Source organism: Erythrobacter sp., from assembly GCF_040217515.1.
In the GTDB taxonomy this organism is placed as follows: Bacteria; Pseudomonadota; Alphaproteobacteria; order Sphingomonadales; family Sphingomonadaceae; genus Erythrobacter.
Window position 1 is genome coordinate 1 of the sequence record NZ_JAVJPT010000006.1, and the last position, 55,047, is coordinate 55,047.

A 55,047-nucleotide genomic window follows, 5' to 3' on the forward strand; every position below is an offset into this window, starting at 1 on the left:
TATCGTCGCCCTCACCGCCATTGACGGTGTCGTTGCCGCCCTTGCCATTGAGCGTGTCATTACCGGCACCGCCGTCAATCGTATCGGCAAGCTCGCTGCCGTCGATCACGTCGTCGCCCGGCGTGCCGGTAAAATCTGCCATGAATTACCCCCCAAAAAAACCTGGTTCGTTAACTAACTTTTCCGAATGCGCCCCACGGAATACCTATCAAGCCCACCGCGAAGCACAAGCGCCGTCGGACAGGAAGTTGAGGGAATTGCGCGCATTGCGCGCATGGCCCTTTGCGAAAGGCGCAAGCCTTGCGTTGTCGCCCCGGCCTTCGCACGAGCGGGCACGCCCATGCCCTGGAACCGGCGGCTTACGACCACAAGGCGGTGACCGAACGGACTTTAAAGCCGAAACCCAGGCCGCGGCCGCGACCGCGCCCAAAAGCCCATCGCATCCGCCCCCCTTGCCCACAGCCGCCAAGCCGCAACGAGACACCGCTCCGATGACGCCATACCCGAACAGCTGCAAAGGAGGCGGCTGTTGAATGGCCGCTTCTGATCCCTGAACCGCACAGAGCACGCAGTCTGCGTCCCGCCCAAATGGTGAACTTGGATATGGGCCGGGCCAAATGGCGAGTTTGAGCCGTTAGCGGACTGTCCGCATTCGGAGTCCAATACCCACTCGGCGTTGATGTGCGCGAGTGCGCTCGCGGTTTACAGCGGTCTCGCAACCTATTGAAAAGAAGCGGGGCGCTTCCTGTCGGGTTTACACCGGAGAGCCCAGAATTCTGCGATCTTCGCGAGCTTGGGAAGCTTCTGCCCTGCCGTTGAGCTACACCCGCATTGCGCCGGGGCGGAGTAATCTTCGGCCTGGCCATCGAAGCTTCGACCGGGCGATACCGCTGCCGCGAAATGCGCTCGCCCATTGCTACGATAACCTCGCGGGCGGTCAATATATGTTCGCCTCTCCAGGCCGATCGCAATTTCTTCAGGGTTCCGCATCCCTGTCCTCGGCATCGCCGGCAGCCGCAATGTCGGGCGTATCCTCGGGCGACCAGCCGCCGCCGAGCGCACGGTAGAGATCGACGAAAGCAAGGTCGCGCTGGAGCCGTGCGCGGGCCAGTGACAGCTCGCTGGAGAGGACCAGCCGCTGCGCGTCGAGCACCGAGATGTAGCTCACCACGCCGCCGCGAAAGCGCAGGTCTTGGAGGAAAAGCGTGCGCTGCGCAGCGGCGAGCTGGTCGGCGAGCGGTTCGATCTGCGCTTCGCCCGCGCGGTATGCATAAACCGCCGAATTGACGTCGAACAGCGCGCCCTGAACCGCGCGGCGATAGCCGATCAGCGCTTGTTCGACCTGCGCGCGCGCGACTCTCACATTGCCGAGATCGCGCCCGAAATTGAGGATCGGAAGGCGCACTTCGGGCCCCCATGAATTGAGCGAGGAGGACGCATCATCGTCGAACAGCGAACCGAGTTCGGTCGAGGTCCGCCCGAGAAGGCTACCAAGGCCGATGGTGGGAAAGGGAAAGCGATTGGCGATCGCAACGCCTTCAAGCGCCGTCGTGGCAGCAAGCTGCTGTTCGGCGGCGATCACGTCGGGCCGCCGCGCCAACAGCTCGCTCGGCACGCCGGGGGGGAGGAAATAGGCGCCGATACCCTGCGCCTGCCGCTCGGCATCGAAGGGCGAAAGCTCGATTTGCGAAGGATAGCGACCGAGCAGGACTGTCAGCAGGTTCTCCGAGACCAACCGCGCCTGCACCACCTGCGGCAGCAGCGAGCGTGTGCCGGCGAGCTGGGCAGTGGCCTGCTGAACCTCGCTGTCCGAGACGACGCCCTGGCGATGGAGCTTCTCGACGAGATCGAGCGCGCGGCTCTGGATCTCGATATTGCGCGCAAGGATCGCCTCTTCCGCCTGCAACTCGCGGATCGTCAGCCAAGTCGCGGCGACTTGCTGGACGATGGTCGTGACGATCGCCGCGCGGCTTGCCTCGGAGGCGAGCAATTGCGCGCGGGCGGCCTCGTTCTGGCGGCGGATCTTGCCGAACAGGTCGATCTCCCAGCCGAGCACGAGACCGAGCGTGAACACGCCGTCATTCGAATCGGCCTGCGGCTGCGCGCCGGTCGACAGCGAACCGTCGATCCGCGGGAAAAAGCCGCTGCGCGCAACGAGCAGGCGGGCGCGGACTTCCTCGATCCGCGCGAAGGCCTGCTGCAGGTCGAGATTGTCCTCGAGCGCTTCCTCGATCAGTGGACGCAGTTCGGGATCGTCGTAGAGCTCGAACCAGGCCGTATTCGCAGCCGAGCGCGCTTCCCCCGGCTCAAGCGCGACGGCATGGCTTTCCGGCAGGGCGAGTTCGGGCCGGTCGTAATCCTCCCCCACGATCGTACAGCCGCCCAGCGCCGCAGCCAGCGCGCCGAGCGCGGCCATGCTCGCGAGGCGGCGTATCATGTCGCCGCTCCCGCAGGCAGGGGCGCTGCCGGAGCCTCGCGGTCGCCGGCGGGCGGCGGGGTCTCATCCGCATCCTTCGCGCCGAAGAACCGCTCGGTCAGGCTCTGGACAATGACATAGAGCGCCGGAACCACCAGCACGGCAAGAATCGTCGCCGCCAGCATCCCGCCGAACACGACCGTTCCGACCGACTGTTTGGATGCCGCGCCCGCGCCGCTTGCGATCAGCAGCGGGATCACGCCCATGATGAAGGCGAAGGAGGTCATCAGGATCGGTCGCAGGCGCTGCACCGCCGCCAGGCGCGCAGCCTCGGCGATGGGTTTGCCCTCCTCGCGGAACTGCTTGGCGAATTCGACGATCAGGATCGCGTTCTTGGCCGACAGGCCAACCAGCGTGACCACGCCGATCTGGCCGTAGACGTTGAAATCGAGCCCGCGCAATTGCAGTGCGACCAGCGCCCCGAGCACGCCGAATGGCACGGCGAGCAGGACCGCGACCGGGATCGACCAGCTCTCGTAGAGCGCGGCGAGGAACAGGAACACGACCAGAACCGAAAGCGCCATCACGACACTGGCCGAATTGCCTGTCTCGACCTCCTCGGCGGTGACGCCCGACCATTCATAGCCATAGCCCGCAGGCAGAACGTCCGCCGCCACCCTCTCGAGCGCGGCCACGGCATCGCCCGAGGAATAGCCCGGCGCGGGCGAGCCGGAAAGATCGGCCGAGCGATAGAGGTTGTAACGCGCGATGAAACGGGGCGATGCGCCCTTGTCGATGCCCACCACCGCAGACAGCGGCACCATCTGCCCGGTCGTCCGGCTGCGCACATTGATGAGCCCGAGCCCGTCGATCTCCTCGCGGTAGTTCCCGTCGGCCTGGACCATCACCTTGTAATTCTTTCCGTAGCGGGTGAAGTCATTGACCTGTGCCCCGCCGAGCAGGATGCCGAGGGTCTGGTAGACGTCGGTCAGCTGGAGCCCCAGCGCCTTGGCCCGCTCGCGGTCGACGGTGAGCCGGTAATTGGGCGTGCCCGCGCTGAAAGTGGTCGAAACGCGTCCGATCTCTGGCTGGCGGCTCGCCTCGGCGAGGAATTCCTGCGTCACGTCGGCCAGTTCCTTGGGGCTTTGGCCGGCGCGCGCCTGCAGCATCATCGAGAAGCCCGAGGACGCGCCGAAGCCCGGCAGGGCCGGCGGACCGAAGCCGAACAGCAGCGCCTCGGGCGTTGCATAGCCAAGCATGTTGGCCTTGCGGATCAGCGCAGGGGCCGAGGTCGCCATGCCGCGTTCCTCCCACGGGGCGAGCTTGGCCACCATAAGGCCGGCATTGGGCGCAGCCGTACCCGAAAGCACGTCGAAACCCGAAATGCTCATCACGGCCTCTACCCCTTCGAGACCGCGCAGCTTGTTGGTGAAATCGTCCAGCACCTCGCCCGTGCGCTGCGTGTTCGAGGCATCGGGCAGCATTGCCTGGACGAAAAAGGCACCCACGTCCTCATCCGGCACGAAGCCCGTCGGCGTGGCCCTGAACAACAGCACGATCCCCCCGATGACAAGCAGGAGGAAGATCGCGACCCGCTTGAGACTGTGCGTCGTCAGGCCGATAAATCCGTCATAGCGCGCGGTCAGCCGGTCGAACCACGCATTGAATCTGGCGAAGAAGCGCGTGAGGATATTGTCGCTCTCGCCATGCTCGGATTTCGGCTTCAGCAGCAGGCCACACAGCGCCGGGGTGAGTGTCAGGGCGACGACCGAGGAGAACAACGTCGAGACCGCGATGGTCAGCGCGAACTGCTTGTAAAGCTGCCCGCTCACGCCCGGAATGAAAGCCATCGGCACGAACACCGCAGCCACCACCAGCGTCGTCGCGACGATCGGGGCGGACACCTCGTCCATCGCCTGGCGCGTCGCCTCGCGGGGGGAGAGGCCGAGTTTCTCCATTTTCAGCTCGACCATCTCGACGACCACGATGGCGTCGTCGACCACGATCCCGATCGCCAGCACCATGCCGAACAGAGAGAGCGTGTTGATCGAAAATCCGAGCGCCTGGTAGGCGATCAGCGTCGCCAGCAGCGACACCGGCACGGCGAGCATCGGGATCAACGTCGCACGCCAGCTCTGCAGGAAGAGGAAGACGACAAGCAGGACGAGGATCAGCGCATCGCGCAGGGTGTTCGCGACCTCGGCGATCGATTCCTCCACGAACAGACTCGAATCGTAGACGATCTCGTAATCGAAATCGGGCGGGAAACTCGCTTTCATCGCCTCGAGCTTGCCCTTCAGCTCCTCCGCCGTTGCCAAGGCATTCGCGCCAGGCGACAGCGAGACGCCGATGGCGGCCGCGGGACGGCCGTTCAGCGCGGCTTCCTGGGCATAGCCTTTCGCGCCCAGTTCGACCCGAGCGACATCGCGCAGGCGCACCTGCGAACCGTCATCGCCGCTTCTCAGCACGATGTTCTCGAACTGGCTGGTCTCGTTGATGCGGCCCTGCAATTCGAGCGAATACTGAAAGCCGCTGCGGGTCCGGTTGGGCGGCTGGCCGACCGATCCCGGCGCGGCCTGCGCGTTCTGTTCGCGCACCGCCGCAACCACGTCCATCGGTGTCAGGCCGAGCGCTGCGAGCCTGTCGGGACGCAGCCAGACGCGCATTGCGAAAGGCGAACCATAAACCGCGATATCGCCAACCCCGTCGACTCGCTTGAGCTCGTCGACGATGAGGTTGTCGAGATAGTTCGAGATGAACGTCCGGTCATAGGCGTTGCCGGGCGAATAGAAGGCGGCATACATCAACGTGTCGGACGATGCCTTCTTTACCGAAACGCCGATATCGTTGACTTCTGCAGGGAGCTGCGGAGTCACCTGCGAGACCCGGTTCTGGGTCTCGACGGCGGCGATGTCGGGATCGGTCTCGAGCTTGAACTGGACGGTGATGACCGAGCTCCCGTCCGCTCCCGAAACGGCGCGGATAGACTTCATGCCCGTCACCCCGTTGACCTGCGAATCGATCGGGACCGTCACGCCCTCCTCGACGGTCGGTGCGCTCGCGCCGGGATAGACCGAGGTGATCCTGACCGTCGGCGGGGCGATGTCGGGGAATTGCGCGACCGGGAGACCGGTCAGCGAAAGATAGCCGCCCAGCGACAGGATCAGCGCGATGACGATCGCGAAGACCGGACGATCGATGAACATCCTGGCCATGGCGCTGCTACTTCTTCGCCGCCGCGGGGCCCGCGCCGCCCGCACCCGGCAGCGGGATTTCCGCACCCATCGGCACCGGCTGGACCACCACGCCGGGGCGGACCTTGGCGAGCCCCTCGACGATCACCGTCTCGCCCGGCTCGACCCCCTCTTCGATGATCCAGTCGCCGCTTGCCTGCGCGCCCACCTCGACGCGGCGCTGCTCGACCGTATTGTCCTCGCCCACGACCATGACGAAATAGCTCCCGAACTGCTCGGTCACCGCACGGTCGGGGACGATCACCGCGTCCCTGCGCGTCTGGATCTGTATCCGCACGCGCCCGAACTGGCCGGGCCGCACCATGCTGCCAGCATTGGGAAAGACCGCCCGCAGGCTGTAGCTGCCGGTGGTCGGATCGACCGCGCGATCGGCGAAATCGATCGTCCCGAGCTGAGGCAATTCGGTCCCGTCGGCGAGGATCAGGCGGATCTCGGAAGCCGCATTGCCGCGCTCTTCCTTGCCGATCCGGGCATAGCGCAGGATTTCCTCCTCGCTCGGGCTGAAATAGACATCGAGCGAGGAGGCATCGGAAATCCGCGCGAGCTCGATCTGGCCGGGCGAGATCAGCTGGCCGACACTCGCGGCGGCCTTGCCGATCCGGCCCGAAATGGGCGCGCGGACCTTGCCATAGGACAGCGTCAGTTCGGCATTGGCGAGGCTTGCCCGCGCCGCGTCGACCTGTGCCGCGCTCGCCTTGGCGGTGGCCAGAGCGTTATCGTAGACCTGCCGCGCGATCGCATCCTCGGCGACAAGCGGTTCGTAGCGTGCAACGTCCTCGTTGGCGCGCGCCGCCTGCGCTTCTGCGGCGGCGAGCTGGGCGCGGGCGGCATCGCGCGAGGACGCGTATTCCTGCGCGTCGATTTCGAACAGGACCTGTCCCTTGCGCACCATCGAACCTTCGCGGAAATTGCGCGCGACGATCGTCCCGCCGATGCGCGGATAGACCGCGACTTCGCTTCCCGCCCGGATCTCGGCGATATATTCGGCGAAGAGCGGCTTGTCCTGGGCTGCGGCTTGCTGGACCCGGACCGGGACCGGAGGCGGTTCGCTCGGTCCGGTGCCGCCGCAGGCGGCAAGGAGCAGGGCGAACGAAACCGCAAGACCCGCGCCCGAGACTGACATCCTCATCCCATGTCCCCCCCAAAGACGACCCGCTCCGGCCGCAGGGCCGCATCGAAGAACGTCACGCAGACCGTGATCCTTAGCCGAGAAATGTTACGGTGCAACACCAGAACCGTATTATCGGCCGCGCGCCACTCGCACTGACCGTCCCCTCCCCACTTTTGAGAAGGCCGCTGGCCCTTGCCAGCGCGGCGGCGTGGTTGCATTTGCCCCGTCAAGGACAGACCCAAGCAGGAAAGAGACCAAGCCCAATGCGCCAGATCGACCATTTCATTGCCGGCGACAGCCCCGCCCCGACGCGCACGCACAAGGTGTGGAACCCCTCTACCGGCGAAGTCCAGGCCGAAGTCGCCCTCGGCGATGCGGCGCTGCTCGATCGCGCGGTCGAGGCGGCGAAGGCCGTCCAGCCCGCCTGGGCGGCGACCAATCCGCAGAAACGCGCCCGCGTCATGTTCAAGTTCAAGGAGCTGGTCGAGGCGAACATGCAGAGCCTCGCCGAAATGCTGTCGAGCGAACACGGCAAGGTCGTCGACGATGCCAAGGGCGACGTGCAACGCGGGCTTGAAGTGATCGAATATGCCTGCGGCATCCCGCAGGTGCTGAAAGGCGAATACACGCAAGGGGCAGGCCCCGGGATCGATGTCTATTCGATGCGCCAGCCGCTCGGCATCGGGGCGGGGATCACCCCGTTCAACTTCCCGGCGATGATCCCGATGTGGATGTTCGGCATGGCCATCGCGGCGGGCAATGCCTTCATCCTCAAGCCGTCCGAGCGCGATCCATCCGTGCCGGTCAGGCTTGCCGAACTGTTCCTCGAAGCGGGCGCGCCCGAGGGGCTTTTGCAGGTCATCAACGGCGACAAGGAAATGGTCGATGCGATCATCGAGCATCCCGACATCCCCGCGATCAGCTTCGTCGGGTCGTCCGACATCGCGCATTACATCTATTCCAACGGCAATGCCCGCGCCAAGCGGGTGCAGGCTTTCGGCGGGGCCAAGAACCACGGCATCGTCATGCCCGACGCAGACCTCGATCAGGTGGTGAACGACCTTGCCGGGGCGGCCTTCGGTTCTGCCGGAGAACGCTGCATGGCGCTGCCGGTGGTGGTCCCGGTGGGAGAGGACACGGCCGAACGCCTGCGCGAAAAGCTCATCCCCGCGATCCACGCACTGCGCATCGGCGTGTCGAGCGATCCGGATGCCAATTACGGCCCCGTCGTCACGCCCGAACACAAGGCCCGGATCGAGCAATGGGTCGATGTCGCGGAGGAGGAAGGCGCCGAGATCGTCATCGACGGGCGCGGCTTCACCCTGCAGGGGCACGAGAACGGCTTCTTCGTCGGCCCGACCCTGATCGACCGCGTCACCGCGCAGATGAAAAGCTATCAGGAGGAGATTTTCGGACCCGTCCTCCAGATCGTGCGCGCAGCCGATTTCGAGGAGGCGTTGCGCCTGCCGTCCGAACATCAATACGGCAACGGCGTCGCCCTGTTCACGCGCAACGGCCATGTCGCACGCGAATTCACGAGCCGCGTCAATGTCGGCATGGTCGGGATCAACGTGCCCATCCCGGTGCCGGTGGCCTATCACAGCTTCGGCGGGTGGAAGCGTTCGGGCTTCGGCGATATCGACCAATACGGCACGGAAGGGCTGGCCTTCTGGACCAAGAAGAAGAAGGTCACCCAGCGCTGGCCCGATGGCGGCGGCGACGGCTCGAACGCCTTCGTCATCCCGACCATGGGGTGACCGGCGACGCGGATGTCCTTGCCGGGGATGCCATGTTCGTGGCAGTGGTGGGGGCAAGAGGAGAGCATGATGCGCCGCCTTGTCCCTGTTGCCCTTGCCGCCCCTGCCGCCCTGGCCGCTGCGGGCTGCGCCACGGCCGAGCCTGCCCCCAACCCGGCCCAGGCTTCGAACCCGGCTCCGAACCCGGCCCCGGCCCCGAACCCGGTCGAACCCGGGCAAAGGGTCTGCGATGCCGGTCCCGTTCAGGACCTTATCGGCGAGAAGGCGACCCCCGAAATCGGCGCGCGCATCCTCGCCGAAAGCGGTGCACGCACGCTGCGCTGGGGCCCGCCGCGCAGCGCATGGACGATGGACTATCGGGTCGATCGGGTAAACGTGCGCTATGACGACGACATGGTGATCGAGGCGATCACCTGCGGATGAGCGCCGGGGACATGGGCCGCCAAAGGGCATCCTCCGGCTCGCCCTACGAAAGCGCCTTCGGCTTCTGCCGAGCGGTGCGGACGGGCGAGCGGATCGTCGTCGCCGGGACCGGCCCGATCGAGCCGGACGGGACCACGACGCCGGGCGATGCCGCCGCGCAGGCGGAGCGCTGCCTCACCCTCATCGTCGCGGCGATCGAGCAGCTCGGCGGTTCGGCTAAGGACCTCGTGCGCACCCGGATGCTGCTGACCGACCCGGCGGACCAGGACGCGGTCGGCGCGGTCCATCAACGCTTCTTCGGCGCGCATCCCCCGGCGGCGACCATGGCCGGCGTCGCTTGGCTGTGCCGCCCCGAATGGAAGGTCGAGATCGAGGCCGAGGCCGTCATCGGTGCGCCCGGCGCAAGTTGACTTAGTTCATCCGCTTTTGCCATTTTTGGATTTCGGCGGTTGGAAACGCCCGGAGCCAATCCTACCGCGCCACGATTCCGGTGTCCTTCAATCTCTCCAACAGCAGCGCCATCAGCTCGCTGCGGTGTTGCATCGCGTTCAACTCCGACGCCGGAACCAGCACTTCGGGCACGCCCTGCCCCGCATCCAGCAGCACTGCGGGCCATTCCTCTGCCAGCCCTTTCTTCGCCGCCTCGTCCCGGTGGAGGAAAACCTTCTCCAGCGGCAGCCGGAACAAAAAGCGCCGCCAGTCCGAATGCATCGCCACCCAGCCATAGGTCAGCGCGCACAGCGAACACGGATAGGTCGCGGGCCGCGCGATCTTGTGAGCCGCGTCCTTCAGCGCGTTCAGCACGCCGCCATCGGCGTTGTAGACCAGGATCAGGCGGGCGGTCTTGTCGGAAGCATCCGTTCGGGCCATGCCCAAGATACGCGCGCCGCCCTCACCCGGACTAGCAAAATCCGCAAGGCCGCGCGGCTCGCCCGCCTCTTCCCCTGTCCCCGGGCGCTCGCTAAGGGCATGGACCATGACAGGACAGTTCCAGCTCACCGACGACCAGCTCGCGATCCAGGAGGTCGCGCAGCGTTTCACCGCCGACAACATCACCCCGAAGGCGGGCGAATGGGATGAAAAGCACATCTTCCCGCGCGACGTCATCACGCAGAGCGCCGAATTGGGCTTCGGAGCGATCTACGTCTCGGAAGAATCGGGCGGGATCGGTCTCGGTCGGCTCGAAGCCGCGCTGATCATGGAGGCGATGGCCTATGGCTGCCCTTCGACCAGCGCCTTCATCTCGATCCACAACATGGCGGCGTGGATGATCGACCGCTTCGGCAGCCAGCGCGTCAAGGACAAGTATCTCCCCCGGCTCATCACGATGGAGCATATCTCCAGCTACTGCCTGACCGAGCCTTCCTCCGGCTCCGACGCCGCCGCGCTCAGGACCACGGCGAAGAAGGACGGCGACGACTACATCTTGAACGGGACCAAGCAATTCATCTCGGGCGCGGGCGAGAACGAGGTCTATGTCGCCATGGTCCGCACCGGGGAGGATGGGCCCAAGGGCATCACCTGCATGGTGATCGAAAAGGACATGCCGGGCGTCTCCTTCGGCGCGAACGAGAAGAAACTCGGCTGGCACTCGCAGCCGACTGCGCAGCTGATCCTCGAGGACGTGCGTGTGCCGGCCGAGAATGTCGTCGGCGGGGAGGGCGAAGGCTTCCGCATCGCGATGCAGGGGCTGGACGGCGGGCGGCTCAATATCGGCGCGTGTTCGCTGGGCGGGGCGCAGCGCTGCCTCGACGAAGCGATCCGTTATACCAAGGAGCGCACCCAGTTCGGCCAGCCGGTGGCCGAGTTCCAGAACACCCAGTTCACCCTCGCCGACATGGCGACCGACCTCGAAGCGGCGCGCGCCCTGCTCTATCTCGCGGCGGCGAAAGTGACCGACAACGCGCCCGACAAGACGCGCTTTTCGGCCATGGCGAAACGGCTCGCGACCGACAGCGGCTCGGCGATCGTCGACCGCGCGCTGCAACTCCATGGCGGCTACGGCTATTTGCAGGACTATCCGGTGGAACGGTTCTGGCGCGACCTGCGCGTGCATTCGATCCTCGAAGGCACGAACCAGATCATGCGGATGGTCGTCGGGCGGGACTTGTTGCGGCAGTAACCGCCTTGGCCCCGCTTCGCTTCACCATGACCACGCTCGTCGTGCCCGATTACGACGCCGCGCTCGATTTCTATGTCGGCGCGCTCGGCTTCGCTCTCATCGAGGACACAGACATGGGCGGCGGCAAGCGCTGGGTCGTGGTCGAGGCTCCGGGCGGCGGGCGGCTGCTGCTGGCGCGGGCCAAGGACGACACCGAAGCCGCCGCCATCGGCAATCAGACGGGCGGGCGCGTCGGATTCTTCCTCGAAACCGACAGTTTTGCGGAAAGCCATGCACGCTTTACAGCATCGGGCGTGGTGTTCGAAGAGGAACCCCGCCACGAGCCCTATGGCACCGTAGCCGTATTCCAGGACCCCTTCGGCAATCGCTGGGACCTCATCGAAGCGAAAGAACAGGAATGACAGACCAAGTCCTCACGAGGAAAACGGGCCGTGTCGGCCGTATCTCATTGAACCGCCCCAAGGCGATCCACGCGCTCACGCTGGAAATGTGCCACGCGATGAGCGCGGCCCTGAGCGAATGGGAGAATGACGACGAGGTCGAGGCGGTGATCCTCGACCATGCCGAGGGGCGCGGCTTCTGCGCAGGCGGCGATATCGCCATGCTGCGCAATTCCGCCCTGAATGACGGCGGCGTGTCGGGGCGGCGGTTCTTCCACGACGAATACCAGCTCAATCACCAGATGTTCACCTACGCGAAGCCCATCGTCGCCTTCATGGACGGCATCACGATGGGCGGCGGGGTCGGCATTTCGCAGCCCGCCAAGTTCCGCGTCGCGACCGAGAACACGCGCTTCGCCATGCCCGAATCGGGCATAGGCCTGTTCCCCGATGTCGGCGGCGGGTGGTATCTTGCCCGGATCGGCGGGCGGATCGGCCAGTTCCTCGCGCTCACCGGAGCGCGGCTCGACGGGTCGGAGTGCCTGTGGGCGGGAATCGCGACGCATTACGTCGAGCACGCCATGATCGAGGACATCAAGGCCCGCATCGCCGAGCATCCAGACCGCATCGCAGGGATCCTCTCCGAACCGAGCGGCACCCCGCCCGAGGCCAAGATCAAGGGCAATGCCGACAGGATCGCCAAGCATTTCGCTTCCGACACCTATGAGGACATCCTCGCCAGCCTCGACAAGGCGGCGGACGCGGGCGACGACTGGGCAGCGAAGGAGCGCGACACGCTCGGCACGAAAAGCCCGCAGACCTGCAAGGTCGCGCTGCGCCAGATCGCGACGAGCGCGAGCCTCACCGATTTCGCCGACAATATGCGCATGGAATACCGCATCGCGAGCCGCGTGTTGCTGCGCCCCGACTTCGCCGAAGGGGTGCGCGCGGTGATCGTGGACAAGACCAACGACCCCAAGTGGGACCCCGCAACCCCCGAGGGCGTGAGCGAGGAATTGCTCGACGAAATCTTCGCCCCCCTCCCGCCTGAAGAGGAATGGAAACCCCTATGAGCTTTGAAACGATAACCGTCGAAAAGGACGCGCAGGGCACGAAAGGCGTCACGCTGATGACGCTGAACCGCCCCAAGGCGCTCAATGCGCTGAACACGCAGGTGCTCGCCGAACTGATCGAGGCTTTCGCCGACTACCAGGCCGACGACAGCCAGCTGTGCGCGGTGCTCACCGGCTCGGGCGACAAGGCTTTCGCCGCGGGCGCCGACATCAAGGAGATGCACGACAAGGCGGCGGCCGATTTCTACCTCGACGATTTCTTTGCGCCGTGGACGAGCGAGATCGTCAAGAAGACCCGCAAGCCGTGGATTGCGGCGGTCAACGGCTTCGCGCTGGGCGGCGGGTGCGAACTGGCGATGATGGCCGATTTCATCATCGCCAGCGACAATGCCAAGTTCGGCCAGCCCGAAATCAAGCTCGGCGTCGCGCCCGGCATGGGCGGCTCGCAGCGCCTCACCCGCGCGATCGGCAAGTCGAAGTCGATGGAAATGTGCCTCACCGGAAGGATGATGGGCGCGGAGGAAGCCGAGCGCGCGAACCTCGTCGCGAAGGTCGTGCCGCATGACGACCTGGTGGCCGAAACGCTCAAGACCGCCGCCACCATCGCCGCGATGCCGCCGATGGCCGTGATCGCGAACAAGGAGATGGTGAACTCCGCCTTCGAAATGACGCTGGACCAGGGGCTGATCGTCGAACGGCGCATCTTCCAGATCCTCACCGCCAGCGAAGACAAGGCCGAAGGCATGGCCGCCTTCATCGAAAAGCGCGAGGGGCAGTGGAAGGGGCGGTAAGTATCGCTTCGGGGAGAGAGAGACCATGAAAATCGCATTCATCGGGCTTGGGAACATGGGCGGCGGAATGGCCGCGAACCTTGTCAAGGCGGGGCACGAGGTGCGCGCCTTCGACCTCAGCCAAACCGCGCTCGCCGCCGCCAAGGACGCGGGGTGCGTGACGTTCGGCACGGCGAAGGAAGCCTGCGCGGACGTCGACGCGGTCGTCTCGATGCTGCCCAATGGCGCCATCGTGAGACAGGTCTATTGGGACGACGTGATCGGCCACGCGCCCGAAGGTGCGGTGATGCTCGACTGCTCGACCATCGACGTCGCCACCGCGCGCGAGGTGATCGAGGTGACCGAGGCGCACGGCTACGACATGGTCGACGCGCCAGTCTCCGGCGGGATCGCCGCGGCCAATGCGGGCACGCTCACCTTCATGGTCGGCGGCACGGCCAGGGCGTTCGAACGCGCAAAGCCGATCCTCGAGGCCATGGGCAAGGCGGTCATCCACGCAGGCGATGCCGGCAACGGGCAAGCGGCGAAGATCTGCAACAACATGCTGCTCGCGATCCAGATGATCGGCACGGCCGAAGCCTTCGCCATGGCCGAAAAGCTGGGCCTAGATGCGCAGACCTTCTACGACATCTCGAGCGTGTCCTCGGGCCAGTGCTGGTCGATGACCTCCTATTGCCCCGTCCCCGGCGTCGGCCCGGAAAGCCCGGCGGACCGCGATTACGCCCCCGGCTTCGCCGCCGCGCTGATGGTCAAGGACCTGCGCCTCGCGATCGAGGCAGCGGACACAGCGGGTGCGTCGACCGACATGGGCAAACACGCCAAGGCGATCTACGAAGCCTTTGCCGAGGAGAATGGCGGGCTCGATTTCTCCGGCATCATCAGGACGCTGTAATCTCCGCGATCACGCTTTCGAGCCATTCGCGCGGGGCCTTGCGCCTGCCCGCATCGGCGACGAATTCCTGCCCGCGCGACACCGCGCGCAGCTTGCCGCCCCTTATCCAGCGATCCGCCCGGTCGTGATAGCTCAGCCCCCCGCGCTTCAGCCATGACGGGCGCTGCCACAGCGTCGCCGGGCCGCCCGGCACGGTCAGGCGCAGGCCATCGCTCGCGCGGCCTGCGACCCGGCCCGGCCCGCGCCAGATGCAGTCATTGCGGCCATGCAGGGCGAGCGCGTGCGGGTGGCCGATCTCGACCAGTTCGCGCGGCGCGCCGCCGGCGAGCGGGATCGCCTCCTCCACCCGCAGATAGCCGAAGATGCGGTGATGCGGCTCGCCCTGCTGCGATGCGAACAGGCCGAAGAACACGAAGACATCGCCCACCCCCACGCCCTGCCGTTCGAGATGGGTCTGCGCCGCGCCGCACTGGCCGAAAAGGCAGGTGCCGTCATCGAGGAACATCGGGTCATGGTGGCACGGGTCCTGCGCCCCGACCCGCCCCCGGCTCGCCCGCGCAGCATATTCGCCAAGGCCAAGGTCGCCATACGTCGTCGCGCTCGCCGCGCCACCGTCTTTCCGGGCCGCAGGGATGGGCAGGCTGAGCGGCTTTCCGTCCGCGATCGGCGACGGTCCGCCCCCGGCGCTGGTGTCGAAGCCCTTGCGCGAAAAGACGATCTTCATCGCCCCAGCCTGCCCTGCAGGCCCGTGTTGCACAAGGATGCAGGTCTATTGCTTGGCTTGCGCGCGGACCCGGTCTAAGGCGCGGTGCGCCATGGCCGATCAATCCGCGACATCCCCGACCGTCACCGCTCGAGTCTCCGCAATCGTCATGGCGGGCAAGCGTTCCGGCGCGCTCGATCCGCTCGCCGAGGCGGCAGGCGTCGCGCAGAAGGCGGTCGTGCCCGTCAACGGCGTGCCGATGATCGAGCGCGTGGTCGCCGCGGTCGCCGCCTGCCCCGAGGTCGCCGCGATCCGCGTCGTGGCGCACGAACCGGACGAGATCGCCGCGATCCCGCTCATCGCGCGGCTGACGGAGGAAGGCCGACTCGCTTTCGCCGAAGGCCGCTTCAACATCGTCGACAGCGTGGTTTCGGGCGCGGAAGGGGCCGACTTTCCCCTCCTCATCACCACCGCCGACAATTGCCTCGTCACGCCGGAAGGCTACAGCGAATTCATCGCCAAGTGCCTCGCCGAGGACGCGCAAGGGGCTGCCGGGCTCGCCACGCGCGAGGCCGTGCAGGCGGCCGATCCCATCGGGCAGAAACGCTTCTACGAGTTTTCCGACGGTGGCTATTCCAATTGCAACATGTACTGGATCGGCAGCCGCACCGCTTTGGCCGCCGCCGAGATCATGCGCGAAGGCGGGCAGTTCGTGAAATATCCCAGCCGCATCATCAAGGCGTTCGGCCTCATGAACCTCGTTCGCTTCCGGCTCGGCTGGGGATCGAAGGAAAAGCTCTTCGCGCAAATCTCGCGCCGCTTCGGGTTCAAGCTGGTGCCGGTCGTGCTGTCCGACGGGCATTATGCCATCGATGTCGACAACGAGCGCACGCTGAACGTCACCGAAAAGATCCTCAAGGTGCGTGAGGGCGACCGCAGCGGCGAAAATCGGAGCGGGGACACCGCCATCGCCTGATGGCGCGCGGCCTGCACGCAATGAAGCGCCTCTTCGCCAATATCGGCTGGCTTCTGGGCGGGCGCGGCTTCAATGCCGCGATGAGCCTGGTCTATATCTATCTCGCCACCAACACGCTCGGGATCGAGAGCTTCGGCCATTTCGCGATCATCGTGGCGCTGGGCCAGACGGTCACCGGCCTTGCCAATTTCCAGACCTGGCAATTCATCGTGCGCTGGGGGGCGAACGGGCGCAGCCTCGATGGAGGCGGTGCACCCGCTCCGCCTACAATGGACCCGGCGCGCGCCGCCGATGCGACCGGCTTTGCCATTGCGCTGGACCTGCTTTCGGTCGTCATGGGAACGCTGGCCGCCGCCATCCTGGTCTACACCGCGCCGCTCTGGCTGCCTTTGCCCGAAGACCTGTTGTGGGTCGCTTTCGGCTATTGCGTCGTCTCGCTGCTGGCGATCCGCACCACGCCGACGGGCCTGCTGCGCCTGCGATTCCGCTATGCCAGCGCGACCGCCGCCGAAGCCGTCCAGCCTGCGATCCGCGCGGGCGGAGCGGTGATCGCAGTGTTCGTGATGCCCGACGTGCTCGGCTTCATCCTCGCCTGGGCGGTGGCGGAGATCGCGGTCGCCATCGCCTTGTGGATCGTCGCGGCGCGCGATGCGCCGATCGACCTGTCCGCGCTCAGCCTCACCCGCATCCCCGCGCGCCATCCCGATGCGTGGCGGTTCGTGTGGTCGACCAACATGACGGGCACGCTGAGCATTGCGGGCAAGCAGGTGATCCTCCTGCTCGTCGGCACGTTCGGCGGGGCCGCGCTCGCGGGCGGTTTCCGGGTCGCGGCGCAATTGGGGCAGGCGCTGGTGACGCTCGCCCAGACCATTTCCAAGGCGATCCTGCCCGAGCTGGTCCATGACGAGGAAAACGCGCTGGAGATCGCCCGGCGCATGGCGAATATCGCGGTGGTCGCTGGCGTGATCGCGGTGGTAACGGCCCTGCTCGGCGGACGCTGGGCGCTGGGCATCATCGCGGAGGAAGATTTCAGCGCCTATTACTGGGCGATGGTGATCCTTTCGATCGCGGGCGCGGTCGAACTGGTCGGGGCGAGCCTTGAATCGCTGCTGGTATCGGCAGGCCGCGCGGGGACGGCCTTCATCGTGCGCGCCGTTCCCACCGTGCTGGCGCTCGTCCTGCTCGACGTGGCGATCGACTGGAACGGGGCGAAGGGCGCGGCTTTCGCCGTGCTGGGGGCAAGCAGCCTTGCCGTTATCGGCTTCTACGTGGCGATTTTGAACCTCAAGGAAATCCGCATCTTCGTGGGCGAGGCCATGGACGCGGAAAGGACGGAGGCGGAGCCGGAGGAAACCCGGCCCCGCCCCTGACGCTTACGCTTCCTCGGTCCAGCTCAGCTTGGGCTTCCTCGCCGCGGTCGTTTCGTCGAGGCGGCGGCGCGGGGCGTAATAGGGCGCTTGGCGGAGCGTCTGGTCGCCCGCCTTGGCCCGCTCGACCACCGAACGCAGGGCGGTGATGAACTGGTCGAGATTGGCCTTGCTCTCGGTCTCGGTCGGCTCGACCAGCATCGCGCCGTGGACCACCAGCGGGAAATAGACCGTCATCGGGTGGAAGCCCTCGTCGATCAGCCCCTTGGCGAGGTCGAGCGTGGAAAGGTCGCCTTCGAAATCGCGATCCCCGAACAGGACCTCGTGCATGCACGGGCCGCTATCCGCGAAGGGCGCGTGGAGGATGTCCTCCATCGAGCGCAGGATGTAATTGGCGTTGAGCACCGCGTCCTCGGCGACCTGCTTGAGCCCGTCGGCGCCATGGCTGAGCATGTAGGTCAGCGCACGGGTGAACATGCCCATCTGGCCGTGGAACGCCGTCATCCGGCCGAAGCTGGGGCCGCGTTCCTCGCGGTTTTCCTCTTCGACAAGGTAGTAGCTGTCGCCGCCTGACCCGGACCCCGATCCGGGTTCTTTCTTGACGAAGGGCAGCGGGGCGAAGGGGGCAAGCGCTTCGGAAAAGACCACCGGGCCCGAGCCCGGTCCGCCGCCGCCATGCGGGGTGGAGAAGGTCTTGTGCAGGTTGATGTGCATCGCATCGACACCGAGATCGCCCGGGCGCACCCGGCCGACGATGGCGTTGAAATTGGCCCCGTCGCAATAGACATAGCCGCCCGCCTCGTGGACGGCATCGGCGATGGTGCGGAAGTCCTTTTCGAACAGGCCGCAGGTGTTCGGGTTGGTGATCATCACCCCCGCGACATCCGGGCCGAGCCGGGCCTTGAGCTTTTCGACATCGACGCGGCCCTCTTCGGTCGCGGGAATGTCCTCGACGCGGTAGCCGGCAAAGGCGGCGGTGGCGGGGTTCGTGCCGTGCGCGCTTTCGGGGACGAGCACGACTTCGCGCGCATCGCCCCGCGCCACATGCGCGGCGCGGATCGCGAGGATGCCGCACAATTCGCCATGCGCCCCCGCCTTGGGGCTCATCGCGACGCCCGGCATGCCGGTCAGCTTCATCAGCCACTCGCCGAGTTCCTCGATCACCTGCAGCGCGCCCTGCACGGTCTGCTGCGGGGCGAGCGGGTGGATGTCGGCGAAACCGGGCAGGCGCGCGAGCTTTTCGTTGAGCCGCGGATTGTGCTTCATCGTGCAGCTTCCCAGCGGGAAGAAGCCGAGATCGATGCCGTAATTCTGGCGCGACAGGCGGGTGTAATGGCGCACCGTCTCCGGCTCGGTCAGGCCGACGAGGCCGATCGGTTCGGAGCGTTCGAACCCGCCCAGCCGGTTGGGCGCGTTCTCGTCGATTTCGGGCAGGTCCACCCCGGTCGTCTCGGCATGGCCGATCTCGAACAAGAGCGGTTCCTCGAGCATGAGAGCGCGATTGCCGGTCGTCGTGGCGGGGCCGTTATGCATCCCGTCCTCGGCGACTTCCATGGCGGGCTTCCATCCGGACTTGTTGGGCGCGTTCATCAGGCGGTCTCCTTGACCAGGGTTTCGAGTTCGCTGGCGAGCGTTTCGATGTCTTCTTCGCTCGTCATCTCGGTCACGGCGACGAGCAGGGCGTGTTCGAGCGCCTCGACCCCGGGATAGAGCCGGCCGAGCGACACCCCGCCAAGCACGCCCCTGTCGGCAAGGTCGCGCACGATCTCGCGCGCCGGCTTGCCGCCCAGCATCAGGGTGAATTCGTTGAAGAAGCTGTTGTTGAGCACGTCCACGCCCGGAACCTGCGCCAGCCGGTCGGCGGCACGGCAGGCGAGGCGGTGGTTTTCCGCTGCCAGTTCGCGCAGGCCCTTTTCCCCGAGCAGGGTCATGTGGACGTTGAAGGCCAGCGCGCACAGCCCGGAATTGGTGCAGATATTGCTCGTCGCCTTTTCGCGCCGGATATGCTGTTCGCGGGTCGAAAGCGTCAGCACGAAACCGCGCCGTCCCTCCGCATCGACCGTTTCTCCGCACAGGCGGCCCGGCATCTGGCGCACATGCTTGGGGTCGCGCACGGCGAACAGGCCGAGATAGGGCCCGCCGAATTGCAGGCCGACACCGATCGACTGGCCTTCGCCGACAACGAAGTCCGCGCCCATTTCGCCGGGCGATTTGAGCGCACCCAGCGCGACGGGCTCGGTGTTGACCGCGACCAGCAGCGCGCCTTTTTCATGCGCGGCGTCGGCGACTTTCGACAGGTCGCACACGCGCCCGAGGATATCGGGATATTGCACCACGACGCAGGCCGTGTCCTCGTCGATGCGGGCGATCAGCCCGTCGAGGTCGACGTCCGGCGTGATCGCGGGGTGCGCGTCCGCTATCTCGTCGCCGGTGAACTGGGCCATGGTCTTGACGACTTCCGCATAATGCGGGTGGAGCGAGCCGGACAGGACCGCGCGCTTGCGCTTGGTTACGCGGGTCGCCATCGCCACCGCTTCCCAGCACGCGGTCGAGCCATCATAGAGCGAGGCGTTCGCCACCGCGCAGCCATACAGCCGCGCGACCTGGGTCTGGAACTCGAACAGCATCTGCAGCGTGCCCTGCGCGATTTCGGGCTGGTAGGGCGTGTAGGCGGTGAGGAACTCGCCGCGCTGGATCACCGTGTCGACCGTAGCGGGGACGTGGTGGCGATAGGCGCCTGCGCCAAGGAAGAAGGGCGCGTCACCCGCCGCGAGGTTCTTCGCCGCGCGCGCCTTCATGTGGCGTTCGACCGACATCTCGCCGGCATGCATCGGAAGTCCGTGGATCGGCCCGTCGAGCTGGGCCACTTCGGGCACGTCGACGAACAGGTCGTCGATCGATTTCGCGCCGATTTTCTCCAGCATTTCGCTGCGATCGGTATCGGTGAGAGGAAGGTAACGCATGGTTTCGAGCCCTGTTGAGTGGAGAGGTGGGCGGCGGGGGAAGCTACGAAAGGCGAGCCTCAAAGGTTGGCGAGAAATTCCTTGTAGGCGTCCTCGTCCATCAGCCCTTCGAGCTCGCTTTCGTCGGCGACATTGACGCGGAAGAACCAGCCGTCTTCCTCGGGCGAGGAATTGACGAGGCCCGGTTCGTCCTCGAGCGTCGAATTGATCTCGGTCACCTCGCCGCTGATGGGCGCATAGACATCGCTCGCCGCCTTGACGGATTCGACCACGGCGGCTTCCTTGCCCTTTTCGACTTCGTCGCCGACCGCGGGCAGTTCCACGAAGACGATGTCGCCCAATTGGTCCTGGGCATATTCGGTGATGCCGACGGTGGCGCTGTCGCCTTCGGCATCGATCCATTCGTGTTCATCGGTGAAGTAACGCGGCATCGATCAGCTCCCTCGGTAATAACGATGCGGGACAAAGGGCATGGGTGAGACTTTCGCGGGCAGGCGCTTGTTCCTGACCTCGATTTCGAGCGCCGTTCCCTCGGCGGCGTAGTCCGCGCCGACATAGGCCATGGCTATGGGGCGCTGAAGCGTGGGCGAAAAGCCGCCACTGGTGACTTTCCCGACCAGTTCCTCGCCAGCATAGACCGGGGCGCCTTCGCGCGCGGGCAGGCGCCCATCGATCGCGAGGCCGACGCGCGTGCTGGCACAGCCGTCCTTGAGCTTCACCGCGCAGGCCCGGTGGCCCATCCACCCGCCCGCCTCGCGGCGCTTCTTCGACAGGGCAAAGCCGAGCCCGGCGGTGACGGGATCGATTTCCGTGGTGAGGTCGTGGCCGTAGAGCGGCAGGCCCGCCTCGAGCCGCAGCGAATCCCGCGCGCCAAGCCCTGCGGGCCTGACCCGGTCGTCGGCAACCAGTGCATCGGCCAGCGCCTCGGCCTTGTCGGCATGGACGGAAATTTCGAAGCCGTCCTCGCCTGTATAGCCCGCACGGCTGATCCACAGGGGCGTGGTCGTTCCGTCGGGTGCAGGCCAGTCGAAGGCGGCGGCGCGCATGAAGGTCAGCGCGCCCGTGCCGGGAACCAGCGCATCGAGCACTTCGGCGGCCTTGGGGCCCTGCAGCGCAAGCAGGGCCTGGTCATCGTAATGGGTGAGCGTGACCGCGTCGGGCAGGTGTTCGCGCAAATGGGCGATATCGTCCCACTTGGTCGCCCCGTTCACCACCAGCGCGATATGCGCGCCGGTATTGGTGATCATCAGGTCATCGATGACCCCCCCCGCCTCGGTCAGCAGCAGCGAATAGCGCATCCGCCCCTCGCCCAGCGACCTGACCGAGCCGGGAACGAGCTTTTCGAGTTCAGCGGCCGCGTTCTCGCCGGAAACCGAAAGCTGGCCCATATGCGAGACATCGAACAGGCTCGCGCTCTCGCGCGTCCAGTTGTGCTCGGCAACGATGCCTCCGCCCCCATGCTCGCCGGCATATTGGATCGGCATTTCATAGCCCGCGAACGGGACCATGCGCGCACCATGCGCCCGATGCCACGCATCGAGCGCCAGGGAGCCCAGGGGCTGTTCGTCTTCGGGTGTTTCGTCGCTCAAATCATGTCCCCGTCAGCTCGCGGCAGGTTGCGAACGCCGTGCGGCGTCCTTGCGTTCCTGCCCCCTCTGTCGGGAAACCTGAGAGCTTAGCATTGCGCCGTCACTGGCGCGCCGCATTCCCCTTCGGTGGTGACGGTGCATGGGGAATGGGCCCGTGCGCCGACACGCTTTCCAGAGTGCCCATGGCTTTCGCGGTCCTTTGGCCTGAGAGTTTCCGGGGCGGTTGCTCCTTCGGCGCCATGCCCCCTGCCGCGACCTGTGCCGAAGCGTGGGGACCAGTCTCTCCCGCGAAAGACACCGGAATCGCTTCCGGCAAGCAAGTGTCATCTTGCGTATGCGAAGACTTCGGTCAACGCTGCACGCATTATTTCACGGCTCCTTTTCGACCAGACGAAAGATTGATGCGGATAAGCCACAGTCTCAGTCGAGATTCGGCCTGAGCCAGCGCTCCGCCGTGGCAAGATCGACCCCGCGCCGCGCGGCGTAATCCTCCAGCTGATCCTTCCCGATTCGCGCGACGCCGAAATAGGCGCTTTCGGGATGGGCGAAGTAAAATCCGGAAACGGCAGCGGTGGGATACATCGCGAAGCTCTCGGTGAGTTCCAGCCCGACATTCTCCTGCGCATTCAGGAGGTCGAACAGCATGGGCTTCAGCGAATGGTCCGGGCACGCCGGATAGCCGGGCGCCGGTCGGATGCCGCGATATTGCTCCTTGATCAGCGCCTCGTTGGTGAACTGTTCGTCCGGGGCATAGCCCCACAGATCGGTGCGGACATGCTGGTGGAGCCGTTCGGCAAAGGCCTCGGCGAACCGGTCGGCCAGCGCTTTCAGGAGGATGTCGGAATAGTCGTCCTTGTCCGCCTGGAAACGCTCGACATGCGGGTCGATCCCGTGGATGCCGACCGCGAAGCCGCCGATCCAGTCGCCTTCGGGGGAGACGAAATCGGCCAGGCACATGTTGGGGCGCTCGCGGCTCTTCTTCACCTGCTGGCGCAGGAAAGGCAGGCGCACTTCACCGCTCGACCCGTTGGCGCGCGAGGGATCGTGGATCGTCACGTCGTCGCCCTCGCGCACGCAGGGCCACAGGCCGGCAACGCCGCGCGCGGTGAGCCATTTCTCGGAGATGATTTTCTCCAGCATGGCATCGGCATCGGCCTTCAGGCTGCGGGCGGTTTCGCCCACCACGTCGTCTTCGAGGATGGCGGGATAATTGCCGTGCAGTTCCCAGGCCCGGAAGAAGGGCGTCCAGTCGATATATTCGGCGAGTTCGGCAAGGTCCCAGTCGTCATAGACATGCAGGCCCGGCTTTTGCGGGGCGACCGGCTTCTCCGGCTCGGGCGCGGTAAAGGCATTGGCACGCGCCTCGTCCAGGCTCATCAGCTCGCTCTGACCCTTGTTCGCGCGGGTATCGCGGACCTTTTCGTAGTCATTGGCGGTCTGCTCGACGAATTCGTCGCGCTGCGTGTCCGAAAGCAGCCGCGAGGCGACCCCGACCGCGCGGCTCGCATCGAGTACGTGGATGACCGGGCCTTCATAGGCCGGGTCGATCTTCAGGGCGGTGTGCACCTTGCTGGTCGTCGCCCCGCCGATCAGCAGCGGCATCGTCATTTCGGCGCGCTGCATTTCCTCGGCCACCGTCACCATCTCGTCCAGCGACGGCGTGATGAGGCCCGACAGGCCGATCATGTCGGCCTTGTTGTCATTGGCGGATTTGAGGATGTCGGACCACGGCACCATGACGCCAAGGTCGATCACGTCATAGCCGTTGCACTGGAGCACGACGCCGACGATGTTTTTGCCGATATCGTGCACGTCGCCCTTGACCGTGGCCATGATTACCTTGCCCTTGGCCTTGCGCTCGGCTTCGGGGAGGAGGTCCTTTTCGGCCTCGATATAGGGGATGAGGTGGGCGACCGCCTTCTTCATCACGCGCGCCGATTTCACCACCTGCGGCAGGAACATCTTGCCCGATCCGAACAGGTCGCCGACGACGTTCATGCCGTCCATCAGCGGGCCTTCGATCACCTCGATGGGCCTGCCGCCGCGCTCTTCGGTGGCGGCGCGCATTTCCTCGGTGTCGTCGACGATATGGGCGTCGATGCCCTTGACCAGCGCGTGTTCGAGCCGTTTTTCGACCGCCCAGCCGCGCCATTCGGCAGCCTGCTTGTCGTCTTCCTTCGACTTGCCCTTGTAGCTTTCGGCGAGGTTGATCAGCCGTTCGGTCGCCGTATCCTCACCTTCCACCGGCCGGTTGAGGATCACGTCCTCGCAGGCATCGCGCAAGGTGGGGTCGATCGTATCGTAGACGTCCAATTGCCCCGCATTGACGATCGCCATGTCGAGCCCGGCGGGGATCGCATGGTAGAGGAACACCGAGTGCATCGCCCGGCGCACGGTTTCATTGCCGCGGAAGCTGAAGGAGAGGTTGGAGAGGCCGCCCGATGTCTTGGCGTGGGGGCACAGCTCCTTGATCTCCTTGACCGCCTCGATGAAGTCGAGGCCGTAGCGGTCATGCTCCTCGATGCCCGTGGCGACCGCGAAGATATTGGGGTCGAAGATGATGTCCTCGGGCGGGAAGCCTTCTGCCACCAGCAGGTCATAGGCGCGCTTGCAGATCTCGACCTTGCGCTCCTTGGTATCGGCCTGCCCGACCTCGTCGAAGGCCATGACCACGACGGCCGCGCCATAGGCCATGCAGATACGGGCGTGTTCGAGGAAAGCCTCCTCGCCCTCTTTCATGCTGATCGAATTGACGATCGGCTTGCCCGAGACACATTTCAGTCCGGCCTCGATCACCTCGAATTTCGAGGAATCGACCATGACGGGCACGCGCGCGATGTCGGGCTCGGCGGCGATCAGCTTGAGGAAGGTCGTCATCGCCTCGACCGCGTCGAGAAGGCCTTCGTCCATGTTGACGTCGATCACCTGCGCGCCGTTTTCGACCTGCTGGCGCGCGACCTCGACGGCGGTGGTGTAATCGCCGCTCATGATGAGCTTCTTGAACCGGGCCGAGCCGGTGACATTGGTGCGCTCACCGATATTGATGAAGCGCGAAATCGAGCTTTGTTCGTTCATGTTCAGGCAGCAACCACGAAGGATTCAAGGCCGGCCAATCGCATGGCGACCTGCGGAGAGGGAATGGAACGGGGAGAGACGCCTTCGACCGCTTTCGCGATCGCGGCGATGTGTTCGGGGCTGGAGCCGCAGCATCCGCCCAGCACGTTGACCTGGCCGTTTGCCGCCCAGTCCGCGACGAAGCCCGCGGTCGTCTCGGGCGCCTCGTCATATTCGCCCAGTTCATTGGGAAGCCCGGCATTGGGGTAGACCATCAGCAGGGTGTCGGCGAGGCCGGAGAGCGATTTGACATGCGGGCGCAGCTGTTCCGCGCCGAAGGAGCAGTTCAATCCGATCGTCACCGGCTTGGCATGGCGCACGGCGTGCCAGAAGGCATCGACCGTGTGGCCCGAGAGATTCCGGCCCGAAAGGTCGGTCAGCGTCATCGAGATCATCACCGGCACCTCGCGGCCGAGGTCACGCTCGAGCTTCTTGACCGCCATCACGCCCGCCTTGGCGTTCAATGTGTCGAACACGGTCTCGATCAGGATGAAATCGCACCCGCCCTCGACAAGGCCCTTGGCCTGTTCGTGATAGACATCGACCAGCTCGTCGAAGTCGATCTCGCGAAAACCCGGGTCCTCGACGTCGGGGCTTAGCGACAGGGTCTTGTTGGTCGGCCCGATCGCGCCTGCGACGAAGCGCGGGCGGCCATCCTTTGCCTCGTATTCGTCGCAAAGCTCGCGCGCGATCTTGCCGGAGGCGACGTTGATGTCGGTGACCTTGCTTTCGGCCTTGTAATCGGCCTGGCTGATGCGGTTGGCCGAGAAGGTGTTGGTCGAAACCACGTCGGACCCCGCATCGAGATAGGACCGCGTAATATCCGCGATCACGTCGGGCCGGGTGAGCGCGAGGATGTCGTTATTGCCCTTCTGGTCGGCGGGCAGGCCGAGATCGCCCGCATAATCCTCTTCGGACAATTTACGGTTCTGGATCTGCGTCCCGAACGCGCCGTCGGAAATCAGCACGCGCTTCGCGGCTTCGGCGAGGAAGGACTGGCGGGCCTTGGAGGGTGCGAGACTCATGCGGCTTCTCCCGTGACGGCGGCGGCCTGCGACTGGGCGGCTTGCGCGGCCGGACGTTTGCCGAGCATGTGGCAGATGGCATAAGCGAGGTCGGGCCGGTTCAGCGTGTAGAAGTGGAAATTGCGCACCCCGCCTGCATAGAGCCGGCGGCACAGTTCGGCGGCAACGGTCGCGGCGACGAGCTGGCGCGCGGCGGGCTTTTCGTCGAGGCCTTCGAACAGGCCGTCCATCCAGTCGGGAATGATCGCCCCGCAGGCGCCCGCGAATTTCCGCGCCGTGGCGACATTGGTGACCGGCAGGATGCCCGGGATGACCAGCTTGTCGATCCCGCTCGCGGCGAGCTTGTCGCGATATTCGAAGAACGTCTCTGGCGAAAAGAAGAACTGCGTGATCGCGCGGCTCGCGCCCGCATCGAGCTTGCGCTTCAAATGGTCGATGCAGCCTTGCGGGCAGTCGGCATCGGGATGGGTTTCGGGATAGGCCGCGACCGAAATGTCGAAATCGGCGATTTCCTTCAGCCCCTTCACCAATTCGGCGGCGCCGGCATAGCCTTCGGGATGCGGGGTGAAGGGCGCGCCGGGCTCGCCCGCATCGCCGCGCAGGGCGACGATATGGCGCACCCCCGCTTCCCAATATTGTTCCGCGACCTCGCGGATCTCCGCCTTCGACGCGCCGACACAGGTCAGGTGCGCGGCGGCGGGCAGGCCCGCTTCCCTGATGATGCGCGAAACCGTCGCATGGGTCCGCTCACGCGTGGAACCCCCCGCGCCATAGGTGACCGAAACGAATTCGGGGCCGAGCACTTTCAACTGCTGGACCGCATCCCACAGCTGGTTTTCCATCTTCTCGTTCTTGGGCGGGAAGAATTCGAAGCTCACGTCCACGTCTCCGGGCAGGCCGGAGAAAAGCGGCGTGTCGAGCGCGGTGCGGTGTTCGTGAAGCTGATCGAGAGTGGGGGTCATGATGGAAACGCCTTTCCGGGCGGGTTTCAGGAGGTGGTTGCGGTTTCGGTTGCTTGTGCAGGCACGTCGGCGGGGACGGATGCGGCGCGCCCGGGCGGCTTGTCGCCGCGCGCGCCCGTGCCGCCCGACGCACCGCGGCGCGTGCCGAGCCAGATCTTGACGACCAGCTCGCCGCCTTCGAGCGCGATCGGATCGGCGGGCACGAAGCCGGACCCTTCGAGCAGGCTCGCGATATGCGCATCGGCAAAGCCGAGCCGGGCATGCTGGTGGCGGGTGCGCAATTCCTCGCGGTCGTGGCTGGCGAAATCGACGATCGCGATCCGCCCCTGCCCGCGCGTGACGCGGCCCGCTTCGGCCAGCGGCAGTGCGGGATCGGGCGCAAAATGGAGCACTTGGTGGAGCATGACCGTGTCGAAGCTCGCCGCCTCGAACGGGAGGTCGGCGAAATCGCCCTGGACAAGATCGACCCGCGCGGCAGGCAGGTGCTGCAGCCTGGCCCGGGCGACGCGCAGCATTTCCAGGTTCCGGTCGAGCGCGACGATCCGTTCGGCATGGTCGCCGAACATCTCGGCGATCCGGCCGGTGCCCGTCCCGATATCGAGCATCGCGCCGAGCGGCGCGTCGCCGAGCGCGGCGAGCAGCGCCTGCTCGACCTGTTCGTCCGGGCTGTGAAGCGCGCGCAATTCGTCCCACTCGCCGGCATGGCGCGCGAAATAGGCATGGGCGATCTCGTCGCGGGCAGAACGGATCGCGGCAAGCTTGCGGCGGTCGGCTTCGCACTGGGCGGCGAAATCGGTATCCTCTGCCTCCGCCACGGCGAGCAGCGCCTCGAGCGATTCGATCACCGGCGCATCCACGCCCGGCCCGGCGCGGCTGCGCAGGAATACCCAGCTGCCTTCGCGGCGGCGTTCGGCAAGGCCTGCATCGCACAGGATGCCGACATGGCGCGAGACGCGCGGCTGGCTTTGCCCGAGCACCTGCGCCAGTTCGCCCACGGCCAGCTCCATCGCCGAAAGAAGCCGGGCGATCCGCAGCCGAGTCGGGTCGGCAAGGGCCTTGAAGAGCGCGTCCATCTGCATCGCAGGCCAACCATATAAAGATATTTTTATATGTGTAAATCCGCGAAGGCGCGCAAATTTGTTCCCCGCGCCGCTCAGCGCCCTTGCGCGAGCAGCCTTTCGTAATGCGCCCGCAACGTATCCTCGCCGAATTCCGGGGTCGCGCGGTCCGAATATTCGCCGCTGTCGGGGTCGAGCACGAGCATGCTCTCGGTCGCGTAATAATGCGCGATGCGGGCATATTCGCTTTTCTCGGCGAACCATTCGGCAAACGGAGCGCCAAGGCCGAGCACGCGCGAGGCGAGGGTGAACATGCGTGGCGGGACGGACTTGAACGCAGGCTCGCGCCCCGCCAGCTCGCACAGCATCGTGCCCTGCTCCTTCAGGCTGATCGCGGGACCCGGTCCGCCTATGGGCAGGATCGCATCGCGCTTGTTCGGATCGGTGACGCACAGCGCGAGGAAGCGGCCGAGATCGCGGTCGCTGATCGGCTTGCACGCGGTCAGTTCCCCGTCCCCGAAGATCAGGAAGGGCTTTCCCGCGCGGACCCGTTCGACCTGGCCGGAGAGCGATTTGAAAAAGGCCGTGGGCCGCACGATCGTTTGGGCGAGCGGGCTTTGCTTCAGCCGCGCCTCGAAGCGGAGCTTTTCATGCTGGAAAGCCAGTTTCGGCCGCTGGACGCAGATTGCCGAAAGCAGGATGAAATGGTCGGCCCCGGCCGCTTCGGCCGCTTCGAGCAGGGCGAGATTGGCGTCGTGATCGACCCGTTTGGAATCCCGCGGAGAGCCCGAGCGAGAAGCGATACAGGACATCACGACCTGCGCTTCGCTCCCGGCGAAACGCTCGGCGAGCGCGGCCGTGTCGCCAAGGTCGGCGAAATGCACCGCGCAGCCATCACCCTCGAGCGCCATGGCGGCCTCGCGGGCGGAGGCGCTCTCTCTCAGCACGCAGGTGACATGATGCCCCGCATCCACAAGCGCGCGCGCCGCCGCGCGGCCGATCGTGCCGCTTGCTCCTGCCAACAGGACCCTGCGCGCGCTGCTGTCTGCCATGATCCGCGACCCCTCTTCGTCCCTTGCGCGAGAGGGCTGTCATGGACAAGGCGCGGCGCGCTTGTCAAAGCCCGCTTTCCGGGGAAGGTCAGGGCGCGCCAGTCCCGGCTTCGAGCGCTGCGAGGATCGCATCCCAGCGCACCAGCTTGAAATTCTGCGCCGCGGGCGGGTTGATGCCGTCCTGCGCGACGAACAGGCCATCCGGGAAATCGGGCCCGAAGGAGCGCGGGTCGAGTTCGATCCCGTCGGTTTCCTCGGCGCTGCCGAAGGTCCCGGCGGCAATGCGAAAGCGCCCCACCGGCTCCATGCCCGGCAGGCGGAAGACCGCAAAGGCGTTGTCCCCCTGCGAACTGGCGACAAGCCAGCCGCCCTCTTCGCCTTCCTCGGCCAGCGCGAGCCCCTCGACATCGGCGACGAGCAGGCGATTGTCGACACGGGCGACCAGCTCCTTCGCCCCCGTGTCCGTGTCGATCGCCCAGATGCCGGCGGCTTCCTCGCCGACATAGAGCGTGCCCGTGCGGGTATCGACGACGCAGCCTTCGGGCTGGGAGGGAACGGTGGTGAGCGTTTCGGTCGTGCCCGCGTAACCGCCGCGCGCGCTGACGATGGTCGTGCGGTAGATCACCCCGTTTTTCGGCGCGCTGTAGACCGGGATCGTGCCGTCCGGTTTCGGAGCGCCGATGCAGATGCCATAGCCCTCGCCCGGCCCGACCTCGATCCGCTCCGCCCGTGTCAGCGCACCGCTTGAGGGATCGAGCAGGGCGAGCTGGATGTGCGCCGTGGCGGGATCGGTCCGATCGCTCGCGGCGACGAGCACGCGCCCCTTGCCGAGATCGACGAGATCGACATTGTTGAGCAGCCCGCCCTGCGAAAAGGCGAGTTCGCGGCCTGCAAGGTCGTAGACATGCAGCCCGGCTTTCTTGTCGGTCCCGACAATCAGGCTTTTGGCCGGGTCGTCCGGATTGCGCCAGATCGCCGGATCGTCGGCCGCATCGTCATTTGCCGTGCCCACGGGCTTGGTCTCGGCGACGGCCGTCACCCTCACCGCCGGGTCCCCCGTGACGGGGATGGAGGCGCAGGCGGCCGCGATTGCGAGCGAGACGAGCGAAAAGGCGTGGAAGGGTCTGATCATGGTCCGCGCCCTATCAGAAGGTCAGCCTGACGCCGCCCTTCATCGTCCAGTTGTAGCGTTCGAACTGGAGCAGGTTCTGTCGCCCGCCCAGCCGGTTGAAGGCGAAGAATTCCGCATCGTTGATGTTGATCCAGTCGAAATAGACCTGAACATTGTCGGTGACGCGATAGCGCGCGGTGAAATCGAGCTGGAACAGGCTGTCGGTGAAGCGGTCGAATTCCGGACCGTCGGCGTTAACCTCGTCGAGGAAGCCGTCGCGATAGGTCCCGGCAAGGCGCAGGCTCACCGGGCCCTTGTCGTATCCGAGCGCGACGTTGAAGGTATTCTCGCTGGTGGCCGGCAGCGGGATTTCGCGGAAAGTGGGCGCGGCGGTGATGTCGCCGACCTCGCCCTCCGCGATCAGCCCGCTCGCATCGGTATAGGTGTAGTTCGCCTGCACCAGCAGCCCGTCGAGGAAGCCGGGCAGGAAATCGAGCCGCTGGTAGAAGCCGAGTTCGATCCCGAAGATCTCGGCCGCGGGGCCGTTCACGAAGGTTTCGCCCGCCTCGTAATCGACTCCGAAGATCGTGCCCGGGCTGTCGAGCACCAGGGTGGTGACGTAATTGTCGATATCCTTGTAGAAGAACGCTGCGGTGATCGCACCGTTGTTCGACATGTAGTATTCGAAGCTCGCATCGAGGTTCCACGCCTCGAACGGCTCGAGCGTCGGGTTGCCGATCACGGCCTCGCGGTTCTCGTCGAGTTCGAAGCGAGGGGCGAGCTGTTCGAGATTCGGCCGCACGAGGCTGCGATAGCCGGCGAAACGCATCACGAATTCGGGCAATGGCGTGTAGCGGATGTTGAGGCTGGGCAGCCAGTGTTCGTAATCGCGCTCGAATTCCACCGGCGTGACGATCACGGTGTCATCCGCCGCAACCCCGCCGCCGGGCAGGTCCTGCCCTTCCTCGAACAGCGCGGTCTCGAAGCCCGACAGGCGGTTGTCGGTGCGTTCGTAGCGCACCCCGCCGATCACCAGCAGGTCATCGGTTTCGAAGCGGCCGAGCAGGTAGCCTGCGAAGATATCCTCCTCGGCGACGTAATCCTCGTTCGCGCTGTCGAGCGCGCTGTCCACCGCATTGAGTTCGAAGCTCGCGAAATTGTCGCGGAAGAAATCGGTCGGCTCGGTCAGGCCGGGCAGCGGGCTGAGGTCGGCGAGCGTGTTCGACGGGCCTTCGCCGAGCACGTCGGCGAGCGTGTAATCGTCGCGTTCGTAGAATTCGATCTCGCCGTTGAAGCGCTTTTCGCGCAGGCGGATCTTGGCCCCGCCCTGCACGGTGAAAGTGCCCGCACTCGTGAACCATTCATAGCCGAGATCGAAGCGGCCCGAAAATTCCTCGTCCTCGGCGTCCGAAAGCGCGGTCAGTTCGACCTCGTCGAGCTCGTAGGTGGACGGATCGAAAAACGCATCCGCGCCCGAGAGGATATTGTAGGCGGGCACGCGTTCATCGGCATAGTCGAAGCCGACGGTGAGCGTGTTGTCGAATTCGCCGAGGAAGACGGTCGGATCGACCGAGCCGTTTTCGAATTCGGACGACTTCGCCCAGGCAAGCGCGTATTCCGCCTTCAGCCCGCCCCACTGGCTTTCCCCGCCGAAGGTCACGGTGCGGATGCGCTGGCGCTCGAAGCGGTCCTTGGCATCACGCTCGATCTCGATCACGGTTTCGTCGTCCGGGTCGGCCGGATCGCGGATGTCGTCGAACACCGGATTGAGGCCGCTGCCCGAGACATTGGCATCGCCGAGCCCGAATGTCAGGCGGCGGCGGAATTCCTGGTCGTCGAACTGGCTGAACACGCCGCGCAGGTAAAGCTCGGTCGAGGAGCCCACGCGCGCATCGAAGCCCAGGGTCGCGCTGATGCGCTCGCGCTCGACGAGGTAGTCGCGGTACTGGACTTCCTCGGAATAGATGAGGCCGCCGTCCTCGGTCCAGTCGTCGGCCTCGACATTGTCGGTCTGGAATTCGCGGTTGTAGAAGCTGATCCCGCCCGAGACGCCGAAATTGTCGGTCAGCTTCGCGGCGAAATCGGCGCCGAGATCCGGAGTCAGCGTGTCGCGCAGCTCGTTATAGCTACCGCCGAGCTTGACGACATAGAGGTCTTCCTTGCGGTCGAAGGCGCTGGTCGTGTTGATCTCGATCGAGGCGCCGATCGTGTCGGCATCCATGTCCGGGGTGAGCGATTTCTTGACCTCGATCGATTCGATGATCTCGCTCGACACCACGTCCAGCGCCACGCCGCGAATGTCGCCCTCGGGCGAGGGGATACGTACGCCGTTGACCGATGTCGCGTTGAGATTGGGGTCGAGCCCGCGCACCGCGACGAAGCGGCCTTCGCCCTGGTCGTTAAGGACATTGATGCCCGGCAGGCGGCGAAGGCTTTCGGCAACGTTCTGGTCGGGGAACTGGCCGATCGCATCGCGCGTGAGCACGTCGGACACGCCGTCGGCGGCGCGTTTGCGCGACAGGGCGCTGGCCTGGCTTGCGCCCTGGCCGATCACGAGGATCTGCGTGCCCGACTGGCCGAGCGCGAAATTGACCGTGACCTCGCCGGTCGCGGGCACGGTCACCTGCCGCGACACTGCATCGGCCCCGACATAGCGCGCGGTGATCGTGTAGGTGCCCTCGGGAACCTCGCCGAAAGTGAAGGTGCCCCCGCGCTCGGTGCTGACTTGCCGCCCGAGCTCCTCGATCTCGACCTGCGCCGCGCGCAGGGCGATGGTCTCGCTCGAGTCGACCACCGTGCCGCGCACTTCTCCAGCGAGGGCAGGCGCGGCGGCGCAAGCGGCAAAGGCGATGCCGGCAGCGCCGGTAAGCAGGTTGAAGCGCGTCATGGAATAGTCCCCCTTCGATTGGATCGTCCCGTTCGAGGGGGCGCGATAAAGAGGGAATTTGACCCGCGGGCGACCATCCGGTGACCCTTCGGCGTCGGTATGGCGACGGCCGAAACACGGCGGTCATATTGGGTTCAGTCCCGCATGTTTTTCAGCCGCTTGACCCGTGCGGCAAAACCGCCACAGGCCACGCGCAATCTCAGGCAGGCTCGGTCACGCGCTCTGTCAGCCCGACGAGCCGCGCGGTCAGTTCCCACAATTCGCGCGAACGCGCGGCATCGCTCGCCTTTGCCGAAAGGCTCTGGGCGAAAGCCTCGCGCCCTTCGCGCTGGCGATTGCCCCAGCTCCAGTGGACGCCCGAGCGCGCGAAGGCGGGCTCGGTGACGACATCGGCCACCCGCTCGCCTGCGAGCGGCTGAGACACGTAGCCGCCGGTGACGTTCTTCTGGAACCACGGGAAGATGCGCTGGAAGGCTTTTGGCGCGTGGCGGAACAGCGGCGTGTCGGCGACGCAGCCGGGATAGAGCGTGGTGAAGACGATTCCCGTCGCATCGTGAAAGCGGGCGTGCAATTCGCGGTTCATCATCATGCAGGCGAGCTTGGAGTCCTTGTAGGCCTTGCCCGGCTTGAACGGTTTGCCGTCGATCATGGCCACCGGCGCGGTGAAGCCTGCTTTCAGCCCTTCGAAATCGCCAAGGTCCGCGGGCGCGGGAATCGGGACCTTGCCGCCGAATTCCTCCGAATTGGCCGTCACCGTGCCGAGCGTGACGAGCCGGGCGTCGCGCGCTTTCCCGAGATCGTCGAGCAGCAGGTTCGCAAGCAGGAAATGCCCGAAATAATTGGTCGCGACCGACAGCTCGTATCCCTCGGGCGAGCGCAGCGGTTCGGTGAGGCGCGGCATATAGGTCGCCGCATTGCACACCAGCGCATCGAGCGGGCGGGCGAGCGTGCGGAACTCCTCGACGAAACCGCGCACTCCCGAAAGCGTGCCGAGGTCGAGCCGCATGATAATGCGGCTTTCAGGGGCGATGCCGATCTCGCGCGCGGCGGCCTCGGCCTTGGCCGTGTCGCGGCAGGCCATGACAACGTGCCAGCCGCGCTCGACCAGCGCCTTGCTCGCCCACAGCCCGATGCCCGACGAGGCCCCGGTGATGATGCAGATAGGTGTGTGACCCGCAGCCATGTCTCAAATCCCTCCCGACATGAATCTCCCTGCCATTACGTAAGCACAGTCAGGCCCTGCCGGTAAAGAGCGCGTTGGGCGCGAAGAGCCTGTTCAGCCGGCCTCGGCGGGCGCACCCACGGCGGTGAAGAGGTCGATATAGGCCTGCGCCAGCGCCGCCTCGGCATCGATCAGCGCCTCGCGGCTGCCGATCAGCTGGCGCTGCACGTCGAGCACGTCGAACAGCGAGGCGAGCCCTTCGCGGTAGAGCGCGTTGGACTGTTCGAAGGCGGCCTCGCTTTCCTCGACCGCGGTGGCGAGTTCGTCCCGGCGATCCTCGGCGCTGCGGATCGCGACGAGCGCGCTTTCGACTTCGGCAAGGCTTTCGAGCAACGCCTGGCGATAATCGGCGAGCGCGGCATCGAGCCCGGCCTCGGCGGCAGCGATCTCGGCCCGGCGTCGCCCACCGTCAAGGATCGGCACGCCGAGCACGGCGGAAAGCCCCGCGACCGTCTGGCTGAACAGGCCGTCCACGCTCCCGTCGCCCACGGTCACGAAGCCGGGCAGGCTGAGCGCAGGGAGGAGATCGGCCCGCTCGATCCCCACCCGCGCGGCGGCGGCGGCGATGTCGGCTTCGGCCAGCAGCAGGTCGGGCCGCGCGCGCAGGAGATCGGCGGGAACGCCCAGGCCGGGCCCGCGCGCATAATCGGGGATGTCGGCGCTTGCGTCCGCCTCGGGCACGCCGGCGGGCGGCTCGCCGGTGAGCACCGAAAGCGCGTTGGCGGCCCGCGCGCGGGCAAGCAGCAGGGGGCCGCGCTGCGAGAGCGTGCGCGACAGGTCGGCAGCCGCGCGGCGCACGTCGAAATTGGAGGAGAGCCCGGCTTCCTCGCGCAATTGCACGATGTTGAGAGTCTGGCGCTGGAGATCGGCGGATTGTTCGAGCAGCCGCAGCCGTGCGGCCGTCCGGCGCAGTTCGACGAACCGGTTCGCCACCGCCGAGGCGATGAGGCGGCGGCGGTCGGCGAGGAAATATTGCGATGCCTGCACCCCGGCAAGCGCCTCGGCCCGCTCGGCGGAAAGGCGCCCGTTGATGTCGATCGTCCACACACCCCCCAGCCCCGCGCTCGCCTCGTCGAGGAAGGCGCCGCCCCCGCCCGCTTCGCTGTCGATCGAGCCTGCGAGGCTGGCATCGCCGTCGATCGTGGGCAGGAAATCGGCTTGCTCCGCGCGCAGCACCGCGCGCGCGGCGGCCAGTCGTGCGCGCGCCGCCTCGATCGTCTGGTTGCGTGCCAGAGCCCCGGCAACCAGCGTGTCGAGCCGGGCCTCGCCGAAGCCGCTCCACCACGCCGCATCGAGCCCGGCAGGCGGGCGGCTTTGCGCGAAGTAATCGGGCGCGAGCGCAATGCCCGCTGCGGGCTCCACGTCCGGGATATCGGGCGAAGCGCAGCCCGCCAGAAGCACGGCGCCTGCAAGCGGAATTGCGAGCCTCATGCCGGGATTCCCTCCGGCCCGGGTTCCTCCTGCGCTTCGCCCATCTCCCGGCGATAGCGCGCCAGGTCGGCGCTGCGCGGGGTCGAGAAAGGCGCGATCAAGGTGTAGAGCGCGGGCACGAGGAAGAGGGTGAACAGCGCCGCGATGCCGAGCCCGCCGAAGATCACCCAGCCGATCGCCTGGCGCGCTTCGGCCCCCGCCCCGCTCGCGAGGATCAGGGGTAGCGCACCCAGCACGGTCGAGATCAGGGTCATGGCAATGGGCCGCAGGCGGATCGCGGCGGCTTCGGCAATCGCCTCGCGCACATGGGCGCCGTCCTCGCGCTTCTGGTCGGCGAATTCGACCATCAGGATGCCGTTCTTCGCCATCAGCCCGATCAGCATGACGAGCCCGATCTGCGAATAGATGTTGAGCGATGTGCCGGATGCGAACAGCGCATAAATCGCCGCAGCCAGCGCGAAGGGGATCGAGGCGATGATGACGAAGGGGCTGGCAAGGCTTTCGAACTGGGCGACGAGGACGAGGAACACGATCAGCAACGCGAAGGCGTAGGTCAGCAGCAATTCCTCCGAGCTTTCCTCCAATTGCTCGGCCTCGCCTTTCAGGATCATGTCGATGTCGTCGGCCACTGTCTCCGCAGCCAGTCGCTCGATCTCGGCCACCGCATCGGCGAGCGGTGTTCCGGGAGCAATCGCCGCTTCGACTTCGATCGCACGGCGCTGTTCGGTGCGGTCGAGTTCGGCAGCCACCCCTTCCTCGGCAAAGCGGGTGAGCGCGGATATCGGAACCAGCGCGCCGCTGCCCGAACGGACATAGAGATTGCCGAGATCGGCGGGATTGGTGATCGCCACCGTTTCCGCGGTGAGGAAGACGGGAATCGCCTGGTCGTCGACATTGAGATCGACGACTTCGAGCCCGTCGACCATCGCCTGCAGGGTGGTGGCGAGATCCGGCAACTCCACGCCGAGATCGGCGGCGCGCTGGCGGTCGATGGCGATGGAGAGCTGCGGCTGGGTCGGCTGGTAGGAAATCTCGGGATCGGAGAGAATGTCCGACTGCGTGGCTATGGCATCCGACAGGGCGCGGGCCGAGGCGTAGATGCCTTGGTAATTGTCGCCGGTCAGCGCGACTTCGAGGCCGCCGCGTCCGCCCCAGCCGCCCGACAGCGTACCGCGCCCGCGGGCCGAGGCGCGCGAGCCGGGCAGGCGGTCGAGCGGCTCGCTCAGTTCCTCGACGATTGCGGACTGGCTGCGTGCCCGTTCGTCCCAGTCGGCGAGATTGGCCGTCACCTGCACCCGGTTGGGATCGTAGCGCCCGACGATGGAAAGCGTGCTGTCGATCTCGCCGCTTTCCACATAGGGCTCGAGCACCTCCTCGATCTCGTCCATCTCGCGGTCCATGAAGGTGAGGCCCACCCCGTCCGGGCCGCTCGCCCAGACGTAGAAGGTTGCGCGGTCCTCGTCCGGGACCAGTTCCTCCTCGAGTTGGGTATAGAGCAGCCCCGCGCCGGCCACCGCGACCAGCGACAGGCCCACCGTCACCCAAGGCCGGGCAATCGCGCTCTCGACCCCGCTGCGATAGCGGCTCGCAAATCGGCTCGCGATGCGTTGCAGGCGCGGGTTCGGGTCCGCGCCCTCGCCCGCAAGGTCGATCCTGGCCGCGAGCGCGGGCACGAGGCTGACCGCGACAAAGGTCGACAGGATCACCGCAATGGCAAGGACGAAACCGAATTCGCGGAACAGCCGCCCCGTTTCCGACGGCAGGAAGCTGATCGGCACGAAGACCGAAACCAGCACCGCCGTCGTCGCGATCACCGCAAAATAGACCTGCCGCGTGCCCAGCACCGCCGATGCCTTGCGCCCCAGCCCCTCTTCCTTCTGCAGGCGCTGCGCATTCTCGAGAACGACGATGGCATCGTCGACGATCAGCCCGGTGGCGAGCACGATGGCGAGCAGGGTGAGCAGGTTGATCGAGAAGCCCAGCAGCCAGATGCCTGAGACGACGCCGACCAGCGCAATGGGAATGGCGGTGCTCGGTATCAGGGTCGGCTTCGCATGGCCGAAGAACAGCCAGATCGTCAGCACCACGACCGCGACGGTGAAAGCGAGCGTCACGATCACCTCGCGCACCGACGTCGCGATGAACACCGCATCATCGGCAATCACGCGGATGTCGATCTCCTCGAACCTTTCATCGAGCTTTTCGGTCGCGGCGCGGATCGCGTCCGAGATCGCGATGGTGTTGGAATTGGCCTGCCGGATAACGCCGAGCCCGATGACCGGCTCCCCGTCAAGGCGGACATAGCTGGTCGCATCGGCCGGGGCGAAATAGGTCTCAGCCACGTCGCCGATGGTCACTTCATCGCGGATCGCCACCGCATCGATCCGCTCCGGATCCGCCGCCTTGGCCTCGGCGCGGACGAGCAATTGCTGCTGGTCGGAACGGAACGAGCCCACCGGCGTATCGAACGGCGCCTGTTCGAGCGCGCCTGCGACATCGCTCATCGTAAGCGAATAGCGCGCCAGACGCGCCGGATCGACCGCGACGCGCAATTGTCGCTCGCGTGTACCGAAGGTGTCGATACTGGCCACGCCTTCGGCCGCGAGCAGTTCGGGAATGATGTCGTTCTCGACGATCCGGGTCAGTTCCATGTCGTCATAGGCATCGCTCGCGACGGCCAGAGTCATGATCGACTGCGCGTCCGCGTCCGCCTTGACCACGCGCACCTGTTCGAGCCGTTCGGGCAGTTCGCGCGTCACCCGGCTGACGGCCTCGCGGATGTCGGAGGCCGCCGCGTCGAGATCGGTTCCGGGGGTGAATTCGACCCGGATGCGGGTGTTGTTCTCCTCGCTCGACGATCGGATCTGGCGTACCCCGTTGACCCGTGCGGCGGCGTTTTCGAGCACCGATGTCACTTCGCTGTCCATCGTCTCGGGCGCGGCTCCGGGCAGTGTGGCCGACACGGTGACGATCGGGCGGTCGACATTGGGCAGTTCGCGCACTTCCGTGCCCAGCAGCGCGGCCGCCCCTGCGATCACGATCATGAGATTGACGACCATGATGAGCAGCGGCCGCTTGACCGCGAGCACGGGCAGGTCTGTCTTCCCGCTCATGACGCGTCCTTCGTGTCGGCGGCCGCTGTTTCGACCGGGGCCGCATCGCGGGTGCGCGGTTCGACCAGTTCGACCTCCTGGCCCTCACGCACCTTCTGCACACCCTCGGCGATGACCAGCGCGCCTTCCTCCAGCTCGGCATCGACCAGCGCGAGTCCGTCGCGGCGCGCGGCGATGGTGACGGGCACGCGCACCGCCTTTCCGTCCCGCACCGCGAAGATCGAGGAGCCCTCCCCGCCCCACACCACGGCGGCTTCGGGCACGGCGGCGCGCATCCGCCCGCGATCACGGAAACGCACGGTGAAGCTCATGCCCGGACGGTAGCGGTCGCCTTCATTGGGGATCACGGCGCGCACGCGGTAGCTGCGCTGGTCCTGTTCGATGGTCGTGCCGACCGCGCGGACTGGGGCGCTGATGGACCGTTCGGGCTGCGAAAAGGGGACCAGTTCGACGCTCGTTCCTTCATCGAGCCGCTGGAACACCGCTTCGGGCGCGTTGAATTCGACGAACAACCGGTCGCGGCGGTCGATCTGGGCGATCAGCGTGGTGGGCGTGATGCGGTCGCCGACATCGACTTCGGTGAAGCCGACATGGCCGGAAAACGGCGCGCGCACCGTGCGCTCGGCCAGCGCGTCGGCGGCCTGGTCGCGTTCGATCCGCGCGGCGGCGAGCGCGGTCTCGCCCGCCTCGATCTGGCTTTCGGACAGCGCGCCCGTATCCTCGATCCGGCGGTATCGGGCGAGCAATTGCTCGGCCTCCTCGACCCGCACCTCGGCTAGCTCGAGCGCAAGCCGCTCGGCCCGCGCCTCGAGCTGGACCAATGGCGCACCAGCGCGCACGTATTCGCCCGGAGAAAACCGCACGGCGACGACCTCGCCTGCGGTTTCCGGATAGAGCTCGGCCGTGCGCGCCGCCCTGGCCGTGCCGATGGCCTCGACGATCGTCTGCTCGGGCAGGAACGCGATTTCGCGAGCGACGACCGTCACCGAGCGGTCGGGCCGCTCGGTCTCGTCAGAGGAACAGGCCGCGAGCAGCAGACATGCCGCGATGAAGAAACTGAAGCGCATGATGTAGGGCAAGGCGTTTGATCTGTGTGAGGTCTTGCAATTCGCCGTATGCCCTTTCGGTTCCCATTGCACGGCGCGCAATTGCGCACAGCCCGGCCCCCGGCAGGGGCAATTGCGATGGGCATCATGGCTGCAATTGCTCGCCGGGACCGGCTCTTCACACAGGTTGCAGCCCAACGGGTACGAGCCCCCGTTTCGCGCGCTCTTTTCCCAATTCGGGAAAACTCGGATTGCCCGCCTTTCCCGTTGCGCCGGATTAGCGGGCCGTGTCACGGAACGACGATCTTTCGAACCACCGGGCGTTTCAAGGCATTTGCAAGCCCGGGACAGCTTGTTACGGCCGCTGCAGGCCCGGCCCGCTCCCGGCCGCCGTCATGGGAGAATTTCACGGAATAGCGCGCGCAATGCAAAACTTGCACTGTGCAAGGCCCTGCCCGTCGGCCCGAATTTGTGGCAGGGGCAGGCGGGAGAAGCGATTGATGCAGGAGACAACGCAATGAACCTTGAATTCACGCCCGAGGAACAGGCCTTTCGCGAAGAGGTCCGCGCCTTCATCGAGGAAAATCATCCCAAGCATCTCGAAGGCATGGGCAACCGCGAGGACATGTCGCCCGAAGACATGACCGCGTGGCACAAGATCCTCGGCAAGAAGGGCTGGTCCGCGCCTGCATGGCCGGTCGAATATGGCGGCACGGGCTGGACCCCGACCCAGCGTTACATCTGGTCGGAGGAGAATGCGCGTGTCGGCACCTTCATGCCGCTGCCCTTCGGCGTCTCGATGGTCGGCCCCGTGATCTATACCTTCGGCAGCGACGAGCAGAAGGCGAAGCACCTGCCGGGCATCCTCTCAGGCGATGTCTGGTGGTGCCAGGGCTATTCGGAGCCGGGCGCGGGATCCGACCTCGCCAGCCTCAAGACCACCGCGGTGCGCGACGGCGATCATTACATCGTGAACGGCCAGAAGACCTGGACCACGCTGGCCCAGCATGCCGACTGGGGTTTCTTCCTCGTGCGCACCGATCCGGAGGCGGACAAGCCGCAGGAAGGCATCAGCTTCCTCCTCATCGACATGAAATCGCCGGGCGTCGAAGTGAAGCCGATCAAGCTTCTCGACGGCGGGCACGAGGTCAACGAGACTTGGCTGACCGATGTGCGCGTCCCGGTCGAGAACCTCGTCGGCGAAGAAAACAAGGGCTGGACCTACGCCAAGTTCCTGCTTGCCCATGAACGCAGCGGCATTGCGGGCGTTGCCCGGTCCAAGCGCGGGGTGGAAAAGCTGCGCGACATTGCCGCTTCGGAAACGCTGGACGGAAAGCCGCTGATCCAGGATTACGATTTCGCCCGCAAGGTCAGCCAGCTCGAAATCGACCTCGCCGCGCTCGAGATCACCGAATTGCGCACGCTCGCCAACGAACAGGCGGGCAAGGGGCCGGGTCCGGAAAGCTCGATCCTCAAGATCAAGGGCACCGAAATCCAGCAGCGCCTGACCGAACTCACGCTCGAAGCGGTCGGCTCATACGGCACGCCGCTTTACGGCAATATCGCGAACGTCCCGGGCGATGCGGGATCGAACCAGTATCCGGTCGGCCCCGAGCATGCCCAGCATGCCGCCGCGACCTATTTCAACATGCGCAAGACATCGATCTATGGCGGGTCGAACGAGATCCAGCGCAACATCATCACGAAAATGATCCTCGGCCTCTAAAGCGGCCGGGAGACACGGGAGAGCAGATCAGTGGATTTCAATTTCACCGAAGAACAGGAAATGGTGCGCGACGGCCTTTCGCGCCTGGTGCGCGAGCAGTACGACTGGGAAACCCGCCGCGCCGCGATCGCCAGCGAAAAGGGCTGGCGCCCGGAAATCTGGGCGCAGCTGGCCGAACTCGGCATTCTCGGCATGCCGTTCGGCGAAGCGGAGGGCGGTTTCGGCGGCGGCGCGGTCGATGCGATGATCGTGATGGAGGAATTCGGGAAAGGCCTCGTCGTCGAACCCTTCATCCCGACCGTCGTATGCGCCGGCGGTTTCCTCAAGCATGCGGGCACCCCCGCGCAGAAGGAAGAGCATATCGGCGGGATCGTCGATGGCAGCCGGGTCTTCGCCTTCGCCCATGCCGAACCGCGCGGACGGTATGACTATGCCGATCTCGAAACCACCGCGAAGAAGGATGGCGACGGCTATGTCCTGAGCGGCCACAAGGCGGTCGTCATCGGGGCGCCCTGGGCAAGCCACCTGGTCGTGACCGCGCGCACTTCCGGCGCGCGACGCGACCGCGAGGGCATATCGGTGTTCGTGATCGACAAGCAGACCAGCGGCGTTGTGACGCGCGACTACGAAACGGTCGATGGCCGCCGCGCCTCGGAGGTCTACCTCGAAAACGCCGCGATCCCCGCCGATGCCCTGATCGGCGAAGAAGGTGCCGCCCTGCCGCTGATCGAGCGGGTGACCGACGAAGCCATTGCCGCGTCTTGCGCGGAAGCCTGCGGAGCGATGAAAGTCGCCCATGCGATGACGCTCGAATATTCGAAGCAGCGCAAGCAGTTCGGCGTGCCGATCGGCAAGTTCCAGGTACTCCAGCACCGCATGGTCGACATGTACACCGCCTACGAACAATCGGTCTCGCTGACCTATCTCGCCACACTGCGGCTCGATGCTCAGGAAACCGAGCGCAAGCGCGCGGTCTCGGCGGCCAAGGTCGGCGTTGGCCAGGCAGCGCGGCTGATCGGGCAGGAAGCGGTCCAGATTCACGGCGGCAACGGCGTGACCGACGAATATGCGATCGGGCATTACTTCAAGCGGCTGACCATCTTCGAATCCGAATTCGGCGATGTCGACCACCACATGAAACGCCACGTTTCGCTCGCATCGCAGTCCTGATCGATCGCGAGCGCCCGCATCGGGCGAACGGAACGCTCCGAAACCGCGCACACGGAAGGTGTCCCTGGTGTCGGTGCGTGCCGTTCCGCCCGGAGCGGCCCAATGCGGGATTGGTCCGGTAGCGCACAGGATCCAGTCTGATCGAGCGATGCTCCGGCTGCCGCCGGGGGGAAGGTCGCCAGCTCGGTCAATGGCCTCGAATCAAGGCTATTTCACCCCCTCAAGGTTGAGCGCTTGGTGTATGCCGTTGGTCTTGTCCATATGCGGCTGGTATGCTTGGGAATAGTCGTCCACGTGACTGTGTTCGGTCTTTCGCCAGTCCCAGTGTCGGCAGGTGCGAAACCCGGTCTGCATAAGCGACTCGGTGAGAAGCTGCGCGTTGAAGACCATCTTGTGAAAGTCCCATCGATCGCGCTGCCCTCCGATCAGCGCGCCATGGATGCGCCTCAAGCCGTCGGGAAAACGTTCCCGGTCCAGATAGACCGCAACCGCAGCATCGAAATCGGGCACGGACAGACGCAACACGCCGCCCTTCTTGAGAACGCGATACCATTCCGCGAGGACATCCATGTATTCATGCCGACCGAAGTGTTCCAGCACGCTTGAGGCGTAAATCAACGTGACGGTGTTGTCCGGTAGGAAGCTCAAATCGCTGACATCCGCCACGCGATCGACGTGCGGGTAGGCTTGTGCATCGACATGGTAAAAGCCCGGAATGAATCGCCTTGCGCAACCGAGATGCAGTTTTTCGGGGTATCCGTTTACAGCTTGGTTTTCCAATTGCCGTTCCTGTGCCAGTTGCTTCGCCACCCGAACCTGTAAAGGGCTGGCACGGTGCCGCGTATGCAGGCCAACCCGATCTTCAAAATCCTGTAATAAAGGCGTGATTTCGGAGCCAGCGCCGCATTCGACAGCCTGCGCAAGATGGGCCGCGCACTCGACATCTCGCCAAGCAGGACGCGCGCACGTTCTTTGCTGCTCCAGTCGGCGCGGGCCCCGAATTCGCTCCCCATCAGAAAAACCCGCAGCCGGTTGCGGGTGGTTGCAAGGATATCGTTCTCGTCGCGGTGCATATGCTCCAACAGTGCGAGTGCGACGCGCTTTCTCGCGGACAAGTCCATCGGCTCGCTCAATTGGCCATGACCATGAATCCGGCGATCGGCAACCAGCGTATCGGTGCATCCCGGCGAACCGGCCTTTGCCAGAATTCGCCAGTGCAGTTCGGCGTCCTCGCCGACATCGAACGCCGGGCTGTATCCACCCACGGCCTCTACCAGCTCCCGACGGTAGAGAGCGGCGTGGGTATACCAGCCGGAACCGACGATGTCCCGTGGCACGACCCGCGGGACGCTTACCGGGTCAAGCCGGTTGGGCACGCCGCCGAGATCCGTGTTCGCGACCAACCCGACTGCATATTGAGCGCCAGCCCTTTCGATCGCGGCGACCAGGTCGGACAGGGCTTCGGGATGCGCCACATCATCGGAATCGAGGTGATAAAGATAGGCTCCCCGTGCCAGACTCCGACCGTGGTTGCGGGCGACTGCTGCGCCCTGGTTCGCCTGCCAACGATAGGTGATCGGCCAGGGAAAGGAGCCCTCGATCAGATCGGCAATCATCTTACCGGTGCCGTCGTCCGATCCGTCATCAATCACGATCACTTCGATGGAGTGCCAGCTTTGCGCCGCGATTGAGGCAAGTGCATCCTGAACGAGATCGCGCCGGTTGAATGTCGGGATAATGACCGAGACCAGTTGCTCAATCGTTTCGCGGACCGGCTCAATCACGTGGCCAAGACGTTCATCCGGCGCGCATCGGAAACTGTTTCCTTGGACCATGCTTCCGTGCGCCCCAACTGCAGCCTTGCCTCGGGGATACAATTGTCTTTCCCGCGTCCTTTGTTCACTGGTCTTATCAAGGCTGCGCGGAAGTGCAATATAATGAGGCCCAAGCAAGAACGCCGGTCGAGCCCGGGAAGAGGACTCTGGAGTTCAATGACTTTTGACTGGAGCCGCCTCACTCCGGGTCGTGTCCGTCGATCCTTGCGGTATCGGATCAACCGGAGAATTGCGCAATTGGGTGAGTGGCGCGACTGGATGCGCCATCAGGTCGGGCTACCGGGGGCTGGTTGTCGTTGCCAGCGCGGCCCGCTGGCGGCGACAGCGGATCTGCGCGAAGCCGATATCGTCGTGCGCTGTTACGACAACTGGGTGGACTACTTCGAGGAAGGTCTGCGCAACGCCACTCCCGGGCGCCGCTGCGTCTGGGACGGTGTTGCCTTCACCCGAGACCGCAAGGTGTCGGCAGACTGGCACGTCTTTTTCAACACGATGGATTCGCACCTTCCCTTCGTCCGTTTCCGGGGCGCTCCGCGCCGGACGATCTTTGCAGTGGCCGAACCGCCGACGATGATCCACATGCCATGGCACAAAGCTCAGGGTACGGATACGACGGTGCTGACGTGCGACCCCGAGGCGGTGGAGCGTTTCAAGGACGAACCGCGCGGCTACGTGCCCGTGCCATCACCGATCCGGTCTTGGTCGGTTGCCAAATCCTACGATGAGCTCAAGGCGTGCACCATTGCGCCGACGGACAAGCCCCTGCCGCTCTCCTGGATCTGCTCGGATGAGGCGTTGTTGAGCGGCCACCGCTACCGGCTCGCGTTTCTCTCTGCGCTCAAGGCACGAGTCCCCTTCGATCTGTATGGACGCGGGTTCCGGGAAATCCCTGACAAATGGCCGGCCCTTGCTCCGTATCGGTATTCCATCGCCTTCGAGAACTTCCGGGGCCCATTGCTTATGACCGAAAAGCTGATGGACTGCTTTGTCGCGGAAACGATGCCCATCTACTATGGCAGCCCGACCGTGACAGATTATTTCCCGGCTGAAAGCATGGTGATCATTGACCCTGACGACCCGGACGTGTTCCGCATCATTGCAGATGTGGTGGCTTCGGATCGTTGGCTTAAGAACCGCGATGCTGTCCTCGAGGCAAAACGGATCACCCTTGACGAGATGAACCTGTTTGCACGGCTCGCCCGGTTCATCCGGGCTGAACACGATACGGTTCGTAATGATGCCAAGCAATGGATGCGCGTGGAGCAAACCACACTCGACTATGGACTCGACCTTTGGGATGGTACGGCGGGAGAAGAATTCGCCTTACAGGCGCTGACAAGGGTTGACTGAGGCAGCAATTGGAAGGCTCCCGGCATTTGCCGTACCGGTTTCCTTCGCAACCCGGTCCCGGGCCAAGGCGGCGAAAAGGTGCGAAACAAACGTTGCGCTTGTAGGATTTACTGCCCGCGGTGATGGTGCCGATCGAACCTGTTTGAGGGACTGCGGACTGTCCGCAGGAATTTCTTATGGACGATATTCCGAACGATCTCGATGCGCAAAAGGCGACGGACTATTTGGATCTCCTGCGTGCATACTGGGATCGTCAGCCGTGCAACAGCAATCACTCCGGATCAGAGTTTGCCTCGCGCGCCTATTTCGATGAGGTCGAAGCGCGGCGCTATTTCGTGCATCCTCACATCGCGCCATTCGCCGAATTCGCGAACTGGCAAGGGCGAAAGGTGCTCGAAATCGGTTGCGGTATCGGGACCGATGCGATCAGGTTCGCGCGTCATGGAAGCCATTATACCGGAGTGGAATTGTCGCCCAATACCCTGGCGATGGCGCAGAAGCGGATGGAAATTTACGGACTTGGAGGTGAATTTCATCTGCACAATGCCGAACGGCTTGACGAGATTTTACCCGAGTCATCCTATGACCTGGTGTATTCGATCGGCGTCATTCATCACACGGTTCGGCCGAAAGCGATCATTCATGCCGCGCGGAGGCTGATAAAGGCCGACGGGGAACTGCGGATCATGGTCTATTCGAAAAATTCCTGGAAATCGGCGATGATCGAGGCTGGCCTGGACCAGCCGGAATCGCAGGACGATTGCCCTATCGCCCTCACTTTCGACGAAGACGGCGTACGCGATTTGTTATCCGGGCATTTCGACATTGTCGATATGCACCAGGATCACATTTTTCCTTACCAGATCGAGCCTTACAAGGAATTTCGATACGAGAAGGAGCCCTGGTTCGAAGCGATGCCGAGCGAGATGTTCAGGGCGCTGGAAGCCAGGTTTGGCTGGCACTGGATGATACGCGCGAAACCCGTTTGACGGCGTTGATTTTGGCTATCGGCAGACGTGCAAGCGAGCGGAGCAATCGCAAGATTTCGGCGTGCGGGAGCTGCCTGCAAGTCTCGAGATCCGGGTGCCTGATCGTTTGCTAAACGCTGGCTATGCTCGTTAAGTTCTCGGCATGAGACTCACCCGGGCAGTCCGTCGCGCACTTGCTGGCCTTGCCCGAAGCAATGGATTTGTTGTCGCTCGGCGCAGTCAGGACGAGCGGATGCAGGATGCCGTGGCCGATTTCGACGGCATGCTGGAACTGCTGCTGGCCCAGGCCGGAGTGCCGCGCGAAGCGGCGCACGGGCAACTGAAGCAGGATATCGCGGCTCTTGCTTGTAACGGCTTCAAAAGGAACGGCTATTTTGTCGACATCGGGGCAGCCGACCCCGTATATTCGAGCAATACAGCCATGCTGGAGCGTGTTTTCGGCTGGGATGGCATTTGTGCAGAAGCCAATCCTGAATTTCACGAGGCGTTGCGTAACGAACGTCGCTGTGCCGTGGACGAACGATGCGTTTGGACGTCCACTGGCGCAACGGTGTCCTTTCATTTCGTGTCCACGCTTTCGACCGTTTCGAATTTCGCCAATGCCGATCATCACGCAGATGCGCGCGCGGCGGCCGAGATCGGAACGGTCAGGACTGTTTCGATGAACGACCTTCTGAAAACGCACGGCGCACCGCCGCATGTCGATTTCCTGTCGATGGACAGTGAAGGCAGCGAACTCGCCATTCTCGAGGCATTCGATTTTTCCACCACATCGTTCGGCTTCATCTGCATAGAACATAACTATGCGCCCAGCCGTGAAGCGATAAAAGACTTGTTGGCAAGCAAAGGTTACCGCCGGATATGGACCCGGTTGAGCGAGTGGGATGACTGGTTTGTTCCCGACCGGTCAAAGGGCCAGGACACGCCCTCCGGCGTTTAACCTCCATACGCCATGAACTTTCGCCTTGCGCCCGGTCAGGTGTACTTAAGTTGCACCTGATTGACCCGCATCCATTGCTGCGGATCGGGTTCGGTCGTTGCGTGCTCATGCCGGATGAATTGGGCAAGCCGCTTGAATGCGTTCATTTCATCGAGCGTGATCCGCTTGGCTTCCAGAATGGCATCGCGGTTTTTCAGCCAACGATCCGATGCCGCCACATCCGCGATGATGCGGAATACGTCCGGATCTTCGGGGTCGATAATCACCATGCTCTCGCTGGGGAAATAGTCGGTCACGGCCGGGCTTCCGTAGTAGATCGGCATGGTTTCCGCGACAAAGCAGTCCATCAGCTTTTCAGACATGACCAGCGGGGCGCGGTAGTTCTCATAGGCAAGGCTGTAGCGATAGGGAGCGAGAGCGTGCCACTTGTCATGAATTTCGCGAAAGCCGCGGCCATAGAGGTCGAAGGAGACCTGCCCCTGCAACTCCTGCAAGAACCGCATGCGGGCCGCGTGACCCTCCAAAAGGTTGAGAGAGCTGGTAATCCAGGACAGTTGTTTCGTTTTCTCTTCAGGCGGGATCGTGCTGGATTTCAGCGATTGGTAACTGCGATCGACGGACCACGACCGGACGAGCATGGGCACCCGCTCAAACCGGCGCTCGAGACCTGCGTAGTGCGCCTCTTCATGGTCGCAGGTCAGCACGATCGTGCCGGTTCCCTGACCGAGGTGCCAGGGTCGGTGGATAGGGGATGCGGGTTCACCTAGCGCGAAAATGGTCCGGTTCGGGCGTCCGCGAAAGCGAACGGAGCGAAGATGCCAGTCAATGCTGTTGAGAATGACATGCCAGTCCGCCGCAGGACGAGGCCCCCGCACAAAGGCGACCCCGTCGAAAATGCAATCTCCGTTCGGGGAGGCATTGGCCATGTCACGCTGCACATATTTCACCCAATTGTCATACACACGCACGATGATGTCGGCTTGGGACGCAGCGACCGGATCGGCCAAAGGTCCGCGCTCGCAGGCGCAATCAAGGTGCCGTATGTTCAGTGCGCCGAATAGCCGTCGATGGGCAGTTGCAGCATAACGGCGCACAAGCGACCCGGAAGACGGGCGGGGTGCGCTCTCCGGGTTCTTATGCAATGCTAGGTCTCCAGGGGTAATGGCGGCCTGCCGCCATATTGCACGGGGCCTACCGTAATGCTACTCCCTGCGACTTGGACCGGCTGCGGGCCAAACTTTCCCATCAACTGGCATGCCCGCTTGCACGACCTCGTCATAATCTTCCGCCAGCTTCCCATGCGAAGGCGTATCCACCTCGTAGCGGTGCTGGCTGTCGGAGTGCTTACGGCCGCGCTGGAAATGGTGACGATTGGCGCGATCATGCCTTTGATCGGGCTGGCCGCTGCGCTCAATTCGCCGACATCCGGGTTCCTGCCCTTCCCCGTGCCGTGGATCGACGACCTGACGTCGGCCTTTGCAACCGTGATCGTGGTTCTTCTGGTAACCGGCGCGCTCAAGTTGGCGAATCTGTTATTGAAGCAATCGCTGCTGATGCATGTCGCGGCCGACTTGCGGGGGCGGTTATTCGGGATCGCGGTCAACTTGCCCTATCGCACCCTCTTGACCCGAAACAGCTCCGAACTGCTGGTCGGCGTATCGCGCGCCGAGAGTTTTTCCCAGCAAGTCCTTGCGCCGCTCCTGACCACTTTCACAAGTCTTGCGTTGGGTATCGCGATTGGCGGCTTTCTCCTGTGGCTTGCACCTGTGCTGACAATGGTGGCGGTTGGCGGACTGGTTGCGCTCTTTGCCGGGATGACCTTCGTGGTCGGGCCGATCATGAGCCGCAATTCACAACGCATCGATAGCGCGGCAGTCCTGCTTACCAAGACGATGCAGGAAGCCTCCGGTTCGATGCGGGACATCATTCTTCAGCGGCTGCAGGGGACCGTGGTCGCCCGCTTTCAGGCCGCAGACAGGCAGCGCCTCATCTTCCAGCGCCAAACCGCCAACCTCACGGCAATGCCGGCGCTGCTGGTCGATACCGGTCGGATCCTGGCCGTTGCGGGGATCACCGTCTACCAGGCCGGGCAACCGGAGGGACTGGTTGCCGGGCTGCCTTTGCTTGGCGCTTTGGCACTCGGCATCCAAAGGCTGATTCCGGCAATCAACCAGGCTTGGGGGGGCATTCTGGCGGTCAAGGGGAACGCCTTTACGATCAGCGCCGTGGCCCGGGAGCTAAGGCGGCATACCGGTGACACTGGCTCCGGAATTGGACCGGTCGCACCGCTGGACTTCGAACAGGATATCGTTTTCGACCGCGTGAGTTTCGGATATTGCGACACTGCGCCGATTTTGAAGAACCTCAGCTTTACATTGCCCAAGGGAGCCCATTTGGGCATCGAGGGGCCGACGGGAACCGGCAAGAGCACGCTGCTGGACCTCATGGCCGGACTGCTGGAGCCTGATCAGGGCACGATCCGCATCGACGGTCAGGAAATGACCCCGGCGCTTGCGCTCGCCTGGCAGGGTGCGTTGGCCTATGTGCCCCAGGCCATACATCTCAACGATGCGTCCATTGCCCAGAATATCATTCTCGACGGCCCGACCGATATGGTCCGCCTGAAAGAAGCGACCCGTGCGGCCTGTATCCTCGACTTCATTGAAACACTGCCCGAGGGATGGGACACGGTGGTGGGCGAACGCGGTGTGCGCCTATCGGGCGGGCAGCGCCAACGGATCGGTATCGCGCGCGCACTTTACCTCCAGCCGGAGGTTCTGATTCTTGACGAGGCGACCAGTGCGCTCGACCCGGACACCGAGGATCGCGTGATGTCTGCCGTCGTCAGCATGTCGAACCGCCCGACAATCGTGACCGTTGCGCACCGGCGCAGCACACTGGCCTATTGCACGATGCGCCTTCGCCTGGTCGAGGGGCACGCCATCATCGCCCTTGCCTCGTGACGCCTGCGGCAGGGGATACAGTAACGGGCCGGGTGTCCGTTATCATCCCCACGTTCAACCGGGCCGTGCTGGTCGCCGAGGCTCTTGCCTCGCTCGAGAAGCTGCGCTGGAAAGATGTTGAAGTCATCCTCGTGGATGACGGCTCTACGGACGATACTGAGGCTGTGATAGCGAATATCCGCTCCGGCGGTTTCCGTTGGCCTCTGGAGTATATCTGGCAGCCTAATGCAGGCCCCGCCGCGGCGCGCAATGCGGGGCGACGGCTGGCCTGCGGCGAATTTCTTTATCACCTGGATTCAGACGACCTCGTGGCCCCGGCCGCATTCGATGAGCTGATTGCCGCAATGCTGCGAGCAGGTACGACCTATGCTGTTGGAATAGTTGAAGATACCGATCGTGAAGGAGCCCGGTCGGCCGATCAGCCGTTCAGTTCCCATCACATCGTTCCAGGCGATATTCTCGCATCGAACTGGTATACGCACGCGGCGATCTACCGGCGCGAAGTTATTGACCGCATCGATGGCTATAACGAGGCGCTAAGAACGGGCGAAGATACCGAGATGCACTGGCGGATCATGGCGACGGCCGGATGGCCTGCCTTGCATCAGGGGCTGGTCGCAGCACGGCGTTTTCACGACTTTGGCCAGCTTGGCAAGAAAGATCAGACACGATCGGAGCAATTGCACGCAATAGTGCAGGTCTATGAGCACTTCTTCGAAGCCTGCCCTGAACATTTCTGCACCGGACAAAATGTCTTTCGATTACTCAACATGGGGATGCAAAGTGGTCTGATCCGGGATTTGGAAACAAAAGGTCGTTGCCATTCAATGCTGGTGCGTATGGCAGGTATGGGGGCTTCGCTTCCGGCCGTGCATCTTTTGTCCCTGATGCTGAAGCCGGACTCGGTGACCTACTACCAGGGCTTGGTGCGTGTTTGGCACGCTCTGCGCACCATCCGCCGTCAGATCAGGCCCGAAGCTCCAAAAGCGATGCAGACAAGCGATGAGCGGCTGTCCCATAAAACTCCGGCCGTTCAGGCCCAGAAGGATCCTTTATGACCGAAGCAGTGGACGAGACAGTGGCCGTGATCGGCCTCGGCAAGCTCGGCCTCGCTCTTGCCGCCGCGATCGGGTCGCGCGGGAGGACCGTCACGGGCTATGACATTGACCCGAACCGAGGCAGGCTTCTTGCCGATGCCCCCATCGACCATGCGGCTTTCGCCCATGAGCGGGGCCTGGGCGAGGCGGTTCGGTCGGCACGCCCCAATATCGCCGTCGCCTCTTCGATCGCCGAGGCAGTCGCCGGGGCCGACATTACCTTCGTCGTCGTACCGACGCCATCACGAGACGACGGAAGCTTCTGCACGGATGCTGCCGTTTCCGCGCTCAAAGGGATCGGGACTGCGCTGCGTGATGCCCCGCCCGTCGAACAACCGCCACTGATCGTGCTGGTCAGCACGGTTTCGCCCGGCAGCACATGCGAAGTCCTGTTGCCGGCCTTGCAAGACGCAGCCGGCGGGCCATTAGGGGAGGCTTTCTGTTTCTGCTACGCGCCTGCCCTTGTTGCCCTCGGCACGGTCCTGGACGGGTTCCTGTCGCCGGATTTCGCCTTTGTCGGGCAAACCGAAGAGAAAGGCGGCAAGCGTTTGGCCGCCTTTCTTGCCGATATTCTGGCGCAAGGCACGCCCATCCATCGCATGAGCGCGGAAAGCGTCGAAATCGCGAAGATCGGCCTGAACAATTTCCTGACGATGAAAATCAGTTTCAGCAATCTGATCGGACAGCTCTGCCATGCGTCGCCTGGTGCCCGGGCGCGAGACGTCTTGGATGCAATCGGAGCCGATCGCCGCGTCGGACCGAGCTTCCTGGGGGCCGGCATGGGTTATGGTGGTCCCTGCCTGCCCCGCGACACGGCAGCACTTGCGCATGCACTGATGTCCGTGGGTCTTGACCCCCAACTGCCCAGTGCGGCGGCCAGGATCAACACTTCGCATAATGACTGGCTGGTCAGCCTGATCGGACAGGTGGAGGGCAAGACTGTCTGCGTCTGGGGACTCTCCTATCGGGCGGGGTCCAACATCTCGATCGACTCGGCTTCCATCGCTCTTGCCAATACGCTCGACGCGGCAGGAGCAAAGGTCATCGGAATAGACCCGCTGGTCGGGTTTATGGAGCTGGACGCGCTCAGCCCCGGCATTGCGACGACAGCGGATCTTGCCGAGGCCACCTCGGAAGCTGACACGCTGGTGCTGACGATCCCGCTGGCCGCTGCCGCTTTGGAGCGCCTCAAGCTGGAGCGTCCGAACCTGCAGATTTTGGACGTGCTCGATTCAATCCCGGACGATGTACCGGAGGTGATCCGTTTCGGTTCGGGCGCGTGATATCGTCTTCACGCCCAATGGCTGGGCTGGAATTGCTCTGCTCGACCTGTGCCGCAATCCATGAATAGGTCTGCGCGATGCCCTCTCTCAGCGGAAGTTCGGGTGCCCACCCAAGAGCCTCTCGGATGAGGCGATTGTCCGAGGTGCGTCCCCGAACCCCCTCTGGCCCCTGAATGTTCCTGATAGTGAGAGACTTGCCCGAGAGATCAATCACCATCATTGCCAGATCGTTGATGGAGATCATCTCTTCAGACCCGATGTTGACGGGAACGGTGACGCCTGAACGCAGCAGCCGCGTTGTCCCCTCGATGCACTCGTCGACATGCAGGAAAGAGCGGGTTTGCCGACCGTCGCCCCAGATCTCGATTTCACCACCCGGTTCGGCTTGGCTGACCTTGCGGCAGAGAGCGGCGGGAGCCTTCTCGCGCCCGCCCGTCCAACAACCCTCCGGGCCGAAGATATTGTGATACCGCGCGATACGGCAGGACATGCCGTAATTCCGGTTATAGGCCAAATAAAGCCGCTCGCAGAACAGCTTCTCCCAGCCGTACTCGCTGTCGGGATCGGCAGGGTAAGCACTGTCCTCGGAACAATCGGGGCGACCGGGATCGGCCTGGTTCTGCCTGGGATAGATACAGGCAGAGGACGAAAAGAACACGCGCTGGATGCGCCGGGCCTGGCAGGCATCGAGGATGTTCAGATTGATGGAAGCGGAGTTGCGCATCACTCGGGCATCGTTCTCGCCTGTGAAGATATAGCCCGCCCCTCCCATGTCGGCGGCGAGTTGATAGACCTCGTCAAACTCCTGATCCACGACGCTTTTCGCGAAAGTTTCATCGCTTAAGTCGCCGATAACAAATTCATCGGCTTCGCTCGGACTGTAGGGGTTGGGGCGCAGATCCACGCCTCGCACCCACATCCCCTCGGCCTTGAGCCGCTTGGCAAGATGTCCGCCGATGAAGCCGCCGGCCCCCAGAACAAGCGCTGTCTTTCGTGCCACTTTCACCCCCGCAATCCGTCCCGCCATTGCAATCAGCCGGGGCGGACCCGACAGGGTTACAAACTTTGGCGAAATGGGGCAACTGCGCGGTGCCGTACACTCCTCGCCCTGTTGTGCAGTTCGTCTCCAAGCAAAATCCTGCTGACATGATGTCCCTGATTTTCCAGTACGAGCTTGCGATCGTCCCGGCCCAGGCTGCGGATCGCCAGACCTATCGGGATGCGCTCAATGAATTTGCCCATCGGGCCATCCCCCGAATTGGTTCACGACGGGCAATCGCCTGAAACCTCGCTCGCCGTCGGTCTGATCGCGGCGGCAATGATCCCGCCGGTGGCAACGCGTGTGACCGAAAAGGTTCTGCCGGATTTCGGACCGGGGCCGCGGTTGCGCAATATTTCCGCAATCCAGCCGCCAGCAGCTCGCCGAGGAAACCCAGCGCTGATCGCCCCGCCCGCGCGCTCAATCCTTGCCCATCAGATATTCGGCGACTGCCTGGTAGGCAGGCAATGAAGTGGGATCGATGAAGCCGTTCTGCGCGGCGGGATAGGACGCGAAGCGGACCAGCACCATCTCGGCGGTGGGATCGACATAGATCGTTTGTCCATGGACCCCGCGCGCGGCATAGGCGCCGTGCTCGTTATGGAAGACCCACCACTGGCTGGTGTAGCTGCCGCCCGGAATGGTCGGGAAACCGGCGAATTTCGAGCGGTCACCGCCTTTCGCGATGCGCTCTGCGACCGCGGCCGGGAACAGACGCTCGCCGCCCGCTACGCCCTTGTCGAGCATGAGCTGTCCGAGCCGCCCGAGATCGCGCAGTCCGGCGGTAATGCCGCCGCCTGCGAACGGAACGCCCTTG

Annotated in this window: 43 protein-coding genes, 2 pseudogenes and 1 riboswitch; of the genes and pseudogenes, 19 read left to right on the forward strand and 26 right to left on the reverse strand. The window is 64.6% G+C overall.

The features are described 5' to 3' along the window. The 4 genes from RIB52_RS08185 to RIB52_RS08200 form a co-directional block, all read right to left on the reverse strand. A partial coding sequence (locus RIB52_RS08185) for a calcium-binding protein (protein ID WP_502879499.1) occupies positions 1–142 on the reverse strand: 142 nt, incomplete at its 3' end. An 834-nt stretch (positions 143–976) separates the two neighbouring features. Then, positions 977–2,437, reverse strand: coding sequence for an efflux transporter outer membrane subunit (locus tag RIB52_RS08190; protein ID WP_350174792.1), 1,461 nt, complete (start codon positions 2,435–2,437; stop codon positions 977–979). Next, positions 2,434–5,631 (reverse strand): efflux RND transporter permease subunit, encoded by a 3,198-nt coding sequence (locus tag RIB52_RS08195; protein WP_350174794.1) that lies wholly within the window; start codon positions 5,629–5,631, stop codon positions 2,434–2,436. The genes RIB52_RS08190 and RIB52_RS08195 overlap by 4 nt, the downstream gene beginning before the upstream one ends. Positions 5,632–5,638: 7 nt before the next feature. Continuing rightward, positions 5,639–6,799: an efflux RND transporter periplasmic adaptor subunit gene (locus RIB52_RS08200; protein WP_350174796.1), complete on the reverse strand. Its 1,161-nt coding sequence runs from the start codon at positions 6,797–6,799 to the stop codon at positions 5,639–5,641. A gap of 245 nt (positions 6,800–7,044) precedes the next feature. Between RIB52_RS08200 and RIB52_RS08205 the strand changes: the two genes are divergently transcribed. From RIB52_RS08205 to RIB52_RS08215, 3 genes are all read left to right on the forward strand, one after another. Next, the gene (locus tag RIB52_RS08205; RefSeq protein WP_350174798.1) at positions 7,045–8,538 is read left to right on the forward strand and encodes a CoA-acylating methylmalonate-semialdehyde dehydrogenase; all 1,494 of its coding nucleotides are present in this window, start codon (positions 7,045–7,047) and stop codon (positions 8,536–8,538) included. Between the two features lie 66 nt (positions 8,539–8,604). Then, on the forward strand, positions 8,605–8,961 hold the full coding sequence (locus RIB52_RS08210; protein ID WP_350174800.1) for an I78 family peptidase inhibitor: 357 nt from the start codon (positions 8,605–8,607) through the stop codon (positions 8,959–8,961). Positions 8,962–8,972: 11 nt separating this feature from the next. Beyond that, positions 8,973–9,371 (forward strand): RidA family protein, encoded by a 399-nt coding sequence (locus RIB52_RS08215; RefSeq protein ID WP_350174802.1) that lies wholly within the window; start codon positions 8,973–8,975, stop codon positions 9,369–9,371. Positions 9,372–9,432: 61 nt separating this feature from the next. Here RIB52_RS08215 and RIB52_RS08220 read toward each other — a convergent pair whose 3' ends face one another. Further along, positions 9,433–9,831: a hypothetical protein gene (locus RIB52_RS08220; RefSeq protein ID WP_350174804.1), complete on the reverse strand. Its 399-nt coding sequence runs from the start codon at positions 9,829–9,831 to the stop codon at positions 9,433–9,435. Between the two features lie 106 nt (positions 9,832–9,937). On the opposite strand from RIB52_RS08220, the gene RIB52_RS08225 reads away from it, so the two are divergent. From RIB52_RS08225 to mmsB, 5 genes and pseudogenes are all read left to right on the forward strand, one after another. After that, complete coding sequence (locus tag RIB52_RS08225) at positions 9,938–11,083, forward strand: acyl-CoA dehydrogenase family protein (protein ID WP_350174806.1); 1,146 nt, start codon at positions 9,938–9,940, stop codon at positions 11,081–11,083. A gap of 26 nt (positions 11,084–11,109) precedes the next feature. Continuing rightward, positions 11,110–11,484 carry a VOC family protein gene (locus tag RIB52_RS08230; RefSeq protein ID WP_350174808.1) on the forward strand — a complete coding sequence of 125 codons (375 nt, stop codon included), beginning with the start codon at positions 11,110–11,112 and terminating at the stop codon, positions 11,482–11,484. Then, positions 11,481–12,536, forward strand: a complete 1,056-nt coding sequence (locus RIB52_RS08235; protein ID WP_350174810.1) for an enoyl-CoA hydratase/isomerase family protein — start codon at positions 11,481–11,483, stop codon at positions 12,534–12,536. Before RIB52_RS08230 ends, RIB52_RS08235 begins: the two co-directional genes overlap by 4 nt. Further along, on the forward strand, positions 12,533–13,327 hold the full coding sequence (locus tag RIB52_RS08240) for an enoyl-CoA hydratase-related protein (RefSeq protein WP_350174812.1): 795 nt from the start codon (positions 12,533–12,535) through the stop codon (positions 13,325–13,327). Before RIB52_RS08235 ends, RIB52_RS08240 begins: the two co-directional genes overlap by 4 nt. A 10-nt stretch (positions 13,328–13,337) precedes the next feature. Further along, positions 13,338–14,219 (forward strand): annotated as a pseudogene (gene mmsB, locus RIB52_RS08245) (3-hydroxyisobutyrate dehydrogenase); the annotation flags it as partial. Here the strand turns inward: mmsB and RIB52_RS08250 are convergent. After that, a complete protein-coding gene (locus tag RIB52_RS08250; protein ID WP_350174814.1) occupies positions 14,206–14,943 on the reverse strand; it encodes an Nmad3 family putative nucleotide modification protein in 738 nt (245 codons plus the stop codon). The pseudogene mmsB and the gene RIB52_RS08250 sit on opposite strands and share 14 nt — an antisense overlap. A 91-nt stretch (positions 14,944–15,034) precedes the next feature. On the opposite strand from RIB52_RS08250, the gene RIB52_RS08255 reads away from it, so the two are divergent. Both RIB52_RS08255 and RIB52_RS08260 read left to right on the forward strand, forming a co-directional pair. Next, entirely contained in the window at positions 15,035–15,898 is an 864-nt protein-coding gene (locus tag RIB52_RS08255) for an NTP transferase domain-containing protein (protein ID WP_350174816.1), read from the forward strand. 20 nt (positions 15,899–15,918) lie between these two features. Beyond that, positions 15,919–17,268 (forward strand): lipopolysaccharide biosynthesis protein, encoded by a 1,350-nt coding sequence (locus RIB52_RS08260; protein ID WP_350174818.1) that lies wholly within the window; start codon positions 15,919–15,921, stop codon positions 17,266–17,268. Between the two features lie 3 nt (positions 17,269–17,271). Here RIB52_RS08260 and gcvPB read toward each other — a convergent pair whose 3' ends face one another. From gcvPB to RIB52_RS08335, 15 genes are all read right to left on the reverse strand, one after another. Further along, positions 17,272–18,855, reverse strand: a complete 1,584-nt coding sequence (gene gcvPB / locus RIB52_RS08265) for an aminomethyl-transferring glycine dehydrogenase subunit GcvPB (RefSeq protein ID WP_350174820.1) — start codon at positions 18,853–18,855, stop codon at positions 17,272–17,274. Further along, positions 18,855–20,228: an aminomethyl-transferring glycine dehydrogenase subunit GcvPA gene (gcvPA, locus tag RIB52_RS08270; RefSeq protein WP_350174822.1), complete on the reverse strand. Its 1,374-nt coding sequence runs from the start codon at positions 20,226–20,228 to the stop codon at positions 18,855–18,857. The genes gcvPB and gcvPA overlap by 1 nt, the downstream gene beginning before the upstream one ends. 59 nt (positions 20,229–20,287) lie before the next feature. Beyond that, complete coding sequence (gene gcvH / locus RIB52_RS08275) at positions 20,288–20,659, reverse strand: glycine cleavage system protein GcvH (RefSeq protein WP_350174824.1); 372 nt, start codon at positions 20,657–20,659, stop codon at positions 20,288–20,290. A gap of 3 nt (positions 20,660–20,662) precedes the next feature. Then, entirely contained in the window at positions 20,663–21,817 is a 1,155-nt protein-coding gene (gene gcvT, locus RIB52_RS08280; protein ID WP_350174826.1) for a glycine cleavage system aminomethyltransferase GcvT, read from the reverse strand. 182 nt (positions 21,818–21,999) lie between these two features. Further along, a riboswitch (glycine riboswitch) is annotated at positions 22,000–22,115 on the reverse strand. Between the two features lie 122 nt (positions 22,116–22,237). Further along, positions 22,238–24,892 carry a methionine synthase gene (gene metH, locus RIB52_RS08285; RefSeq protein WP_350174828.1) on the reverse strand — a complete coding sequence of 885 codons (2,655 nt, stop codon included), beginning with the start codon at positions 24,890–24,892 and terminating at the stop codon, positions 22,238–22,240. A gap of 2 nt (positions 24,893–24,894) precedes the next feature. Further along, positions 24,895–25,956 carry a homocysteine S-methyltransferase family protein gene (locus RIB52_RS08290; protein ID WP_350174830.1) on the reverse strand — a complete coding sequence of 354 codons (1,062 nt, stop codon included), beginning with the start codon at positions 25,954–25,956 and terminating at the stop codon, positions 24,895–24,897. Further along, positions 25,953–26,918, reverse strand: coding sequence for a methylenetetrahydrofolate reductase [NAD(P)H] (gene metF / locus RIB52_RS08295; protein WP_350174832.1), 966 nt, complete (start codon positions 26,916–26,918; stop codon positions 25,953–25,955). Before metF ends, RIB52_RS08290 begins: the two co-directional genes overlap by 4 nt. Positions 26,919–26,944: 26 nt before the next feature. Then, positions 26,945–27,997: an ArsR/SmtB family transcription factor gene (locus tag RIB52_RS08300; RefSeq protein ID WP_350174834.1), complete on the reverse strand. Its 1,053-nt coding sequence runs from the start codon at positions 27,995–27,997 to the stop codon at positions 26,945–26,947. 74 nt (positions 27,998–28,071) lie between these two features. Then, complete coding sequence (locus tag RIB52_RS08305) at positions 28,072–29,028, reverse strand: NAD(P)H-binding protein (RefSeq protein ID WP_350174836.1); 957 nt, start codon at positions 29,026–29,028, stop codon at positions 28,072–28,074. Positions 29,029–29,116: 88 nt separating this feature from the next. Continuing rightward, positions 29,117–30,160, reverse strand: coding sequence for a phytase (locus RIB52_RS08310; RefSeq protein WP_350174838.1), 1,044 nt, complete (start codon positions 30,158–30,160; stop codon positions 29,117–29,119). 13 nt (positions 30,161–30,173) lie between these two features. Further along, entirely contained in the window at positions 30,174–33,026 is a 2,853-nt protein-coding gene (locus RIB52_RS08315) for a TonB-dependent receptor (protein WP_350174840.1), read from the reverse strand. A gap of 199 nt (positions 33,027–33,225) precedes the next feature. Then, the gene (locus RIB52_RS08320; protein ID WP_350174842.1) at positions 33,226–34,209 is read right to left on the reverse strand and encodes a protochlorophyllide reductase; all 984 of its coding nucleotides are present in this window, start codon (positions 34,207–34,209) and stop codon (positions 33,226–33,228) included. 93 nt (positions 34,210–34,302) lie between these two features. After that, on the reverse strand, positions 34,303–35,679 hold the full coding sequence (locus RIB52_RS08325; protein WP_350174844.1) for a TolC family protein: 1,377 nt from the start codon (positions 35,677–35,679) through the stop codon (positions 34,303–34,305). Continuing rightward, a complete protein-coding gene (locus RIB52_RS08330; protein ID WP_350174846.1) occupies positions 35,676–38,792 on the reverse strand; it encodes an efflux RND transporter permease subunit in 3,117 nt (1,038 codons plus the stop codon). Before RIB52_RS08330 ends, RIB52_RS08325 begins: the two co-directional genes overlap by 4 nt. Continuing rightward, entirely contained in the window at positions 38,789–39,859 is a 1,071-nt protein-coding gene (locus RIB52_RS08335; RefSeq protein ID WP_350174848.1) for an efflux RND transporter periplasmic adaptor subunit, read from the reverse strand. The genes RIB52_RS08330 and RIB52_RS08335 overlap by 4 nt, the downstream gene beginning before the upstream one ends. A 496-nt stretch (positions 39,860–40,355) precedes the next feature. On the opposite strand from RIB52_RS08335, the gene RIB52_RS08340 reads away from it, so the two are divergent. Together RIB52_RS08340 and RIB52_RS08345 are read left to right on the forward strand one after the other, a co-directional pair. Continuing rightward, positions 40,356–41,564 carry an acyl-CoA dehydrogenase family protein gene (locus RIB52_RS08340; RefSeq protein ID WP_350174850.1) on the forward strand — a complete coding sequence of 403 codons (1,209 nt, stop codon included), beginning with the start codon at positions 40,356–40,358 and terminating at the stop codon, positions 41,562–41,564. Between the two features lie 30 nt (positions 41,565–41,594). Then, positions 41,595–42,734, forward strand: a complete 1,140-nt coding sequence (locus RIB52_RS08345; protein ID WP_350174852.1) for an acyl-CoA dehydrogenase family protein — start codon at positions 41,595–41,597, stop codon at positions 42,732–42,734. A gap of 207 nt (positions 42,735–42,941) precedes the next feature. Here the strand turns inward: RIB52_RS08345 and RIB52_RS08350 are convergent, their stop codons facing one another. Together RIB52_RS08350 and RIB52_RS08355 are read right to left on the reverse strand one after the other, a co-directional pair. Beyond that, complete coding sequence (locus RIB52_RS08350; RefSeq protein ID WP_350174854.1) at positions 42,942–43,514, reverse strand: class I SAM-dependent methyltransferase; 573 nt, start codon at positions 43,512–43,514, stop codon at positions 42,942–42,944. Next, a complete protein-coding gene (locus RIB52_RS08355) occupies positions 43,496–44,518 on the reverse strand; it encodes a glycosyltransferase family 2 protein (protein WP_350174856.1) in 1,023 nt (340 codons plus the stop codon). Before RIB52_RS08355 ends, RIB52_RS08350 begins: the two co-directional genes overlap by 19 nt. A gap of 207 nt (positions 44,519–44,725) precedes the next feature. Here RIB52_RS08355 and RIB52_RS08360 point away from each other — a divergent pair, with 207 nt between their 5' ends. The 3 genes from RIB52_RS08360 (at position 44,726) to RIB52_RS08370 (ending at position 47,848) form a co-directional block, all read left to right on the forward strand. Then, positions 44,726–45,919 carry a glycosyltransferase family 10 domain-containing protein gene (locus RIB52_RS08360; RefSeq protein ID WP_350174858.1) on the forward strand — a complete coding sequence of 398 codons (1,194 nt, stop codon included), beginning with the start codon at positions 44,726–44,728 and terminating at the stop codon, positions 45,917–45,919. Between the two features lie 176 nt (positions 45,920–46,095). Beyond that, positions 46,096–46,908: a class I SAM-dependent methyltransferase gene (locus RIB52_RS08365; RefSeq protein ID WP_350174860.1), complete on the forward strand. Its 813-nt coding sequence runs from the start codon at positions 46,096–46,098 to the stop codon at positions 46,906–46,908. A gap of 142 nt (positions 46,909–47,050) precedes the next feature. Continuing rightward, a complete protein-coding gene (locus RIB52_RS08370) occupies positions 47,051–47,848 on the forward strand; it encodes an FkbM family methyltransferase (protein ID WP_350174862.1) in 798 nt (265 codons plus the stop codon). 35 nt (positions 47,849–47,883) lie between these two features. On the opposite strand, the gene RIB52_RS08375 is transcribed toward RIB52_RS08370, so the two are convergent. Further along, on the reverse strand, positions 47,884–48,855 hold the full coding sequence (locus RIB52_RS08375; RefSeq protein ID WP_350174864.1) for a glycosyltransferase family 10 domain-containing protein: 972 nt from the start codon (positions 48,853–48,855) through the stop codon (positions 47,884–47,886). A 291-nt stretch (positions 48,856–49,146) separates the two neighbouring features. Between RIB52_RS08375 and RIB52_RS08380 the strand changes: the two genes are divergently transcribed. Genes RIB52_RS08380 through RIB52_RS08390 form a run of 3 tightly spaced genes read left to right on the forward strand, consistent with a single transcriptional unit; the run spans position 49,147 to position 53,191 of the window. Continuing rightward, positions 49,147–50,811 (forward strand): ABC transporter ATP-binding protein, encoded by a 1,665-nt coding sequence (locus tag RIB52_RS08380; protein WP_350174866.1) that lies wholly within the window; start codon positions 49,147–49,149, stop codon positions 50,809–50,811. A gap of 32 nt (positions 50,812–50,843) precedes the next feature. Continuing rightward, positions 50,844–51,869 carry a glycosyltransferase family 2 protein gene (locus tag RIB52_RS08385; protein WP_350174868.1) on the forward strand — a complete coding sequence of 342 codons (1,026 nt, stop codon included), beginning with the start codon at positions 50,844–50,846 and terminating at the stop codon, positions 51,867–51,869. Continuing rightward, a complete protein-coding gene (locus tag RIB52_RS08390) occupies positions 51,866–53,191 on the forward strand; it encodes a nucleotide sugar dehydrogenase (protein WP_350174870.1) in 1,326 nt (441 codons plus the stop codon). Before RIB52_RS08385 ends, RIB52_RS08390 begins: the two co-directional genes overlap by 4 nt. Here RIB52_RS08390 and RIB52_RS08395 read toward each other — a convergent pair. Then, entirely contained in the window at positions 53,097–54,191 is a 1,095-nt protein-coding gene (locus RIB52_RS08395; RefSeq protein ID WP_350174872.1) for an NAD-dependent epimerase/dehydratase family protein, read from the reverse strand. The two genes, RIB52_RS08390 and RIB52_RS08395, sit on opposite strands and share 95 nt — an antisense overlap. 65 nt (positions 54,192–54,256) lie before the next feature. On the opposite strand from RIB52_RS08395, the gene RIB52_RS08400 reads away from it, so the two are divergent. Continuing rightward, positions 54,257–54,475, forward strand: coding sequence for a hypothetical protein (locus RIB52_RS08400; RefSeq protein ID WP_350174874.1), 219 nt, complete (start codon positions 54,257–54,259; stop codon positions 54,473–54,475). A 175-nt stretch (positions 54,476–54,650) separates the two neighbouring features. Here the strand turns inward: RIB52_RS08400 and RIB52_RS08405 are convergent. Then, positions 54,651–55,047 (reverse strand): annotated as a pseudogene (locus RIB52_RS08405) (6-aminohexanoate hydrolase); the annotation flags it as partial.

Coding starts and splice junctions, on each gene's coding strand:
- RIB52_RS08190 (WP_350174792.1), bottom strand. CDS start 2,437: ATGATACGCCGCCTCGCGAGCATGGCCGCGCTCGGCGCGCTGGCTGCG.
- RIB52_RS08195 (WP_350174794.1), bottom strand. CDS start 5,631: ATGGCCAGGATGTTCATCGATCGTCCGGTCTTCGCGATCGTCATCGCG.
- RIB52_RS08200 (WP_350174796.1), bottom strand. CDS start 6,799: ATGAGGATGTCAGTCTCGGGCGCGGGTCTTGCGGTTTCGTTCGCCCTG.
- RIB52_RS08205 (WP_350174798.1), top strand. CDS start 7,045: ATGCGCCAGATCGACCATTTCATTGCCGGCGACAGCCCCGCCCCGACG.
- RIB52_RS08210 (WP_350174800.1), top strand. CDS start 8,605: ATGATGCGCCGCCTTGTCCCTGTTGCCCTTGCCGCCCCTGCCGCCCTG.
- RIB52_RS08215 (WP_350174802.1), top strand. CDS start 8,973: ATGGGCCGCCAAAGGGCATCCTCCGGCTCGCCCTACGAAAGCGCCTTC.
- RIB52_RS08220 (WP_350174804.1), bottom strand. CDS start 9,831: ATGGCCCGAACGGATGCTTCCGACAAGACCGCCCGCCTGATCCTGGTC.
- RIB52_RS08225 (WP_350174806.1), top strand. CDS start 9,938: ATGACAGGACAGTTCCAGCTCACCGACGACCAGCTCGCGATCCAGGAG.
- RIB52_RS08230 (WP_350174808.1), top strand. CDS start 11,110: ATGACCACGCTCGTCGTGCCCGATTACGACGCCGCGCTCGATTTCTAT.
- RIB52_RS08235 (WP_350174810.1), top strand. CDS start 11,481: ATGACAGACCAAGTCCTCACGAGGAAAACGGGCCGTGTCGGCCGTATC.
- RIB52_RS08240 (WP_350174812.1), top strand. CDS start 12,533: ATGAGCTTTGAAACGATAACCGTCGAAAAGGACGCGCAGGGCACGAAA.
- RIB52_RS08250 (WP_350174814.1), bottom strand. CDS start 14,943: ATGAAGATCGTCTTTTCGCGCAAGGGCTTCGACACCAGCGCCGGGGGC.
- RIB52_RS08255 (WP_350174816.1), top strand. CDS start 15,035: ATGGCCGATCAATCCGCGACATCCCCGACCGTCACCGCTCGAGTCTCC.
- RIB52_RS08260 (WP_350174818.1), top strand. CDS start 15,919: ATGAAGCGCCTCTTCGCCAATATCGGCTGGCTTCTGGGCGGGCGCGGC.
- gcvPB (WP_350174820.1), bottom strand. CDS start 18,855: ATGAACGCGCCCAACAAGTCCGGATGGAAGCCCGCCATGGAAGTCGCC.
- gcvPA (WP_350174822.1), bottom strand. CDS start 20,228: ATGCGTTACCTTCCTCTCACCGATACCGATCGCAGCGAAATGCTGGAG.
- gcvH (WP_350174824.1), bottom strand. CDS start 20,659: ATGCCGCGTTACTTCACCGATGAACACGAATGGATCGATGCCGAAGGC.
- metH (WP_350174828.1), bottom strand. CDS start 24,892: ATGAACGAACAAAGCTCGATTTCGCGCTTCATCAATATCGGTGAGCGC.
- RIB52_RS08290 (WP_350174830.1), bottom strand. CDS start 25,956: ATGAGTCTCGCACCCTCCAAGGCCCGCCAGTCCTTCCTCGCCGAAGCC.
- metF (WP_350174832.1), bottom strand. CDS start 26,918: ATGACCCCCACTCTCGATCAGCTTCACGAACACCGCACCGCGCTCGAC.
- RIB52_RS08300 (WP_350174834.1), bottom strand. CDS start 27,997: ATGCAGATGGACGCGCTCTTCAAGGCCCTTGCCGACCCGACTCGGCTG.
- RIB52_RS08305 (WP_350174836.1), bottom strand. CDS start 29,028: ATGGCAGACAGCAGCGCGCGCAGGGTCCTGTTGGCAGGAGCAAGCGGC.
- RIB52_RS08310 (WP_350174838.1), bottom strand. CDS start 30,160: ATGATCAGACCCTTCCACGCCTTTTCGCTCGTCTCGCTCGCAATCGCG.
- RIB52_RS08315 (WP_350174840.1), bottom strand. CDS start 33,026: ATGACGCGCTTCAACCTGCTTACCGGCGCTGCCGGCATCGCCTTTGCC.
- RIB52_RS08320 (WP_350174842.1), bottom strand. CDS start 34,209: ATGGCTGCGGGTCACACACCTATCTGCATCATCACCGGGGCCTCGTCG.
- RIB52_RS08325 (WP_350174844.1), bottom strand. CDS start 35,679: ATGAGGCTCGCAATTCCGCTTGCAGGCGCCGTGCTTCTGGCGGGCTGC.
- RIB52_RS08330 (WP_350174846.1), bottom strand. CDS start 38,792: ATGAGCGGGAAGACAGACCTGCCCGTGCTCGCGGTCAAGCGGCCGCTG.
- RIB52_RS08335 (WP_350174848.1), bottom strand. CDS start 39,859: ATGCGCTTCAGTTTCTTCATCGCGGCATGTCTGCTGCTCGCGGCCTGT.
- RIB52_RS08340 (WP_350174850.1), top strand. CDS start 40,356: ATGAACCTTGAATTCACGCCCGAGGAACAGGCCTTTCGCGAAGAGGTC.
- RIB52_RS08360 (WP_350174858.1), top strand. CDS start 44,726: ATGACTTTTGACTGGAGCCGCCTCACTCCGGGTCGTGTCCGTCGATCC.
- RIB52_RS08365 (WP_350174860.1), top strand. CDS start 46,096: ATGGACGATATTCCGAACGATCTCGATGCGCAAAAGGCGACGGACTAT.
- RIB52_RS08370 (WP_350174862.1), top strand. CDS start 47,051: ATGAGACTCACCCGGGCAGTCCGTCGCGCACTTGCTGGCCTTGCCCGA.
- RIB52_RS08380 (WP_350174866.1), top strand. CDS start 49,147: ATGCGAAGGCGTATCCACCTCGTAGCGGTGCTGGCTGTCGGAGTGCTT.
- RIB52_RS08390 (WP_350174870.1), top strand. CDS start 51,866: ATGACCGAAGCAGTGGACGAGACAGTGGCCGTGATCGGCCTCGGCAAG.